At 73.0% G+C, this 45,488-nt stretch carries 42 protein-coding genes and 2 tRNA genes (1 of these 44 cut by a window edge); 13 read left to right on the top strand and 31 right to left on the bottom strand.

What is annotated here, in order from left to right:
- Positions 1–585 precede the first annotated feature (585 nt).
- Positions 586–807 carry a hypothetical protein gene (locus tag ACH495_RS29170; RefSeq protein WP_396860906.1) on the top strand — a complete coding sequence of 74 codons (222 nt, stop codon included), beginning with the start codon at positions 586–588 and terminating at the stop codon, positions 805–807.
- Between the two features lie 6 nt (positions 808–813).
- On the opposite strand, the gene ACH495_RS29165 is transcribed toward ACH495_RS29170, so the two are convergent.
- Both ACH495_RS29165 and ACH495_RS29160 read right to left on the bottom strand, forming a co-directional pair.
- Positions 814–1,611 carry a carbon-nitrogen hydrolase family protein gene (locus tag ACH495_RS29165; protein WP_396860905.1) on the bottom strand — a complete coding sequence of 266 codons (798 nt, stop codon included), beginning with the start codon at positions 1,609–1,611 and terminating at the stop codon, positions 814–816.
- A gap of 39 nt (positions 1,612–1,650) precedes the next feature.
- Complete coding sequence (locus ACH495_RS29160) at positions 1,651–2,484, bottom strand: EamA family transporter (RefSeq protein WP_396860904.1); 834 nt, start codon at positions 2,482–2,484, stop codon at positions 1,651–1,653.
- A gap of 41 nt (positions 2,485–2,525) precedes the next feature.
- Here ACH495_RS29160 and ACH495_RS29155 point away from each other — a divergent pair, with 41 nt between their 5' ends.
- Positions 2,526–3,149 (top strand): helix-turn-helix domain-containing protein, encoded by a 624-nt coding sequence (locus ACH495_RS29155; protein ID WP_396860903.1) that lies wholly within the window; start codon positions 2,526–2,528, stop codon positions 3,147–3,149.
- Between the two features lie 24 nt (positions 3,150–3,173).
- On the opposite strand, the gene clpX is transcribed toward ACH495_RS29155, so the two are convergent.
- The 5 genes from clpX to ACH495_RS29130 form a co-directional block, all read right to left on the bottom strand.
- Complete coding sequence (gene clpX / locus ACH495_RS29150) at positions 3,174–4,466, bottom strand: ATP-dependent Clp protease ATP-binding subunit ClpX (protein ID WP_107155905.1); 1,293 nt, start codon at positions 4,464–4,466, stop codon at positions 3,174–3,176.
- 226 nt (positions 4,467–4,692) lie between these two features.
- Complete coding sequence (locus tag ACH495_RS29145; RefSeq protein WP_281587072.1) at positions 4,693–5,355, bottom strand: ATP-dependent Clp protease proteolytic subunit; 663 nt, start codon at positions 5,353–5,355, stop codon at positions 4,693–4,695.
- Between the two features lie 14 nt (positions 5,356–5,369).
- On the bottom strand, positions 5,370–6,011 hold the full coding sequence (locus ACH495_RS29140) for an ATP-dependent Clp protease proteolytic subunit (RefSeq protein WP_089158260.1): 642 nt from the start codon (positions 6,009–6,011) through the stop codon (positions 5,370–5,372).
- A 174-nt stretch (positions 6,012–6,185) separates the two neighbouring features.
- Positions 6,186–7,532: a trigger factor gene (tig, locus tag ACH495_RS29135; protein WP_396860902.1), complete on the bottom strand. Its 1,347-nt coding sequence runs from the start codon at positions 7,530–7,532 to the stop codon at positions 6,186–6,188.
- A 148-nt stretch (positions 7,533–7,680) separates the two neighbouring features.
- Positions 7,681–7,754 (bottom strand) — tRNA-Pro (locus ACH495_RS29130).
- A 157-nt stretch (positions 7,755–7,911) separates the two neighbouring features.
- Between ACH495_RS29130 and ACH495_RS29125 the strand changes: the two genes are divergently transcribed.
- From ACH495_RS29125 to ACH495_RS29115, 3 genes are all read left to right on the top strand, one after another.
- A tRNA-Gly gene (locus ACH495_RS29125) sits at positions 7,912–7,985 on the top strand.
- A gap of 193 nt (positions 7,986–8,178) precedes the next feature.
- Positions 8,179–8,682 carry a Pycsar system effector family protein gene (locus ACH495_RS29120; protein ID WP_396860901.1) on the top strand — a complete coding sequence of 168 codons (504 nt, stop codon included), beginning with the start codon at positions 8,179–8,181 and terminating at the stop codon, positions 8,680–8,682.
- Positions 8,683–8,932: 250 nt separating this feature from the next.
- A complete protein-coding gene (locus ACH495_RS29115; RefSeq protein WP_396860900.1) occupies positions 8,933–10,417 on the top strand; it encodes a hypothetical protein in 1,485 nt (494 codons plus the stop codon).
- Here the strand turns inward: ACH495_RS29115 and ACH495_RS29110 are convergent.
- The 7 genes from ACH495_RS29110 to ACH495_RS29080 all read right to left on the bottom strand — a co-directional run bounded on the left by ACH495_RS29110 (position 10,402) and on the right by ACH495_RS29080 (position 19,039).
- Positions 10,402–11,103, bottom strand: a complete 702-nt coding sequence (locus tag ACH495_RS29110) for a Crp/Fnr family transcriptional regulator (RefSeq protein WP_396860899.1) — start codon at positions 11,101–11,103, stop codon at positions 10,402–10,404. The two genes, ACH495_RS29115 and ACH495_RS29110, sit on opposite strands and share 16 nt — an antisense overlap.
- 96 nt (positions 11,104–11,199) lie before the next feature.
- A complete protein-coding gene (locus ACH495_RS29105) occupies positions 11,200–12,204 on the bottom strand; it encodes a hypothetical protein (protein WP_396860898.1) in 1,005 nt (334 codons plus the stop codon).
- 8 nt (positions 12,205–12,212) lie between these two features.
- A complete protein-coding gene (locus tag ACH495_RS29100) occupies positions 12,213–13,415 on the bottom strand; it encodes a protein phosphatase 2C domain-containing protein (protein WP_396860897.1) in 1,203 nt (400 codons plus the stop codon).
- A gap of 34 nt (positions 13,416–13,449) precedes the next feature.
- On the bottom strand, positions 13,450–14,124 hold the full coding sequence (locus ACH495_RS29095; protein WP_396860896.1) for a hypothetical protein: 675 nt from the start codon (positions 14,122–14,124) through the stop codon (positions 13,450–13,452).
- A gap of 54 nt (positions 14,125–14,178) precedes the next feature.
- A complete protein-coding gene (locus ACH495_RS29090; protein ID WP_396860895.1) occupies positions 14,179–15,921 on the bottom strand; it encodes a hypothetical protein in 1,743 nt (580 codons plus the stop codon).
- Positions 15,918–18,248 (bottom strand): hypothetical protein, encoded by a 2,331-nt coding sequence (locus tag ACH495_RS29085; RefSeq protein ID WP_396860894.1) that lies wholly within the window; start codon positions 18,246–18,248, stop codon positions 15,918–15,920. The genes ACH495_RS29090 and ACH495_RS29085 overlap by 4 nt, the downstream gene beginning before the upstream one ends.
- Complete coding sequence (locus ACH495_RS29080) at positions 18,245–19,039, bottom strand: hypothetical protein (RefSeq protein ID WP_396860893.1); 795 nt, start codon at positions 19,037–19,039, stop codon at positions 18,245–18,247. Before ACH495_RS29080 ends, ACH495_RS29085 begins: the two co-directional genes overlap by 4 nt.
- A gap of 342 nt (positions 19,040–19,381) precedes the next feature.
- On the opposite strand from ACH495_RS29080, the gene ACH495_RS29075 reads away from it, so the two are divergent.
- The 3 genes from ACH495_RS29075 (at position 19,382) to ACH495_RS29065 (ending at position 25,231) form a co-directional block, all read left to right on the top strand.
- Positions 19,382–22,261 carry an Hsp70 family protein gene (locus tag ACH495_RS29075; RefSeq protein WP_396860892.1) on the top strand — a complete coding sequence of 960 codons (2,880 nt, stop codon included), beginning with the start codon at positions 19,382–19,384 and terminating at the stop codon, positions 22,259–22,261.
- Between the two features lie 115 nt (positions 22,262–22,376).
- The gene (locus ACH495_RS29070) at positions 22,377–24,482 is read left to right on the top strand and encodes a M14 family zinc carboxypeptidase (RefSeq protein ID WP_396860891.1); all 2,106 of its coding nucleotides are present in this window, start codon (positions 22,377–22,379) and stop codon (positions 24,480–24,482) included.
- A gap of 257 nt (positions 24,483–24,739) precedes the next feature.
- Positions 24,740–25,231, top strand: a complete 492-nt coding sequence (locus tag ACH495_RS29065; RefSeq protein ID WP_396860890.1) for a hypothetical protein — start codon at positions 24,740–24,742, stop codon at positions 25,229–25,231.
- Between the two features lie 57 nt (positions 25,232–25,288).
- Here ACH495_RS29065 and ACH495_RS29060 read toward each other — a convergent pair whose 3' ends face one another.
- Positions 25,289–25,828 (bottom strand): hypothetical protein, encoded by a 540-nt coding sequence (locus ACH495_RS29060; RefSeq protein ID WP_396860889.1) that lies wholly within the window; start codon positions 25,826–25,828, stop codon positions 25,289–25,291.
- 100 nt (positions 25,829–25,928) lie between these two features.
- Here ACH495_RS29060 and ACH495_RS29055 point away from each other — a divergent pair, with 100 nt between their 5' ends.
- Both ACH495_RS29055 and ACH495_RS29050 read left to right on the top strand, forming a co-directional pair.
- Positions 25,929–27,149 carry a GNAT family N-acetyltransferase gene (locus tag ACH495_RS29055; protein WP_396860918.1) on the top strand — a complete coding sequence of 407 codons (1,221 nt, stop codon included), beginning with the start codon at positions 25,929–25,931 and terminating at the stop codon, positions 27,147–27,149.
- Positions 27,150–27,502: 353 nt separating this feature from the next.
- Positions 27,503–27,844 carry a hypothetical protein gene (locus ACH495_RS29050; RefSeq protein WP_396860917.1) on the top strand — a complete coding sequence of 114 codons (342 nt, stop codon included), beginning with the start codon at positions 27,503–27,505 and terminating at the stop codon, positions 27,842–27,844.
- A gap of 112 nt (positions 27,845–27,956) precedes the next feature.
- Here the strand turns inward: ACH495_RS29050 and ACH495_RS29045 are convergent, their stop codons facing one another.
- From ACH495_RS29045 to ACH495_RS29030, 4 genes are all read right to left on the bottom strand, one after another.
- Entirely contained in the window at positions 27,957–28,427 is a 471-nt protein-coding gene (locus ACH495_RS29045) for a ribose-5-phosphate isomerase (RefSeq protein ID WP_343445543.1), read from the bottom strand.
- Positions 28,428–28,504: 77 nt separating this feature from the next.
- The gene (locus tag ACH495_RS29040; RefSeq protein WP_396860888.1) at positions 28,505–29,704 is read right to left on the bottom strand and encodes a DUF1015 family protein; all 1,200 of its coding nucleotides are present in this window, start codon (positions 29,702–29,704) and stop codon (positions 28,505–28,507) included.
- Positions 29,705–29,830: 126 nt separating this feature from the next.
- Complete coding sequence (locus ACH495_RS29035) at positions 29,831–30,130, bottom strand: hypothetical protein (RefSeq protein WP_396860887.1); 300 nt, start codon at positions 30,128–30,130, stop codon at positions 29,831–29,833.
- A gap of 191 nt (positions 30,131–30,321) precedes the next feature.
- The gene (locus ACH495_RS29030; RefSeq protein WP_396860886.1) at positions 30,322–30,945 is read right to left on the bottom strand and encodes a disulfide bond formation protein DsbA; all 624 of its coding nucleotides are present in this window, start codon (positions 30,943–30,945) and stop codon (positions 30,322–30,324) included.
- Positions 30,946–31,173: 228 nt separating this feature from the next.
- Between ACH495_RS29030 and pepN the strand changes: the two genes are divergently transcribed.
- Positions 31,174–33,720 (top strand): aminopeptidase N, encoded by a 2,547-nt coding sequence (pepN, locus tag ACH495_RS29025; protein ID WP_396860885.1) that lies wholly within the window; start codon positions 31,174–31,176, stop codon positions 33,718–33,720.
- An 85-nt stretch (positions 33,721–33,805) separates the two neighbouring features.
- The gene (locus tag ACH495_RS29020; protein ID WP_396860884.1) at positions 33,806–34,369 is read left to right on the top strand and encodes a Uma2 family endonuclease; all 564 of its coding nucleotides are present in this window, start codon (positions 33,806–33,808) and stop codon (positions 34,367–34,369) included.
- A 60-nt stretch (positions 34,370–34,429) separates the two neighbouring features.
- Here the strand turns inward: ACH495_RS29020 and ACH495_RS29015 are convergent, their stop codons facing one another.
- From ACH495_RS29015 to ACH495_RS29005, 3 genes are all read right to left on the bottom strand, one after another.
- The gene (locus tag ACH495_RS29015) at positions 34,430–34,843 is read right to left on the bottom strand and encodes a DUF5130 family protein (RefSeq protein WP_091069547.1); all 414 of its coding nucleotides are present in this window, start codon (positions 34,841–34,843) and stop codon (positions 34,430–34,432) included.
- A complete protein-coding gene (locus tag ACH495_RS29010) occupies positions 34,830–35,114 on the bottom strand; it encodes a hypothetical protein (protein WP_107155923.1) in 285 nt (94 codons plus the stop codon). Before ACH495_RS29010 ends, ACH495_RS29015 begins: the two co-directional genes overlap by 14 nt.
- Before the next feature lie 73 nt (positions 35,115–35,187).
- Positions 35,188–36,651, bottom strand: a complete 1,464-nt coding sequence (locus ACH495_RS29005; RefSeq protein ID WP_396860883.1) for an amidase — start codon at positions 36,649–36,651, stop codon at positions 35,188–35,190.
- 186 nt (positions 36,652–36,837) lie between these two features.
- Here ACH495_RS29005 and ACH495_RS29000 point away from each other — a divergent pair, with 186 nt between their 5' ends.
- Positions 36,838–37,791, top strand: coding sequence for an alpha/beta hydrolase (locus tag ACH495_RS29000; RefSeq protein ID WP_396860882.1), 954 nt, complete (start codon positions 36,838–36,840; stop codon positions 37,789–37,791).
- Positions 37,792–37,855: 64 nt separating this feature from the next.
- On the opposite strand, the gene ACH495_RS28995 is transcribed toward ACH495_RS29000, so the two are convergent.
- The 9 genes in view from ACH495_RS28995 to ACH495_RS28955 are tightly spaced (at most 44 nt apart) and all read right to left on the bottom strand, a layout consistent with a single transcriptional unit that may run on beyond the window.
- Positions 37,856–38,965: an amidohydrolase family protein gene (locus ACH495_RS28995; protein WP_396860881.1), complete on the bottom strand. Its 1,110-nt coding sequence runs from the start codon at positions 38,963–38,965 to the stop codon at positions 37,856–37,858.
- Positions 38,965–39,489, bottom strand: a complete 525-nt coding sequence (locus tag ACH495_RS28990; protein ID WP_396860880.1) for a 3-hydroxyanthranilate 3,4-dioxygenase — start codon at positions 39,487–39,489, stop codon at positions 38,965–38,967. The genes ACH495_RS28995 and ACH495_RS28990 overlap by 1 nt, the downstream gene beginning before the upstream one ends.
- Entirely contained in the window at positions 39,486–39,908 is a 423-nt protein-coding gene (locus ACH495_RS28985; RefSeq protein WP_396860879.1) for a RidA family protein, read from the bottom strand. The genes ACH495_RS28990 and ACH495_RS28985 overlap by 4 nt, the downstream gene beginning before the upstream one ends.
- Positions 39,905–40,678 (bottom strand): 2-keto-4-pentenoate hydratase, encoded by a 774-nt coding sequence (locus ACH495_RS28980; RefSeq protein ID WP_396860878.1) that lies wholly within the window; start codon positions 40,676–40,678, stop codon positions 39,905–39,907. The genes ACH495_RS28985 and ACH495_RS28980 overlap by 4 nt, the downstream gene beginning before the upstream one ends.
- On the bottom strand, positions 40,675–41,736 hold the full coding sequence (gene dmpG, locus ACH495_RS28975; RefSeq protein ID WP_396860877.1) for a 4-hydroxy-2-oxovalerate aldolase: 1,062 nt from the start codon (positions 41,734–41,736) through the stop codon (positions 40,675–40,677). The genes ACH495_RS28980 and dmpG overlap by 4 nt, the downstream gene beginning before the upstream one ends.
- Entirely contained in the window at positions 41,733–42,662 is a 930-nt protein-coding gene (locus tag ACH495_RS28970) for an acetaldehyde dehydrogenase (acetylating) (protein WP_396860876.1), read from the bottom strand. The genes dmpG and ACH495_RS28970 overlap by 4 nt, the downstream gene beginning before the upstream one ends.
- Complete coding sequence (locus ACH495_RS28965) at positions 42,659–43,456, bottom strand: 2-keto-4-pentenoate hydratase (protein ID WP_396860875.1); 798 nt, start codon at positions 43,454–43,456, stop codon at positions 42,659–42,661. Before ACH495_RS28965 ends, ACH495_RS28970 begins: the two co-directional genes overlap by 4 nt.
- 44 nt (positions 43,457–43,500) lie before the next feature.
- Entirely contained in the window at positions 43,501–44,982 is a 1,482-nt protein-coding gene (locus tag ACH495_RS28960; RefSeq protein WP_396860916.1) for a 2-hydroxymuconic semialdehyde dehydrogenase, read from the bottom strand.
- A 20-nt stretch (positions 44,983–45,002) separates the two neighbouring features.
- Positions 45,003–45,488, bottom strand: partial view of an FAD-dependent oxidoreductase gene (locus ACH495_RS28955; RefSeq protein WP_396860874.1) — the final stretch only. Its footprint extends 846 nt past the window's final position; the window shows 486 of its 1,332 coding nt (coding positions 847–1,332); its start codon lies beyond the right edge, outside the window — the gene reads right to left on this strand; its stop codon occupies positions 45,003–45,005.

The following is a 45,488-nucleotide window of genomic DNA, read 5'->3' as shown; positions in this document are numbered from 1 at the left end:
CCAGACAGACCAAAGCCTGACCAGTCCGGGGTATAAAACAATTGGCACTGGCTTATCAAGCACCCTGTTGAGTTCTCAAAGAACAACCACACACCAACCCGAAGCCCTGCACCGCAGGGCCCCCGCTTGGGGCAACCTCTCTAACTTACCCGACTCGACTTTCGCTGTCAACCTCGTGTTTTGAGGCGTTCAACTTGGCTCGAGCCGATCCACGCTGACGCTCGCCGTACCCGGCGGTCGTTGCTGTCGTGGTTTCCGGCGGACCGGCCGGCGCTGCTCTCGCAGCCACCCGCCCGGCTCCCTGCCGGCTTCCGAACTCTACCCGGCCGGCTTCGCGTTTGCAACTCCGTGTTCCCGGAGTCTTTCCGCACCGCCCGAATCCTCAGTCTGGCTCGGCGTCACCGCCACCATCCTGGTGCCCGCTCTCGGCCGGTTTGCCCGGCCTCCCGCGTGCAGAGAGAAAGTTACGCGGAGCGGTCCCGGAAGGCAAATCAATGATCGTCATTGTCTTTGGTCGACCGGCTGCCGGTAACGGTGCCCGCGGAGAGGGTTCGGATCGGAACCCGGCGTGCCAGAGTGGTCGGCATGGCTGACCTGTCCCGGCTCCCGGCCCTCGCCGAGGAGGCTCTGCTCGGTCTCCTGCTGCCGTTCTGGCAGCTGGTCATCGGCGCGTTCGTACTCGCCGTGCTGGTGTTGTCGGTGGGACGGCTGGTGCGGCGTGGCCCGTCCCGGATGACCACCGCCCTGCTGGTCACCGCGGCGGCGATCGCCTGCTTCGCGGTGCTGGGCGTACTCCTGGAGACCTGAACCGGGTCAGAGCCGGCGGTTGGCGAGGCTGGGCAGCTCGGCGCGAACGGTCCGCAGCCGGTCCAGGTCGATCTCGGCGACCGCCAGACCCGGCCCGTCCGGGACCTGGCTCACCACCGTCCCCCACGGGTCCACCACCATGCTCCGACCGAAGCAGGTCCGGCCCGGGTCGTGGTCGCCGGTCTGGCCGGCCGCCGCCACGAAGCACTGGTTCTCGATCGCCCGGGCCCGGAGCAGCACCTCCCAGTGGTCCCGCCCGGTGTGCATCATGAACGCGGCCGGCACGACCAGGAGCTCGGCGCCGCCGTCCACGGCGAGCTGCCGGTAGAGCTCCGGGAACCGCAGGTCGTAGCAGATCGACAGGCCGACGCGGAGGCCCTCGACGTCGACCACCACGGGCTTCTCCCCCGGCGCGACCGTGGCCGACTCCTGATAGGAGACCCGGCCGGGAATCTCCACGTCGTACAGGTGGATCTTCCGGTACGCGGCGGCGAGCGCGCCCTCGCGGTCGAAGACCAGTGACGTGTTCCAGGTGTGCGCCGGGTCCGGGCCGGCCTCGTGGAACGAGCCCGCGATCACCCAGAGCCCGAGCCGGCGGGCGGTCTCGGCGAAGAACCGGCCCACCTCACCGTCGACCGGTTCGGCCGGCGGCATGCGGTCGGCGTGGCCGAGGTAGTCGACGTACTCCGGCAGGAGGGCGAGGTCGGCGCCGGCCGCCGCGGCACCGACCAGCAGGGCCTCGGCGGCGGCAAGGTTCGCCGCCCGGTCGTCGCGGGCGTTGAGCTGGCAGACGGCGACGCGCATGGGGAGAGGGTACGGGCATCCGACCCCCGGGGACAGGGCTCAGAAGCTGGCCAGTACGAGCGCGACGGCGGCGAACCCGAGGCCGGCCAGTTGCACCGGCCGCAGCCGTTCCCGGTCCACGGCGAGCGCGAGCAGGACCGTGCTCGCCGGATAGAGCGACGCGATGGCCGCCACCACGCTCAGATGGCCCCGCCCGGCGGCGGCGAGGAAGAGCGCGTTCGCCGCCGAGTCGAGCAGTCCGGCGGCGGCGGCCCAGCCGAGCACCCGCCGGCCCAGGCGCAACCGGGTGCCGGTGCGGGCGGCGAGCGCCAGGCCGAACGCGATGGAGCTGACGCGGACCGCCAGCACCGGCCACATGCCGGCGCGCTCGTCGGCCTGGCCGAGCAGCGCGAAGAAGACGCCGAAGAGCAGGCCGGCGGCGAGCGCGGTGCCGATGATCCGACCCGAGACGCGGCCGGCGCCGCCACGCTCCCCGAGACTCACCAGGGCGATCGCCACCACGGCCAACCCGGCGCCGCCCAGCGCGACGGTGCCCGGGGAGTCGGCGACGAGCAGACCGGCGACGATCGGCACCACCGCGGCGGTGATCGCGGTGACCGGTGCCACCACCGCCATCACGCCGGTGGCGAGCGCGCGGTAGAGCAGCACCACGCCGGCCGCGCCGGCCACGCCGGCGAGCAGCCCCCAGATCAGGTCGACCCGGCTCGGGGTGCCGGGGACGACCAGTGCGAGCGCGACCAGCAGCGGCAGGCTGAGGACCTGGGAGACCACGGTCACCGCGATCGGGTCGGCATGCCGGGACGCCTTGCCGCCGGAGAAGTCGGCCGTGCCGAAGGCGAGCGCGGACACGGCGGCCAGCACAATGGGAAGCATCCGGCAGTCGTACCATAATAGTGACCGTGAAGGATAGTATGATGACCGAAAGCGGTGGGCGGGTGGGCGCGGTGACCGCCGCCGTCGCCCGACAGGTACGCGAGTTGCGAGCCGCGCGCGGCTGGTCCTTCGAGGAACTGGCCGGCCGGTCCGGGGTCAGCAAGGGGATGCTGGTGCAGATCGAGGGCGCCCGCACCAACCCGAGCATCGGCACGCTCTGCCGGGTCGCCGACGCGTTCGGGGTCAGCATGGCCCGGCTGCTGGAGCCGGCCGAGGAGAGCCCCGTCCGGATCACCCCGGCCGACCGGGCACCGGTGCTGTGGCGCGGCCCGCACGGCGGCGTCGCCCGCCTGCTCAGCGGTCTGGGCGAGCCCGACCTGGTGGAACTCTGGGACTGGCGGATGCGGCCCGGCGAGGCGTTGCACTCCCCCGACCACGCCCACGGCACCCGGGAGATCCTGCACGTGCTGGACGGCGCCGTCACGGTCACCGTCGACGGCGTCGACCATCAGGTCGACGCCGGCGAGACGGTGGAGTTCCACGCCGACCGGGAGCACGGATACCGCACGGCCGGCGACGAGCCGGTGCGACTGATGATGGTGGTGGTCACCCCGTCGGGCGAGTGGGACCGCCGGACCCGCTCACGCGGACCGCGCCCGAGCTGACCCGGGCGCGGTCGCGACGGGCGGTCAGGCCGACTTCTCCTCGCGGTCCCGGCGACGCCGGCCGGTGAACTCGCGGGGCACGATCGTCGGGTTGACGTTCTCCAGGACGACCTCGCGGGTGATCAGCACCCGCGCGGCGTCGGGGTTGCTCGGCACCTCGTACATCACGGAGAGGAGCACCTCCTCCATGATCGCCCGCAGGCCCCGGGCGCCGGTGCCGCGCAGCATCGCCTGGTCGGCGATGGCCTCCAGCGCCGGCTGCTCGAACTCCAGCTCGACGCCGTCCAGCTCGAACAGGCGCTGGTATTGCCGGACCAGAGCGTTGCGCGGCTCGGTGAGGATCTTCACCAGGGCGCCCCGGTCGAGGCTGCGCACGTTGGTGATCACCGGGAGCCGGCCGATGAACTCCGGGATCAACCCGAACTTCAACATGTCTTCCGGCATGACCTGGCTGAAGATGTCGTCGGTCGACCGCTCCGAGACCGACCGGAGCCGGGCACCGAAGCCGGTGCCACCGGAGCCGGTGCGCGACTCGATGATCTGGTCGAGGCCGGCGAACGCGCCACCGCAGATGAACAGCACGTTGGTGGTGTCGATCTGGATGAACTCCTGGTGCGGATGCTTACGACCGCCCTGCGGCGGCACGTTGGCCACCGTGCCCTCCAGCATCTTCAGCAACGCCTGCTGGACGCCCTCGCCGGAGACGTCGCGCGTGATCGACGGATTCTCCGACTTACGGGCGATCTTGTCGACCTCGTCGATGTAGATGATGCCGGTCTCGGCGCGCTTGATGTCGTAGTCGGCGGCCTGGATCAGCTTGAGGAGGATGTTCTCCACGTCCTCGCCGACGTAGCCCGCCTCGGTGAGCGCGGTGGCGTCCGCGATCGCGAACGGGACGTTGAGCATCCGGGCCAGCGTCTGCGCCAGGTGGGTCTTGCCGCACCCGGTCGGGCCGAGCAGCATGATGTTGGACTTGGCCAGCTCGACGCCGTCACTGCCCGAGCCGGGCGCGCCGGCGGCCTCCGCCTGGATCCGCTTGTAGTGGTTGTAGACCGCGACGGCGAGCGCCTTCTTGGCCTGCTCCTGCCCCACGACGTAGTTGTCGAGGAACTGGCAGATCTCCATCGGCTTGGGAAGCTCTTCCCACTTCACCTCGCCGGACTCGGCCAGCTCCTCCTCGATGATCTCGTTGCAGAGATCGATGCACTCGTCGCAGATGTAGACCCCGGGGCCCGCGATGAGTTTCTTGACCTGCTTCTGTGACTTGCCACAGAAGGAGCACTTCAGTAGGTCGCCGCCGTCACCGATCCGTGCCACCTACGTTCTCCCTGCACTCATCGGCCGGAGCGCCGGCCCTGACCTGCGGACGCCACCGCGTCCGTCCGTCCTGTCGTCCTGCTGTGCTGTCGGATCCACCCGATCCGACCCCGGAGCGGTACGGACCCGACGTTACCCGTTGGCCGGGTTTTCTCCGACCCCCAAAACGGGTGTGTCAGAGGTCGGCCGGGAACCGCCCCCGGCCGACCTCCGACCCCGTCCGTGCTCAGCCCGCGGCGTGAGTCGCCAGCAGACCCTTCTTGCGGCTGGTCAGAATGGTGTCGACCAGCCCGTAGTCCTTGGACTCCTCGGCCGTCATGATCTTGTCACGGTCGATGTCCTTGCGGACCTGCTCGATCGGCCGGTTGCAGTGGCGGGACAACATGTCCTCCAGCTGCGTCCGCATCCGCAGGATCTCCCGCGCCTGGATCTCGATGTCCGAGCCCTGGCCGTAGCCGCCCTCGGTGGCCGGCTGGTGGATGATGATCCGCGAGTTCGGCAGCGCCATCCGCTTGCCCGGCGTGCCGGCGGCGAGCAGCACCGCCGCCGCGCTGGCCGCCTGCCCGAGGCAGACGGTCTGGATGTCCGGCCGGACGTACTGCATGGTGTCGTAGATCGCCGTCATCGCGGTGAAGGAGCCGCCGGGCGAGTTGATGTACATGATGATGTCGCGGTCCGGGTCGGTGCCCTCCAGCGTCAGCAGCTGGGCCATCACGTCGTTGGCCGACGCGTCGTCCACCTGCACCCCGAGGAAGATGATCCGGTCCTCGAAGAGCTTGTTGTAGGGATTCGACTCCTTCATCCCGTACGACGTGCGCTCGACGAACGACGGCAGGACGTAGCGGTTGTGCACGGCCGCGAACTGGGGCGGCAGGCTCAGGTCGGTCATCGTCAGCTCCTCGGTCAGCTCAGGGTCCCGGCGCCATCCGGAACCTGCGCGGCCCCGATGATCACCTTGTCGATGAAGCCGTAGTCCATGGCCTCCTGGGCGGTGAACCAGCGGTCACGATCCGAGTCCGCCTCGATCTGGGCCTGGGACTGGCCGGTGTGGTGCGCGACCCGCTCCTGGAACATCCGCTTGGTGTAGAGCATCTGCTCGGCCTGGATCGCGATGTCCGACGCGGTGCCGCCCAGGCCACCCGAGGGCTGGTGCATCATGATCCGCGCGTGCGGCAGGGCGTAGCGCTTGCCCTTGGTGCCGGCGCAGAGCAGCAGCTGACCCATCGAGGCGGCCATGCCCATGGCCACGGTCGACACGTCGTTGTCGATGTACTGCATGGTGTCGTAGATCGCCATGCCGGAGTAGACCGAGCCACCCGGCGAGTTGATCCAGAGGAAGATGTCGCGGTCCGGGTCCTCCGCCGCGAGCAGCAGGAGCTGCGCGCAGATGCGGTTGGCCACCTGGTCGTTCACCTCGCTGCCCAGGAAGATGATGCGTTCCTTGAGCAACCGGTTGTAGACCGAGTCGTCGAGGTTGCCAATGGAGTCGCCACCGCGGGCCTCGATCGCCCGGAGCGACTTCTTGGGGATGTGCATGTCGGTCATGGCAGCCCTTCGCTCTCCGTACCGTCCTGTCCGACACTAACCGCTCGCCCTTCGGGCGTACTCCCGGTCGGGGCACTGTTCGCTCTCAGCGCAGTCACCCGCTCGGCGTACCCCGGAAAGGGTTTCGGCCGCCGCCCGGCGCGCAGCGCGGGACGGCGGCCGTCACCGGAACGATCAGTGCTGGTGGTCGTGCTCGGCCTCGTTCTGGGCCCGCAGCGCGTCGAGGGAGACCTCGTTGCCCGCCGAGTCCTTGATCTTGATCTTCTCCATCACCGCGGCGAGCGCCTTGCCCCGGCGGACGTCGCCGAAGACGGCCGCGGCGGCGCCGGAGCGGGCCAGCTGGTCGTAGTACTGCTGCGGGGCCATGCCGGCGCGCTGCGCCCGGTGCACGATCTCGTGACCGAACTCGTCGTCGGAGACCTGCACGTCCTCGGCGTCGGCAAGCGTGTCCAGCAGGAGCTGGATCTTGACACCGTCGGTCGCCGCCTCGGTCAGCTCGGCGTCGATCTGCTCCTCGGTCTTCTCCTCCGCGGCGAGGTATTCCTCCAGGGAGGCGCCGATGCGCTCGAGCTGGTCGACCATCGCGGCCTTGCGGCTCTCGACCTCCTCCTTGACGACACCCTCCGGCGCCGGCACCTCGGCGGCGGCCACCATCTGCTCCAGGGCCTTGTCGCGGGCCGCGTAGATCTGCTCGACCTGCTTGCCGCGGGTGACCCGCTCGCGCAGGTCGGCGCGCAGCTCCTCGATGGTGTCGAACTCGCTGGCCATCTGCGCGAAGTCGTCGTCGAGCTCGGGGAGCTCCTTCTCCTTCACCGTGCGGACGGTCACCGCCACCTCGGCGTCGCGGCCGGCGTAGTCGCCGCCGACGAGCTGGGTGGTGAAGGTGGTGCTGTCGCCGGCGGCCAGGCCGACCAGCGCCTCGTCCAGCCCCGGCAGGAGCTGCTTGCTGCCGACCTCGTGCGAGATGTTGCTCGCCGAACCGCCGGGCACGTCCTCGCCGTCGACTGTCGCGTTCAGGTCGATCTGGACGAAGTCGCCGTCCTGCGCGGCCCGCTCCACCGTCTTCAGCGTGGCGAAGCGCTCGCGCAGGCTGTTGACCTGGTCGTCGATCTCGCTGTCGGCGATCTCGAGCTCGTCGACGGTCACCTCGATGGTGGCCGGGTCCGGCAGGGTGATCTCCGGGCGGACGTCGACCTCGGCGGTGAAGTTGAGCGAGTCACCGTCGTTGAACTCGGTGATGTCGACCTCCGGACGGCCGAGCGTCTTGAGGTCGTGCTCCCGGACCGCGGCGAGGATGTTCTGCGGGATGGCCTCCTGGATCGCCTCGTTGAGGACGGTCCCCCGGCCCACCCGCTGGTCGATCACGGCGCTGGGAACCTTGCCCCGGCGGAAGCCGGGAACCTGGACCTGCTGCCCGATCTCCCGGTACGCCTTCTTGAGGCTCGGCTCGAGCTCGACGAACGGCACCTCGATGGCGAGCCGCACGCGCGTCGGGCTCAGAGTCTCGACGGTGCTCTTCACAGGCGTACTCCTTGACGGATCTGGGTGTCGATTCTGGGGCGTGATTGCGCGCATCGAGTGTAGGCGAGTCGGCCTGCGGCGTCGGCAGGGCCCGGTCACCGCGCGGAGAAACCGGCGGTTCCCGGGACGATCCGGTCGCGAACGACAGTCGGGGTGGCGGGATTTGAACCCACGGCCCCTCGCTCCCAAAGCGAGTGCGCTACCAAGCTGCGCCACACCCCGTGGCGACGAAGAGTGTATGCCGTCCGCGCCCGTGCATGGGTGACCGGGGCGGGGACCGTGCAGCGCCGGGCCGACGGCACCTGCTCGGGTGGGCGCTGCGCGTGCGGCTCCGTGATTCGGTACGCTGTCACCTGCGCCCCGTCCACGCGGGGTGCACGCGGGCGTAGCTCAATGGTAGAGCTTCAGTCTTCCAAACTGACTACGCGGGTTCGATTCCCGTCGCCCGCTCCAACCATGGAGAACCAGGCAGACCGCTTGATCGCGGCGGCTGAGCCGACCCGCCTCTCCCCCTTGTCCGATCTTGCGGACCAGCCACGCGCTATGCGGACGGCGGCGGAGCGGAGTCGAGTCAAGCGTCCGTAGGCAATGCGACACCGTGCCGTGCGCCCTACCGAGCGTCGAACATGATCGATAAACTGGGCCGGTGGAGCACGAGGAGCCGTGGAAGGTGCTGCAAAACGTCAACGAATGGCTCCGGCACGCCGACACGAAGGCGAGCCTCGTACTGACCCTGGACGGCGCGCTGATCGGCCTGATCGCGCTACGGGTACAGAGCCGGGAGGCGTTCGACCGGTATCCCGTCGCGACCGTGCTGCTGCTGCTCGCGCTGGGTCTGCTGGCCGCCAGCCTCACCGCCACGGTGCTGGCCGTCGCGCCCCGCACCTCCGTCGCTGGACAGCAGCGCTCGCTGCTGCATTTCGGGCATGTCGGGAAAAGGTTCGCGACACGAGAGTCGGAGTTCGTCGCGGAGTTCGTCGCGTTGCTGGCCGACCCGGACGCCCTGCGGCGGGAGGTCGGCGGACAGGTGTGGGCCAACAGCATCATCGGCCGGCGCAAGTACCACCACCTGAGCTGGGGGATCCGCTTCGCCGCCGGGGCGATCCTGGTGATCGGGCTGGCGAGCGCGGTCGGGGCGTTCAGCGGTTGACCGTCAGTAGCTCGCCAGATGTCCTACTCGTCGGCGGACACGGCCGGTAGAACCGAGGGCGGTAACCCGTAGCGGGAGGAGCCCGTCGATTTCCACCTCCGACCTGCACCCCATCGCCGCCGAGTCGCTCGGCCCGCTGACCGTGCTCGGCTCGGGCGGTCAGGGGACCGTCCACGCAGTCGCGAACCGGCTGATCGACGGTCGCTGGCCGGCAGCGTACAAGGAGTACGACGGGACGACCCTGGGTCGGGTGGACCGCTCCGCCCTGGAAAAGCTGGTGCGGCTGCCGGGACGGCTGGCCCAGGCCGACGCCCGCCTGCTGCGCAAGCGCACGGCGTGGCCGGTGGCGGTGGTGGAGCGCAGCGGGCGGCTCTCCGGCTTCCTGATGCGTCAGGTACCGGCGAAGTTCCACACCCCGCTGCGGCTGACCGCCCGGTACGTCAACAGGCTCGCCCAGGTTCAGTTGCTGTTGAACGCCGAGGACTACCTCGTCGCCCGGGACCTCGCCGTCGACGACGTGTTCCGGCTCAGCTTCCTGCTGGACACGGCGCGGGCCATGGCCGACTTCCACCGCCTCGACCTGGTGGTCGGCGACCTCTCCCCCAACAACCTGCTGTTCAGCCGCGGCGCCACATGCCGCTGCCTCTTTCTCGACTGCGACGCCATGCGGCTCGGTGGTGCCTCGGTGCTGCCGCAGGTCGAGACGATCGACTGGGAGGTGCCGAGCGGCTGGGGCGAGGAGCTGGCCACCCCGGCCAGCGACGCGTACAAGTTCACGCTGCTCTGCGTACGGCTACTCGCCGGTGACCAGACGACGCGCGACCCGGGGGCGGCGCAGCGCGCCGGGGCCGACGTCAGGCGGCTCGTTGAGCGGGGACTCGACGCGGTGCCCGCCGGCCGTCCCGGACCAGCGGAATGGATAGGGCCGTTGGCGCGGGCCGTCGAGGCCGCCCGGAGCCGGCCGCGGATCCGCCCGGCCACCTCCCCACCGGTGCCCGACCCCCGTACCGCCGCGCGTACGACAGCCGGTCCGGCACCCGGCGGGGCGTCCCGGCCGGGCGGGCCCGCCGCCCGGACCCGCGCTCCGGCCCGCCCGCCCGCGGCGAAGCCTCCCGTCGTCGCGCGGCCTCGGCGGGCGGGCTCGGTGGGCAAGTGGGCACTGGCGGTGGTGCTCCTCTTCTGCGCCGTGACCCGGATCTCGTCCTGTGGCGACCACCCGGTCGCCGGCCCGACCGCGCAGGAGCGGACCACCGGGACGAGCGATGACATGGACCGGCGATCGGCGGAGGCGGGGGCCCAGGCAGCCGCCCTCGCTGAGCTCCTGGCCCGGTCGAAGCGGGACCGCCGCACGATCGCCCCGGCGGTGGAGAAGGTCACCCGGTGCACCGACCCGACCGGCGCAGCCGTCGACTTCCTGCGGGCCGGGGCCGGCCGACGCGACGTGCTCCAGCGAGTCACCGCGATCAGGACCGACCAGTTGCCCCGGGGCGCGGAACTGCGCTCGGCTCTCGTCTCGGCGCTGACCCACTCGGCGGCGGCCGACGACGCGTACGCGCGCTGGGCCCGGGCGGTGGCACGCCACGGTTGCCGGTCGTCTGCGATGCATGGCACGGACCGGCAGACCGGGGACCGGGAGTCGCGGGCCGCCACGGCCGCGAAGCAGCGTTTCGTGGCGCTGTGGAACCCGGTCACCCGGCAGGCGGGGCGTCCCGCGCTCTCCTACCGGGACGTCTGACGGTGCTGTTCGGTGGCGAGCGCGGCCCGGCCGGCGGCGGTGATCAGCAGGCTGCGCCGCCTGGTGACCACCAAGCCCTGGTCGCGCCAGTGCTCAAGCGTCCGGCCCAGCGTGCGCTGCGAGGTGAGCACCAGGCCGGCGAGGTCCGCCTGCGACAGAGGCAGCTCGACCAGGAGCCCACCCTGGTCGTCCGGCACCCCGTAGCGGCGGCCCAGGTCTAGCAGCAGCTCGGCGAGGCGTTGCGGGACCGACTCGGCGCCGGCGGCGGCGCGTTGCCGGTCGGCCTCGCGCAACCGGACGGTGACGGTGCGCTGCACGATCTCGGCGGCCTGCGGAAAGCCCCTGAGGAAGATCCGGAACCGGTCGGCGGGAATGACGAGCGCCTCCACCGGGGTCATCGCGGTCAGGGTGGCGGACCGGCCGCCCCCGTCGAAGCCGGCCAGCTCGCCGACCAGGTCACCGCCGTCGCGCAGGGCCAGCACTGCCTGGTAGCCCTGGCGGGTGTTGGCGGTGACCTTCACGCAGCCGTGCAACAGCACGATGGCGAAGTCGCTCTCGTCGCGCTCGTGCACCAGCACCGCCTCGGGCGGGTAGCGGCGCAGCGACCCGAGCGCCCGTAGTCCCGCCCGCTGCTCCTTCGCCAGCGCATGCCAGAACGGCACCCGGCGGTGGCGTCCCAAATCCATGCCCGTCGCCTCCCTGTCGAGGGTGGAGTGCGACACTCGACAGGGCCATCGTAGGGCGGTGGTTACGGTAGGACACGGGCCGCACGGAGCGAATCGTCAGCCGAACCTGTTCACCAGGTAGACGATCAGGATGCCCAGCAGCACCAGCAGGGCGAGCGTACGGCCGACTGCGCTGGTTTCGCTTCCGGCGGGAACCGCTGCCGGTCCCACCCGGACGGGCATCGGGCTGCCGGCGAGGCGATCGTGGGCCGCCACGGTGGTCAGCGCGGCGATCCAGTCCTGCGGTGCGGGACGCTGGGCGGGTATGACGGCCAGGCTCGCTTCGGCGAGGTCGGCGAGGTCGTCGGAGACCTCCGCGAGCACCGCCGGATCCCGGCTCGTCTGGTCGCGAGCGAAAAGCCGGATGGCGAGCAGCCCGAACTTGTACGCGTCGGTGGCCGGCGTGGCGAGCGGCTCCCCGCCGGGTATCGGCACCTCCCAGTCCGGGGTCTCCGTCTGTGGCAGCACCGAGGACCCCGAGAGTCGCATGGCGTCGCAGTCGATGAAGAAGCAACAGGGCTGGTCGCCGAGGCGGAAGAGCAGGTTGTTCGGGGACAGGTCACCGACCACGACCCCGAGGCCGTGCAGCCGGGACAGTGACCGGGCCAGGTCGGCCAGAAGCAGCAGGCGGCCCCGGTCGTCCACCGGGATGGCCATCCGGGCCAGGTACGGATCGGAGTTGAGCAGGAACTGGAAACCCGCCGGGCGGCGGGTCGCACCGCCGCCGGAGGGAAGGACGATCTCGAACTCCGCCGGGATGCGGCGCATGAGCAGCCCGCAGACCGCTGACCCCCGGGTGACCAGCGCGGCGGGCCAGGCGCTCTGCTCGCAGAGCCAGCGGCCGGTGGCCGGGTCCAACCCCGGCACGAAGGAGACCATCCGGCGCAGCTGCGCGACGTCGAGCTGTGCGCGGACGGCCGGGTCGTACTCCTTGTAGACCACGGGCCACTCCTGGTTGATCCGGAGCCCTTCGATGGCGTACACGCAGCCCTGGCCGCCCTTGCCGAGCTGGGTGAGGTCGCCGAGCGAGCGGACGTCGAACTGTGGCGTGAGGGCGTCCATCGGGTTCCTCAGGCTCCCGTGCGTGGCCAGATGGCCAGCAGGGTGCGGTCGTCGTCGTACGTCTCCCGGGAGAAGTCGACGTGGTAGGCGAACTGCAGCGGTGGCAGCGGCCTCGCCAGCAGGCCCGCGAAGTAGCGGCCGACCTGGCCGGCGCCGTCGCCCAACGCGTCCCCGAACCCGTCGGTGCCGATCAGCAGCACCTCGTCGCGTCCGAGCTGCCCGCTACGCGGGCTGATCCGGGGCGTACGCGGCAGGGCGGTCACCGCCGACGAGACGACCGCGTCGCGGGTGTGCATCTTGCCGTCGAGGAGACTGCGGTACACGCTGTCGCGCAGCACCCAGGCGCCGGTGTCACCGACCTGGATGAGCGAGACGGTGGGGCCGTCCGGCAGGACCATGCCGGCGACCAGGGTGCTCGCCATCTCGTCCTCGGCGGCGACCGGGTCCGCCTCGGCCAGGCCGAGGAGCGTCCTGGTCTGCTCCACGAGCTGCCACGCCGCCTGCTGCACCACGTTCTGCCAGTCCACCGGGGCACCGGCGGCGAGGTCCGCGAGGATCTCCCGGACCGCCGCCCGACACACCAGCGCGGCACCGAGGTGCGAGTGCCGGGCAGCCGAGACCCCGTCGGCGACGGCGAACACGACCGCGCCGGTGGGCGGGTGCACCGCCACGGCGAGGTCGTCCTGGCGCGGCGTGCCGCGGTGGCGGTGCAGGTAGCCGCGGACCGAGGCGGCGCGCACGGTGAAGTCGCGGGTGGACCAGCCGTCCGCCACGGTGTCCGGCCGGTACGTCTGGTCCTCGGCGGGCCGGGGCTCGAAGTCGGCCGTCGGCGTGCCGAGCACCGCGGGCTGCCAGTGTGGCGAACGGGCCGGCGGCCGACGGCCGGCCCGGTCGACCGCCCGCTGCTCCGCCTGCGGGCGGGTCGGGCGCGGCGTCCCGGCCGGCTCGTACGGCTCCGTCTCCCGTGGTGGCCGCTGGTCGGTGCCGGCCTGCGGGCGGGCGGATCCCCGGGCTGGCGGATCACCGTCGTCGGGGTGCGCGCCGCCTCGTGGCGGTGTTGGGCTGTCCGATTCCGAGAACTGCACCGGCCGGCTGCCCGCCCGCGCCGGCCCCCGCTCCGGTCGGTAGTACGGCACCCCGTCGTCGCCGCGGTCGGTGCGCCGGTCGGGTTCGCGGTACGCCGGCTCGCGCAGCACGTGGTCGTCCGTCACCCGAGCCGGCCCCTCCTGCCGCCCCCGCCGCCACCTAGACAACATCGATCGCCATCCGGAACCCCTGCGGTCGCTCGACCACCAGCTCGGGCTGAGCCGACCCGAGCGACCGTCCCGACTCGACGATGCTCTTGGTCAGCGCGGTGCAGAACCGGGCGATGGAGGTGCCCACCTCGGTGCCGGCGTTCGCGATGAAGCCGTACTCGTCCCGGGTCGCCACCTGGCGGATGGTGGCCGCCTGCGCGTCGCCGATGCCGCAGGCGACGATGTTCGGCGCGCCCTTCGTGACGGTAGGGTCGGTGAGCTGCCGGTGCACCTCCATCCATCCCTGGTCGGTGGGCTGGCCGTCGCTGAGGAAGAACACGGCCGGGCGGTGAATCGTGAAGCCCTCCGCCTTAAGCGCGTCGACATCCGCCGGGATGCGCTGCCGCAGGTCGCCGAAGGCGGCGCCGTAACTGGTCCGGCCGCGCGGCCTGAGCTCCGGCATCTCCTCCGCGTATCGCAGGTCGGCCAGGCGGAGGTGCTCCAGAACGGTCTCCGAGAAGCCGAGCACCGAGAACCGCACCTTCGCCGCCGCCATCGGCTCGCCGAACAGTGCCTCGTGCAACGACCGCAGCCCCTCGTTGAGCTGGCCCATCACCTTGGTCATCGAACCGGACTCGTCCGCCATGACGTACACCGGCAGGAGATTTGCGCGGCCGCCGGACATGTTTACCTCGCTTTCCCCGGCCCACGGACCGGACGTAACGCTGTGCAGGGGCGATCAGACCAGTTCGCTGGCGATCCGGAAGCCGGCCGGCGGGGAGATGGTCAGCTCACCCGAGCCGTCGAGGAGAGCACGACCGGAGTTGATGACGCTCGCCGCCAGGGCCCGCCAGTACTGCGCGATGGCGGCGTGCACGTCGCTGTCGGGCACCATCACGAACCCGAACGTGGGCTCGGTGGCGATGGTGGCGATCAGCGCCGGCGGGGCCGCCCCGATGCCGCAGGCGACAACATTCGGCGCATACCGATGGGCGTTCCGGTCCACCAGCCGCTGGTACGGCCTGGTCCAGCTCTCACCGTCGCGGGGTGCGCTGCCGCTGAGGAAGAAGACGATCGGCCGGCGGACGTGAGGTTGCTGCGCCTTGAGCGCCTCGATGTCGTGGCCGATGTTGTCGAGCAGCGTCTCGAAGGCGTTGGCGTAGTTCGCCGGCCCGCGCGGGGTCAGCCAGGGCGACTGGCTGCCCGCGGTCACCACGTCCATCCGCAGCCGGCTGGCGACCTCGTCGGCAAAGCCGAGCACGGCCAGTCGGATCGCCGGCGTCACGTCGGCCGCCTGCACCAAGGCGTCGTGCAGGGTGTGCAGCCCATTGCTCAGGTCGCCGATCCAGGGCGCCACGTCGGCGGACTCGTCGACCATCACGTACACCGGTTGGACCCCGGCGGCGGGGGTCCAGACCCGGGTCTTCGGATCCTGTTCGAGGATGGTCGCGTTGGGCTTGGCCCGCCCACCCTCTGGTTCCCCCGCCGGCTCGGGGCCCGCCGAGCCGAGCACCGGCGGCTGGGTCCAGCCGGCCGACGTGGCCGACAGCCCGGCGGGCCGTACGTCGGTCGCGCCGAGACGCCGCATCGTATGCGCCAGCATGGGTTCCACGTCGGCGGCCAGGATGAGGTCCTTCTCGACCAGGAACCGGAACAGCTCTGTGGTCTGCTGGTTGTGCAGGTCCTGCCGCTGCAGCATCGCCTGCTCGTGGGCGGCGAACAGCTGCATCGCGGTCATCGTGTCCTGCGGGTTGCGGGCGAGGTGCAGGCGGATCAGCTCGGCCGGGTCGAGCGGCCGGTCCCCCAGCTCGCTCAGTTCGGTGCGGGCTGCCTGGATCCGGTGGTGCTGCTGCATCTGTTCGAGCTGGCCCTGGTGCATCGCCTGCTGGACGTGCACGTCGTGGCGGACCCGGTTGAGTTCCACCGCCCGGCCGGCCTCGACCTTCTCCCGCAGGTATCGGCTGGCCGCCTCGTCGGGCAGCAGCCGGGGCGAGAGGGAGAAGATGGTGATGCCCTCGGGCAGCGGCCAGCCGCCGCCGAACCGCTGGCGCAGGGCCTCCTCCGCCTGGGCCGACTGCTCGATGCCGAACGACCGGGTGATCGGGATGAACCGGTCGACGATCGCGCCGTAGACGATCGGCATGGCGTCGGTCACATTACGTCGGACGATCTCACGGGGCTCATGCACGCGGAATGCGACGTCGACGGTCGCCACGAAGAAGTGCACATCGCCGCGGGACGGCAGCGGAGTGCTGCGCAGCTCCGCCCGGCGACGGTGGTCGCCGGTGTCGACGTCGTAGCGGGTCCGGTACGGCGACAGCGCCTGCTGCGACCAGCGCATCGGTTTCCCGTCGAAGGTCGTCAGTTCGCCGGCGGCGGTCGCGTAGACCACCGCCCGGGACGGCGTGGTGGCCTTGGTGACGGTGAACGGCCCTCTGGTGACCGGGCTCACGTCGAGTATCAGTGGCAGTGGCGTGGTCACTGAGGGCTCCCTCCCGGAGCGAGCGCGGCCTCGACCGCGTAGGCCGTACGGGGATGTGGTTGCAGGTTGTCGACCGCCCGCCAGCCGGCGGCGAGCCGGCGGACCAGCTGCCGGGTCCGGTCGCTGCGGGCGGCCACGTCGGTCAGCATCCGGGCGAACGCGGTACGCACCCGGTGATCCGTCTCGGCCATCGCCGCCCAACCGATCAGGGCCTGTTCGGTGAGGTTGGAGAAGGTGCCGGCGTTCAACACGGCCTGCCACATGTTGACCAGCGCTCCCCGCAGCTGCGGGTGCTGGTCGGCCAGAAGCAGTAGGGTCGGCCAGGAGTTCGACGGGTGCGGACCGTCTACCGTCCCGGCCTCGGCCTCGGCCCGCAGCGACTTCGCCAGCCAGAGGAAGACGTACTGGCCGGCCACGTTGCGCCGGCGGTCGTTGAGCCAGCTGGAGATGCGGCTAAGCACCAGCGGCGCGTTACGCTCCTCGTCTTGCAGCAGCACGTCCGCCAGGCTGTCGCCGATGCCGTTGGCGATGCGGAAGTCGTCGATCGACGCCAGCCGGTCGAGAGCGGTGAGGGCGGCATGCGTGTCGAGCGGCCCGAGGCTCACTCCGTGAATCCGGGCGGCGGTCGCCTGGCCGACCGGCAGCGCGGAGTTGCCGTAGAGAGCGGCGACCACGTTCTCCACCAGAGGGCGCCACCGGGCGTCACCGGCGGGCACCCGGAGCGCGTACGCGACAACGTCGCGCAGCCAGTACCGCTGGTCGTCGAGGGCCATCGGGCGCAGCACCCGGGTGAAGACCGCCTCGAAGGCATAGGTGGCGAGCAGACCGAGCGCCGTGCCGGCCCAGACCCGCACCTCCTCCGAGCCCCGGTCGTCGGCCAGGTCCTGCAACCAGGTCAGCAGCTCGTCGTGAATCTGGTACTGCCGCCAGACGTGCTCCAGCACCATCTGGGCGTACCCATCGTCCACGTATTCCAGCACGTCAGCCTGGACGTTCCCCCACGGGCTGCGGATGTTGGTCTGCCGGGAGCGGGCCCGTAGCAGCCGTTCCCGCTCGCGCCGGGTCAGGCCGAACGGGTCGCGCCAGGGCGCCTGCCGGTCGTTGCCGCCGCCCTCCGGCGGGCCGTCCAGCCGCTCGGCCAGCCGCCGGGCCGCCCGCACGACCACCTCGTAGGGCAAGCCGTTCAGCACCGCCAGCGCGATGGCCAGGCAGCGGGACGGGACGTCCGGCAACCCGCCGAACCAGATGTCAAAGTCCTCCGTCAACCGGTCGGCCATCCGGGCCCGCAGGCGTGCCACGTCCACCGTGCCGCCGTCGATCTCCTGGCTGATCACCAGGGCGAGGTCCGCGGCGACCTTCAGCGGCGTACCCGTGACGAAGAGCTCCCGGGTGTACACCAGCAGTTCGGCGTCGGCGAGCAGCCGGGTGCTCAGCGCCTCCGCGTCGGCACGTTCCTGGGTGGCCCGCAGCCGCCAGGCGAGGTGGCGGGCGAGCACCTCGACGTGCTCCGGCGGATCCGCCAGGTCGACCACGAACTCCAGCAGGTCCTGGTCGGCGAGGGCCGCGTCGGCGCCGACGGTCAGCACCAGCCGGGCGTCGATCCGCTCGAGGACGACATGCAGCTGCTGCAGCATCCAGCCCCGGGTGGCGCCCCAGCCGGCCGGCTCGCAGAGCAGGAAGCCGGCTCCGCGCGGCAACGGGTTCTCCGACTCCCCGTCCAGCTCCAGCCAGTGCCCCAAGCGCTGCAGGTCGACGTTCTGGTCCAGGTTGAAGATGCGTCGGTCGGATGGGGACTGCAGCAGGCGGATGGCGGTGGCTGTCTTCCCCATGCCGCGCGCGCCGCGCAGGATCACGATCCGCTTCTCGGCACAGGCGCCGCGCATCTTCGACCACTCCGCCGGCGCCACGAAGGCGTGCCGGACCGGATTGGTCAGCATCGGCGACAACCGCTGCAACGGGGTCGGCTCGCGACCGCCGAGCATGACGACGTACTTGTCCCGGCCGACCTGGTCGCCGCCGATGACGAACTGGGAGGAGCGGCGCAGGTTCCGCTGCCGGCGTACCCCGTCTGTCACCGCCGACGGCGCCAGCGAGCGGTCCTGCGAGTCCAGCGTCGTCGGCGTCCGCAGCTCGGCGGCTGCATCCGGGGAGCCGGCCGGCGGCGCGGTGGCGGCCGGACCGTTGCCGTTCGGGGCGGCCGGAGCGCCCGCGCCGTCGCCCGGAGCGGGCCCGGCACCGGCCGCCGGCCCGGGCGGGGCGGGGCTGGCCGCCCCGCCCTGTGGCAGGCCGGCCGCGGGGGCGGTGGGCGGGGCGGCGGGTGTCGTCACGGCTCTCTCCGGCCCCACACGTGCTTGTCCCCGGCGACCTGGTCACCGGCGACCCGGACGTCGGAGTCGTGGAAGAAGAAGCCGCCGCTCTGCTCGACTCGCAGGGCCGGATCGGGCCCGGCGGCGTGCCGCGCTTTGGGCGACGCGGCACGCGCCCGCCGGTCGCCCGTTGGCATGCCGTCGGCCGACGCCTCGTCCGGCAGGCCCGGCGGGTACGGATAGCCCGGCACCTGGATCCAGACTCGTTCCTGCTGCAACTCCTTGACGTTCAACAAGGCCGGCCCGAAGGTCGACGAGTCGATGAAGCGGTAGTCGTGCCGCACCACCCCGCGGTAGATCTCGTCGGAGACGGCGAAGGCGAGTACGGCCGTCGGGGCGGCGGCCAGCGCGTCCCGCAGGACCTGCGCGTCAACGAGCCGGCTCGCCGTGTTGATCGCCGCACCGACCCAGCCGTTCGCGTCGCGCTGGCAGAGCCCGTGGTGCAGGGCGACCCGGAAGCGCATCGCGTGCGTCGCGCTGAAGATCTTCGCCTTTTCCCGCAGCCCCGCGTCCAGCGCCCGGACCAGCTCTCCGGCGAGCGCGACGATCGACGTGGAGGGCGGAAGCAGCATCAGGATGCCGTCACCGCGATCCTGCGGATGGACGTCGGCCCAGTTGAGGTGGGCGTCGGCGAAGGCGTTCCGGACGACGTCGTACATGGTGTCCCGCAGCGAGGACTGCACCGGGTTGCTCCGCCTGCCGAAACCTTCGATGTCCACCACCACGATCGAGTGCGGGGTGGGTGCAGCCATGGTCACTCCTCACGGTCCGTTTCCTAGCGCACGCTGCGTTACATGGTGGGCGGCGGCTTCCGCTGCGAGAAGGACATCTGGCGTAGAGGCACGCTCTTTCCACAGGCGGTTCCGCCGCGAATCCGCCTTCCCGTCGGCGCGAATCGCCGGCCCACCGATCACCGCATCCGGCAGGCCGATGGACCGCACATGCTAGCGACCGGTCGATGTGCAGAGCAGACAGAAACGCGACAACGAGACGTCCCTTCGGCGTACCGCCGCGACCGCCCACCGAGCAGCAGAGCGCGGGCTGCGTACGATGCGGGGCCGGACATGCCCCTCGTCGGGTGGAGGTAGTGACGGATGTCAGGCCAGCAGGACGGTGTCGCCCTCGGCGTGGACCTCGGCACCTCGAACACCGTGGCGGTGCTGCGCCGGCCGGACGGGACCACCCGGCCGCTGCTGGTGGACGGCCACCCGATCCTGCCGTCCGGCGTGTACTCCGACACCGCCGGCCACCTGCACGTCGGCCGGGACGCCCAGCGCCTGGCCCAGGCCGACCCGGCCGGCTACGAGCCGAACCCGAAGCGCCGGGTCGACGAGGAGACCGTCGAGCTGGGCGGTCGGGCGTACCGGCCGGCGGAACTGCTGGCCACGGCGCTGCGGGCGGTCGCGGACGCCGCGGTGGCCGCGGTCGGCCTGCTGCCCCCGGCGGTGGTGACGCATCCGGCGGCCTGGGACGCGCCCCGGCGGCAGGTGCTGCACGACGCGCTGGAACTCGCCGGCTGGCCGGCCGCGGCCGAGCACACGCTCGCCGGACCGATCGCGCCCGGCACCCGCCTGCTGCGCGAGCCGGTGGCCGCGGCCCGCTACTACACGCAGGTGCTGCGCCGACCGGTGCCGGTGGGCGGCGCGGTGGCGGTGTTCGACTTCGGCGGCGGCACGCTCGACGTGGCGGTGCTGCGCAACGAGGGCGCCGACCCGTGGGGCGACTCCGGGTTCCACCTGGTCGCCACCGGCGGGATCGCCGACCTGGGCGGCCTCGACCTGGACGCGGCGCTGCTCGGGCGGCTCGGCGAGCTGGTGCGCCCGGCCCACCCCCGGCAGTGGGCCCGGCTGACCGACCCGGCGACCACCGCCGACCGGCGGGACCGGCAGCAACTCTGGGACAACGTGCGCGGCGCCAAGGAGATGCTCTCCCGGGTCATGGCCGCGCCGGTGGCCGTGCCCGGGGTGGAGGCGGCCGTGTCGTTGACCCGGGCGGACTTCGAGCGTCTCGCCGCGCCGCTGCTCGCCCACGCGGTCGCCGAGACCCGGCAGGTGACCGCCGCCGCCGGGATCCGGCCCGAACAGCTCTCCGGCCTGTTCCTGGTCGGCGGCTCGACCCGGATTCCGCTGGTGGCCCGGCTGCTCCACGCCGAGCTGGGCATCGCGCCGACCGTGCTGGAACAGCCGGAACTACCGGTCGCCGAGGGGGCGCTGACCGACCTGCCGCTGCCCCGCCAGGGCCGGCCCGGAACCCGGCCGGCCCCGGTCGCGCCCGCGAGCCTCGCCGCCCCGGGCCCGCCGGCCGGTGGCGCGGTGGCGCCGGACTCGACAGTGGCCCACCCGACACCCGGCCCGACGAGGGAGGACCGGGCCGCGACCGCCGGCGCGGCGACCACCGTGGCCGGGCCGCCCGGCACGCTGGTCGCCGACCCGGCCGGCCCCACCCATCCGGGGTACGCCCCGATGGCGGCGCCGCCCGGTCACCACACGCCGGCGTACGCCGGGAGCGGCGGGTCCCCCGTGACGCCTCCCGGTCACGATGCGGCGGCGTACGCCGCTCCCGGCGTACCCCCGGGTTGGACGCCCGGGACGCCGGTCCCCGCCCCGGCGGACGGCGCGTCGCGCGGCGGCCGGCGGGGGCGTTGGCTCGCGCTGGGCGCCGCGCTCGCGGTGGTCGGGGTGGCGGCGGCGACGCTGTTCTGGGTGTTCCGGGACCGGCATCCGGCGCTGGACTTCCACCCGCCGACGCTGGTCGAGACCGTGGCCGCGGGCGACGAGCGACCGGGCGGGATGTTCACCGCGACGGTGGGCGACCGCGCCTACCTGGCCTGGTCGCTGCCCGACGACCGGCTCAACGTGGTGGCGGTGGACGCCGGGACCGGCCGGCGGGTCTGGGAGAAGCAGACCCGGGTGAGCGCCGAGCGGTGGGCGGGGATCCGGGCGCTGCCGGACGGGGTGGCCGTGGTGGCCGACGCGGCCGGCGCCAGCACGCCCCGAGCGTTCGTGGTGCTCGACGGTGACGCGGGCGACCAGCGGTGGGACATCAGCATCCAGGGCGACGACCAGATCTTCGTCGGCGCCGACACGGTGGTCCGGCTGGACCGCGCCGGCAACCGCCTGGTCGGCCTGCGGCTGGACGACGGCCGGCAGCGGTGGTCGAAGGACAACCCGCGCACCGAGTACGGCGACGCCCGGACCGTGGTGGTGCCGGTCGCCACCGGGGAGGCGCTCGACGGCGCGGCGTACCCGGACGGCTCGCCGCGTGCGCCGTGGGCCGGCGAGGCCGACCGGCTGGTCCAGGTGGGCGCGGACCGCTCGGTGCGGGTGGTGGCCATGGGCGACGGGAAGATCCTGCGCAGCCGGGGCAACGTGGCCGACCTGGACGACCCGGTGGCCGCCCGCGACGACCGGCTGTACGTGGCGGAGAGCGACCGCGGCCTGCGGCTGGTCTCCTACGACCTCGGCAGCCTCGGCACGCCGGCCGTGCGGTACGAGGCGACGGAACAGGACAGTCGGGCGCGGGCACTGGTCACCTGCGGCGAGCACCGCGCCTGCCTGTTGGAGGTGCCGAGCGCGGGCGCCGACGGCACCCGGGTGGTGGTCGTGGCCGACGGCGAGGACAGCCGGCGCTGGCCGGCCCCGCAGGCGGAGCGACTGGTTCCGCTCGGCGACCACCTGCTGGCCGCGCGGGACACGCCCCGGGACGCGGTGACGGTGTTCGCCCCGGACGGTAAGCCGGTGCTGCGCGACCGGGACGGCGTGGCGGTCCGGCTGGACGCCGGGAACCTGCTGCTCCTCGGCAAGGCGCCGAGCGGCTACGAGGACGACCTCGTGCTCGCCGGGCTGGCGGTGGACGGGAAGCCGGTCGAGATGGGCGAGGTGAAGCAGATCCGCAGCGAGTCGTGCTCCTGGAACACCGAGGTGCTGGTGTGCGGCGCGGAGAAGGAGTTCCGGCTGTACCGGTTCGCCGGCTGACCGAATCGACCCGCGCGCGACCCGCGCGACCCGCGCGACCGAAAGTGAGCTTGACAGTCGTCGATGCCTCGACTGGTCTGGACGTCAGTGAGATCGACGTCCGTCAGGAGGCACCTTGTTCGTCCGACGACGGTGGACCGCACTCGCCACCACCAGCATCCTGATCACCGCCGCCCTGTCCCACAGCGGTCCCGGCGTGGCCGCGCCGGCCGCACCCACGATCACCCTCGCCCCCGCCGAGACCGCGCTGGTCCGGGTACGCCTGGCCGACGAGGCGCAGCTCGCCCGCCTGGTCGCCGGCGGCGCCGACCTGGCCAACCGACCCCGCTCCCGCGACGGCCACCCGATCGCCGACCTCGTCCTCACCGGCCGGCAGCTCGCCGACCTCACCCGGCAGGGGGCGAGCGCGCTACAGGTGGTGCAGCGCGCCGACGACGGCGCCCGGCGGCTCGCCGAGAGCACCCGCGCCGCACAGGCCCGCACCCGGGCCGGGCTGCGCGCCGCCGACGGGACCGACACGCTCCAGGTCCTCCAGGCCTACTGGTGGACCACCGGCGGGCAGACGTTCCTCCAGGCCCAGGTGGCCACCACCGCCACCGACGACCCGGACGTGGAGATCACGGTGAGCTGGCGTACGGCCGACGGCGCCACCGGCTCGTTCCCGCTGTACCGCTTCGAGGACTCGGGTGAGTACCAGTACCACTACGCGCTGCCGCAGCCGGTGCCCGGCCGCCCGGTGCAGCTCACCGCCACCTCCAGCCTGGGCGGGACGAGCCGGCCGATCACGCCCGCGCGCTGGCCGAACGCCGCCCCGCCGCCGCAGCCGGCCGGCTATCAGAAGGACTTCATCGACGCCTATCTGACGCCTGTCGACATCAAGGCGCGGATCGCCCGGCTGGGCCGCCAGTACCGCGACCTGGTCGACGTCATCGACCTGCCGAACCGCACCCAGGGCTACCGCCGTACCGCCGCCGCGTACCTCGGCGACCCGGCCGCCGCCGCTGTGGTCGTGGAGTCGGTCCGCTTCGGCGACCAGGGCATGAACGGCGTGCAGGCGCGCACCGTCGACCCGGGCCGGCCCGGTCGTCCGCTGACCGTCCGCTACCGGGACCGGGTGCTCACGGTCTCCCTGGCCACCGACGCCGCCGGCAAGGTGACCAGCAGCACCGACGACGTCGCCGCCGTGATCAACGCGCGGCAGGGCACCCGCTTCCGGGCCACCGTGGAGGACGGCTCGGCCGGGCTGCCGATGCCGGTGGCCGGGCCGGTACGCCTCGACGACGGACTCCAGGGCACCGAGGTGCCGGCCCGCCCGTGGACCGTGCAGGCGCTGCGGATCGGCAAGCACCGGGACGGCTCCCGGGTCGGGGTGCTCGCGTACTCGCAGGAGCACGCCCGGGAGTGGGCGACGCCGCTGGTCACGCTGGAGTTCGCCGAACGGCTGCTGGCCAACGCCCGCACCGACGCGGCGACCCGGCAACTGCTGGAGCAGGTGGACGTGTTCGTGATCCCGACCGTGAACCCGGACGGCGCGAACTACTCGTTCCACGACTACAACCTCCAGCGCAAGAACCTGGTCAACCACTGCACCGGCGCCGCCCGCGACCCGAGGTACCGCACCAACTGGGGCGTGGACGTCAACCGCAACTACACGGTCGGTTCGCTCTTCGACGGCTACGTGGGCGCCAGCGCCAACTGCCTGTCCGGCAACTACGCCGGCACCGCAGAGCTGTCCGAGGCGGAGAGCCGCAACGTGATCGACCTGGCCCGGGCGCATCCGAACATCAAATTCGCGATGAACGTGCACTCCTACGGCGGCTACTTCATGTGGCCGCCCGGCGCGTACCGGGCGGACGGCCGGGTGACGCTGCCGCGTCCGTCGATCGACGAGTCGACGCTGTTCCTGGCCAGCGCGCGTCGCATCGTCGGCGCCATCGCCACCGAGCGCGGCACCGTCACCTGGCCGTCGCAGACCGGGCCGGTCGCCGACGTGCTCTACTCGGCGGCCGGCAACTCGGCCGACCAGCTCTACTACGAGCTGGGCATCTTCGCGTGGGACTTCGAGGTCGGCAACGACCGCTGGAACGCGGCCACCGGGCAGTGGGAGGGCGTCGGTTTCCAGCCGCCCTTCGACGAGGCGCACGGCGAGTCCCAGGAGTACGCCGGCGGCCTGGTGGAGCTGGTCCGGGTGGCCCGCGACTACGCGGCCCGGGCACGGTGAGCCGGCGGTCCCCGGCCGGCGCGTCGGCCGGGGACCGCGTCTGCCGCGCCGGCGGTGCCCTCAGCCCAACGGGCGACGGATGAACCGGGCGGGGCCGGGTAATGCGACAGCCGTCCTGGTGGAGTGACGGCCGGCGTCGCGGCGTACCGCGACCGGAGCCGGGGCGGGCGGCAGCACGCCGCCCGCCCGCGGCGAGCGGCCGCGAATGTAGTTGATCAAGAGAGCGGCATCCACTAGCGTGCGCGCACGTGAAATCGATGCGCATTTTCCCAGTCGTGCTGGCCTGCGTCGCGGTCACGGCGCTCGGCGCCTGCGGCGGCCAGGACACCTCGACGAACGCCGACGCCGCGGCGACCCCCACCGCGCCGGCCCCGTCCGCCTCCACCCCCTCCCCCGCGGCGTCCTCACCGGCCGCCGTGACCACCGTCAGCGACAGGGAACTCTGCGCGTCCGCGAAGAAGACCAGCGACGAGATGAAGGCGAAGCTGGTCACCGCCATGCAGTCCGGCGGCGACACGAACACCCAGATCGCGAAGATCATGACCGAGCTGGGCCAGAAGGTCAGCGCGCTGACCAGGACCGCGGGTGACGGCGAGGCGGCCACCGCCCTGCGCCGGTTCAGCGTCGAGGTCACCAAGGCCGCGGCGGCGCCGGACCCGGCCACCGCCGCCGACAACCCCGCCATGGCCAAGGCCGGCGAGGACTTCAACGCGGCCTGCAAGGCGGCCGGGGTCACCACCGTCTTCTGAACCGTACCGATGCGCGGGCGGCGGCAACCGGAGTCGGCCCGCCCGCGCGTCCGGACGTCAGTTGCCGGTGACCCAGTTCCAGGCCGAGACCACCCACTCGGTCTGCTGGAGGTAGGCCACCCCGACGCCGGCCAGGAACAGCGCGGTGATCATGTGCGCGCCTCGCGCGCTGCGGCGTACCCGGCCGAGCTGCCGCTCCAGGATCAGCCGGCCGAGCAGCCGGGCCAGCGCGAACAGGCCGACCGCGGTGAGCAGGCTGAGCACGAACGTGAGCAGCGGGGCGACCAGGTTGCCCCGGCCGGAGATCGCCCAGATGCCCCAGCAGACGAACGCGAACAGGGTGCCGGCCGCGCTCCACTCCCCGCCCCGGCGGGCCTGGGCGAGATGCCAGCTCATCGACCGGCGCGGCGCCGGCGCGTCGGCCCAGTCGTCGGACCCCCCGTGCTCGACGGTGGGGAACTGCTCGGTCCGGGGCGTACGCGGCCGGCCGACCGCCGCCACCCCGCGCTGGAACGCGTCCCGCTGGGAGGGCACCACCCCCGGCTGGGGCGGCACCTCCACGGTGCGCTCCGCCCACGGCTGTGTCTGGTCCGCCATGTTTCGTCCTCCCCCTCGACCGACGTCCGCCTCCGTTGTCGAGGGTAGCCACCCGGCAAATAGGGTGCCGACCCCGGCGGTGATCGGGTACACACAGGCGATGACCGACGCGGTGGTGCCCCGGGCCGACGACTTCGACGAGATCGCCGCGTTGCTGGCGCTCTCCTTCCACGGCGACCTCGACCCCGAGGTGCAGGAGGTCGAGCGCCCGATCTTCGAGCCGGAACGCGCCCTGCTGGTCCGCGACGGCGGGACGGCGGTCGCGCACGCCGCCGCGTTCAGCCGCGACCTGGCCGTACCGGGCGGCAGCGTGCCGGCCGCGCACGTGACCATGGTGGCGGTCGCCCCGACGCATCGCCGACGCGGCCTGCTCACCGGGCTGATGCGGCGGCAGTTGCGCGAGATCCGCGACGCCGGCCGGGAGCCGGTCGCGGTGCTGTGGGCGAGCGAGGGCCGCATCTACCCCCGGTTCGGCTACGGCTCGGCGGCGCAGCGGCTGATGCTGAGCGCGGACACCACCGGGCTGCGGCTGCCCGCTCCGACGCCCGCCGAGGGCACGCTGCGCCTGGACCGGCCGGCCCCGCACGCCGACGAGCTGGCCCGGCTGTACGAGCGGGCGCGCGCCGACCGCCCCGGCTGGTCCCGGCGGGACGAGCGCTGGTGGGCGTACGTGCTGGCGGATGCGAAGGGGCGACGGGGCGGTGCCACCGAACGTCGGGTGCTGCTGCACGACGGCCCGGACGGGCTCGACGGGTACGCGCTCTACCGGACGAAGGAGGGCTGGACCGGCGACGTCCCCCGGGGCGAGGTGCAGGTCGGCGAGGTGGTGGCCGTCACGCCGGAGGCGTCAGTGGCACTGTGGCGGCTGCTGCTCTCCGTCGACCTGACCCGGCGGCTGTCGTTCCCCACCGCCGCCGTGGACGAGCCGCTGCTGCGCCTGGTGGACGAGCCACGTCAGCTCGCCCCGCAGCTCGCCGACGCGCTCTGGGTACGGGTGGTGGACGTGCCGGCCGCGCTCGCCGCCCGCCGGTACGCCACCGACGTGGACGTGGTGATCGAGGTGACCGACGAGCTGCTGCCGGAGAACACCGGCCGGTGGCGGCTGGTCGGCGGGCCGGCCGGCGCCGAGTGCACGGCCACCACCGCCCCGGCCGGGCTGGCCTGCGACGTCCGTGCGCTCGGCGAACTCCATCTGGGCGGCACCACGCCGGCCGCGCTGGCCGCCGCCGGCCGTGTCCGCGAGCTGCTCCCGGACACCCTCACCGCCACCACCCCCGCCTTCACCTGGCACCGCGCCCCGTCCCCCATGGAGGTCTTCTGACCCCTGCCCTCCCCCGCCCCCTGGCCCCGGCCACGCCTCGGCGATCATGAAGTTGACGGTGCGGCGCGTCCGGATCGTCCCGGCCACCTTCATGATCGCCCGACGGGGACGACGGGCGGGTGGGCGGCGGGGCAGGGCGGTACGGTCGGGGGATGGGTGAGGCGGAACGGCGGCGGCGGCGACTGCGGCATCACGGCGGGGCGATCGAGCCGCCGGTGGCCGAGGAGACGAGCGCGAGCACGGCGGGGGTCGACGACGACGTCGCACCCCGGCCGCCGCGCAGCCCTCGACGCGCCGAGCCGGAATCGTCGGACGACGACTCCAGGTCGCCCCGCGGCGCCCGACGCGCCGAACTGGAATCGTCGGACGACGACTCCAGGTCGCCCCGCGGCGCCCGACGCGCCGAGCCGGAATCGTCGGACGACGGCTCCAGGTCGCCGCGCGGCGCCCGACGCGCCGAGCTGGAGTCGTCGGAGCCTCGGGCACGGCGCGGCACCCCGTCCGCCGACGAGGGTGAACGGGGGCTACGCGGCCTCGTCGGTTCGGGGTCGTCGCAGGTGAGCGTCACCGCCGCACTGCGGGCCCGGGACGCCGCCCGCCCCAGCGAGGACGACCTCGCCGAGGCCGAGGCGCGGGTGGTGCTGGTACGCCGTAACTGGGTGCCCCGCGAGGACCTGCCGCGCGGCGGACGCTGACCACCACGCCGGGCACCGAGCGCGCCGGCGGAGCCTGCGCCGAAGGCAGCGAACGGCCGAGCCTGCGCCGGCAGTCGGCCGAGCCCGGGCCGTACCGGCGCGGCCGGACGCGTCAGGCCGGCAGCTCGGGCAGCCGGCGGCTCTGCTCGTAGTCGGCCACCTGGGCGATGCGCCGGCTGTGCCGGGGGTTGCCGGAGAACGCCGTGGTCAGGAACGCCTCGACCAGGGCGGTTGCCTCGTCCAGCGTGTGCTGCCGGGCGCCGATGGCGATGACGTTGGCGTCGTTGTGCTCCCGGGACAGCTGGGCGGTGTCGATGTTCCAGGCGAGCGCCGCCCGGACGCCGGCCACCTTGTTCGCGGCGATCTGCTCGCCGTTGCCGGAGCCGCCGATCACCACGCCGAGGCTGCCCGGGTCGCCGACCACCCGGTCGCCGGTGTGCAGGCAGAACGCCGGGTAGTCGTCGTCCGGGTCGAAGGCGTGCGGACCCACGTCCACCACCTCGTAGCCCTGCTTGGCCAGGTGGTTGGCCAGGTGCACCTTCAGCTCGAAACCGGCGTGGTCGGATCCCAGATAGACGCGCATACCGCGCAGTCTGACAGGCCCGCCTCCGGGCCGACGCGCGGGCGGCGACCCGGAGGCGGATTCGTCACACGGGGTGCTCAGCGGGGCAGTTCGGCGACCACCAGGCCGGCCCGCGCCTTCGGGGTGAACCAGGTGCTCTTGCGCGGCATCTTCTCGCGGGCCAGGTTGACCGCGACGAAGTCGTCCACGGTCACCGGCGCCACCAGGACGGCCAGCTCGGCCCGGCCGGCGTCGACCTCGCCGGTGAGCCAGCTCGCCGGGTAGTCGCCGCCCACGTACGTGATCCGCTTGTCGCCCGGGTCGAGGCCCAGCGCGTCGCGCAGCAGCAGCCGCTCGACAAGCGCGTGGTCGAGGTTCTCCAGCCGGCCGGCGCCAACGTGCGGCAGCGTCACCGCGTACCCCCGGCCGGCGAGGTGCAGGTGCACGGCGCCGCCGGTGGCCGGGACGCCGACCGGGCCGTCGGTGGGGGTGACCTCGGCGCCGGCGGCGCGGAGCCGGTCGAGCAGCTCGTCCGGGGTGGTGGTCAGCTCGCTGACCAGCCGGTTGTAGGGCTGGATGGCGACCGACGCGGGCGTGGTGATCACCGAGAGGAAGCGCGGGAACCCGCCGGTCTGTGCCGCCAGGCTGCGGTGGTTGCCGTCCGCGACCACCAGCTCGCCGCCGCCGGCCAGCGCGGTCAGCTCGTCCTGGACGGGGCCGGGGCCGACCAGCCAGATCGCGTGCGTCCGGCCGGACTGGTCGACGTCGGTCGCGGCGGGCGCGCCGGCCGTCTCGGTCGCTGCCGCGAGCGCCGCGTGCAGCTCGTCGCCGCGCCCCGTCTGGAGCAGGAGTACGGGTGAGAGCAGGTGGCCGACGGCCTCGGCCAGCGCGACGCGCTCCCGCACCTTGGCGATGAACACGTCCTCGTTGCGGATCACCAGGCCCGGCTCGTCGGCGCGGGTGGAGATCTGGTCGGTGTCGACCATGGCCCACAGCCCGTACGCGTTCTCCTCCCCCGGCGCGCTGATCCGGTAGAGCACCACCACCTGCTCGGCCGGGGTGTAACTGCCGTCCGCCTTGGCCTCGGCGAGGCGGGACACCGCGTCCGGGAGCGCGTCGAGGAAGGACTTCCCCAGGCTGCCCGGCGCCCGGTGGGGCATCTCGATGCCCAGGGCACTGTGCGGATTCGCCTCGACGATGGCGGTGATCTCCGCGTCGTCGGCGAATTCGTCGTAGTTCTGCGCGCCGGTGCCGCCAGTGGTGATCCAGGCCCGGGCGATCGGATGCACGACCGTCATGCCCGCTGACGCTACCCGCGCCCCCACCGCCCCCGCCGCCGGACTCGCCCCCTTCCACCAGGTGAAAGGAGGGGGCCCTTCTTAACGCCTCCGGTAGAGGCGGGGCCCCCTTTTAACAGCCGGCGCTCACGCGACGGGGTCGCGGTGGCGGCCGGGACCGGCCGGGCGACGGGGCGGCGCGGACGGGCGGGGACCGGCGTTGAGGCGTACCGTCGTCGCCCCGCCGGCGGACCTGCTCGGGGCGCGGCCGGGCTCGACCGGCGGGGTCATCCGCGAGGTGGCCACCACCCGCGCCACACCGACCACGATCGGCGGGGCCAGCAGGTCGGCCAGCTCGGCCGCACCGGCCGGCCAGTCGCCCTCGACCACCGACCAGTACGTCGCACCGGAGTCCTCGGCCACCGGCAGCGGCGCGTCGTCGGACATGCGGCGGTGCTTACCCATGGGTACGCCTCCAGGAGCTGCCGTGGCGCGGCGTCCATCGGGCCGCCGGCTGGGACACCCGGTGAAACGAGCCCCGCACCGGCCCGGTGACGGGCGGGTGCGGGGCTCGGCGCGGTGTTAAGCGGGGCCCCCTCCTCTACCGGAGGCGTTAACAGGGGGCCCCGCCTTACACCTCAGTCGAAGATGGGGCCCTGGGTGCGGGTGCGCTTCAGCTCGTAGAAGCCGGGGGTGGCGGAGACCAGCAGCACGCCGTCCCAGAGCCGGCCGGCCGCCTCGCCCTTCGGCGCCGGCGTGATCACCGGTCCGAAGAACGCGACCTGGCCGCCGTCCGGGCCGGGCGCGTGGACCACCGGCGTGCCCACCTCGGTGCCGACCGGCCGCATGCCGGCCTCGTGGCTGGCCCGCAGCGCGTCGTCGTACTGCGTCGACTCGGCGGCGTCGGCGAGTGCCGGGTCCAGCCCGACGTCGGTGAGCGCGCCGACCAGCATGTCCCGGCCCAGTTCCTCCTTGCCGAGGTGGATCCGGGTGCCCATGGCGGTGTAGAGCTTCGCCAGCGCCTCGGCGCCGTGCGCCTGCTCGACGGCGATGCACACCCGTACCGGGCCCCAGCCCCTGCGCATCATGTCCTGGTATTCCTCGGGCAGCTCCCGGCCCTCGTTGAGCACGGACAGGCTCATCACGTGGAACCGGATGTCCACGTCCCGGACCTGCTCGACCTCCAGCAACCAGCGGGAGGTGATCCACGCCCACGGGCAGAGCGGGTCGAACCACATGTCCGCGGTGACACGTTCGGTCACGGTGTCGTCCCTTCACGTCTTTCCCGCGCCGGAGTCCCGGCGCCTTCACCCTCCGATCCTCACCCCGCGCCGCATCGACCGGTACCGGAATGAGAGCGTGACCTCGGCCACCGAATGCGGTGCGTGCATGGAAGACTCGGTTTCCGACCGCCCGTCACGAGCGGGCCGGGGAGGCCGGTGCCGCGGGACGCGGCGAGACGAGTGGGATGGAGACGAACAGTGCCGGGAGTGCGCAACCTGACCCAGGTCGAGGCGACCGAGCGGGCCCGCCTGCTCGAGGTGACCGGGTACGACATCAGCCTTGACCTGTCGACCGCCGTGCAGCCCACCGGTCGCACGTTCCGCTCGGTGACCGAGGTCCGGTTCCGCTGCGCCGAGCCGGGAGCGACCACGTTCATCGAGGCGGCCGCCGACTCGGTGCGGTCGGCCACGCTGAACGGCGAGCCGGTCGACCTGTCCGACTGGTCCGCCGAGAAGGGCCTCACGCTGACCGGCCTGGCCGCCGAGAACGTCCTCGTGGTCGACGCCGACTTCGCCTACTCGAACAGCGGGCAGGGCCTGCACCGCACGGTCGACCCGGTCGACGGCGAGACCTACCTCTACAGCCAGTTCGAGACCGCCGACGCGCAGAAGGTCTTCGCCTGCTTCGACCAGCCCGACCTGAAGAGCGTCTACACCTGGCACGCCACCGTCCCGGACCACTGGAAGGTCGTGTCGAACATGCCGGTGGCCCGCGAGGAGGCCGCCGACGAGGGCATGAAGACGCTGCACTTCGCCGTCTCCGAGCGGATGAGCACCTACATCACCGCGCTGTGCGCGGGGCCCTACCACGAGGTGCGGCACACCCACGACGGCATCGACATGGGCTACTTCTGCCGGGCCAGCATGGCCCCGCACCTGGACGCCGACGACCTGCACCTGATCACCACGCAGGGCTTCGACTTCTTCCAGGAGAAGTTCGGCGTGCGCTACCCGCTGCCCAAGTACGACCAGCTCTGGGTGCCGGACTTCAACGCCGGCGCGATGGAGAACTTCGGCTGCGTCACGCACGCCGAGTCGCACTACATCTTCCGCTCGCAGGTCACCGACTTCGAGTACGAGCAGCGGGCCAACACGATCCTGCACGAGCTGGCCCACATGTGGTTCGGTGACCTGGTCACCATGCGCTGGTGGAACGACCTCTGGCTGAACGAGTCGTTCGCCGAGTGGGCCAGCCACTGGTGCAACACCCACGCCACCCGCTTCACCGACGCCTGGACGACGTTCCTGTCCATCCGCAAGAACTGGGGCTACCGGCAGGACCAGCTCTCCTCCACCCACCCGGTCTACTGCGAGATGCCGGACCTGGAGGCCGTCGAGGTCAACTTCGACGGCATCACGTACGCCAAGGGCGCCAGCGTGCTCAAGCAGCTCGTCGCGTACGTGGGCGAGGAGCCGTTCCTGGCCGGCCTGCGGGCCTACTTCGGCAAGCACGCCTGGGGCAACGCCACCTTCGACGACCTGCTCTCCGAGCTGGAGGCGGCCTCCGGCCGCGAGCTGCGCAAGTTCGCCGCCCAGTGGCTGGAGACCGCCCAGGTCAACACGCTGCGCCCGGAGGTGACGATCGGCGCCGACGGCGCGTACCAGCGGGTGGTGGTGCGGCAGGAGGCACCGGCCGGGCACCCGACGCTGCGGACGCACCGGATCGGGGTGGGTCTCTACGACCTGACCGACGGTCGGCTGGCCCGGCGCGAGCTGGTCGAGGTGGACGTGACCGGCGAGCTGACCGAGCTGTCCGCGCTGCACGGCAAGCCCGCCGCCGACGTGCTGCTGCTCAACGACGAGGACCTCACCTACACCAAGCTGCGGCTGGACGAAGGGTCCATGTCGACGGTGGTGCAGCACATCGGCGGCTTCGACTCGTCGCTGGCCCGGGCGCTGTGCTGGACGGCCGCCTGGGACATGACCCGCGACGCCGAGCTGTCGGCCCGTGACTACGTGGCGCTGGTGCTGGCCGGGCTGACCGCCGAGAACGACATCAACCTGGTGACCGCCACGCTGCGGCAGGCGACCACCGCGCTCACCTTCTACGCCGACCCGGAGTGGGCGCCGACCGGCTGGGCCGACCTGGCCCGTACCGCGCGGACCGCACTGGCCGCGGCCGAGCCGGGCAGTGGTTTCCAGCTCGCCTGGGCGCGGGCGTACGCCTCCGCGGCCCGCTCCGGCGAGGACCTGGCGACGCTGCGCGGCTGGCTGGACGGCAGCGGGGTGCCGGACGGGCTGACCGTCGACACCGAGCTGCGCTGGACGGTGCTCCAGTCACTGGTCGCCAACGGCGCGGCCGGGGCCGCCGACGTGGACGCCGAGCTGGCTGGCGACCGCACCGCCAGCGGCGAGCGGGAGGCCGCGTACGCGCACGCGCTGGTGCCGACCGAGGCGAACAAGGCCGCGGTGTGGGCGCAGCTCACCGGCCCAGACGCGCTGCCCAACTGGCGCAACCGGGCGCTGTTGCAGGGCTTCACCCACCCGGCGCAGGTGGAACTGACCGCGCCCTACCGGGAGCGCTACTTCGCCACCGTCGACCAGGTGTGGGCGCAGCGGGACAGCGAGCCGGCGCAGGAGTTCGTGCAGCTCGCCTACCCGTCGTACCTGGTCGACGAGGAGACCGTCGCGGCCACCGACGCGTGGCTGGCCCGCGACGGCCAGCCGGCGTCGCTGCGCCGCCTGGTGGCCGAGGGGCGCGACGGCGTGGTCCGCGCGCTGAAGGCCCGCGAGCGGGACGCCCGCAGCGCCTGAGCAAGGGGTACGACGGCCGGGGCCGGCGTGGGTGGGAGCCCGCGCCGGCCCCGGCCGTTTATCGTGTACGGAGGAGGTGGACGTGATGGCACAACCGACCCACGAGTGGCGCCCCCCGGAGCGGCCGTGGCAGGAGCAGGATCTGTCCGACCTCCCCGAGGACGGGAACCGCTACGAGATCATCGACGGGAGTCTGCACGTGACCCCACCCCCCGGGTACGGGCATCAACTTCTGGCCGACGAGATCCGGTCGGCGCTCCAGGTAACTGCGCCGGCCGGGTGGTGGGTCATCCGGGAGGCCGGCCTTCGGGCACCTGTCGCCAATCTCATCCCGGACATCTCCGTTCTGAAGCCGAGCGCGCCCTCGGACGGCTTGTGGACACATCCCGCGGATGTCGCTCTCGTCGTCGAGATCGAGTCCCCGAGCAGCCGCCGGTATGACCGGCTGATCAAACCTACGCTCTACGCCGAGGCAGGCATCCCGCACTACTGGCGGGTGGAGCGGGGCGACTTCGGTCCGGTGATCTACCGCTACCAACTGGTCAAGGGCGTCCACTACAACATGGCGGGCACGCTCGGGCCGGACGACGCCGTCCAGCTCGACGAGCCGTGGCCGATGCGGCTCGACCCGTCCGCCTGGCCCCGCTGAGACCACGAGAAAGCCCGGCCCACGCGTTCGCGGGCCGGGCTTCGTCGTGTCTGCGGGCGGTCAGCCCTTGCCGGCGTGGCTGGCGAGCTGGTCGAGGCCCTGGATGACGCCGCCGGCCAGGTCGCCGCCGCCGAAGGACGCCACCATGGAGAGGGCGGCCAGCTTCGCGTACGTGTCCGGGATGCGCTTGCGGGCGTACTTGCCGGTGACGATCTCGAGCTGTCGCTGGTTGGGCGACACCGCGATCAGCACCGACCGGTCGGGGTCGGCGAGCTGCCGGTGCAGCCGCTCGGCGTGCTCCCGGATCGGCTCGTCGAGGCCGCCCACGTAGACCGAGAAGACCAGGCCGGTGCCCTGGTCGGCCAGGCGGAGCGCCTCGTCGATGCGGAGGAGCTGCCGGGTCGAGAACGGCCCGTCCAGCACGTCGGGCGGGGTGCCCGTCCCGGTCGTGGGCCGCGCTTCACCAACGGTCACTTGCGCCTCCGGTTCCACCGGCCGGCGCCTCCCGGCCGGCCTGCTCCTGCTTGTGGCTGGTCAGCGCCGGCGCCTGCGCGCCGGCGGTCAGCGCGGTGCCGGCCGAGTCGGCCAGCTGCTCCGGGCGGCCCAGGAACCAGACCGGAGTGAAGTCGAAGGGCCGGCCCGGCCGGTAGCGCTTGGCGCCGCCACCGTGGCCACGGCTGCCGGCGGCCGCCAGACCGGCGATCACCAGCACCGCGGCGACCGGGATGCCGACGAAGACCACCAACGTCTCGGTAACAGACAATCCCAACGCCCCCAGGCGGAAGAGAGACCAGGAATGTTCCGGGTCGGGTGGACGGTCACGACGGGCCGCGCCCGACCTCGCTTGTGATGTTCACGTTAGCGGAGTCGACGGCCCGCCAGATTGCGGGGTGCTGATCCCATCCGCCACAGCAGTGCTCCAGTTGCGCGGCAGTGGCGATCAGCGTGGCGTCGTCGCCGTACCGGCCGGTGAGCAGCACGCCGACCGGCAGGCCGTCGGCGGTCCGGCCGACCGGCAGTGAGACGGACGGGTCGCCGGTGACGTTGAAGACCGCGCAGTACGGCGAGAAGCGCCGTTGCCTGTCGAAATCCTCCGCCGGGTCGAGCGCGGCGAACGCGCCGACCGGCGCCTGCGGGGCCGCCAGCGTGGGGCAGAGCAGCAGGTCACAGCCGGCGGTCCGGCGCACGCCGCGGCGTACCTGGGCCTGGAGTTCGCCGAGCGCGGCCATCAGTCGGGCGGCGCCGACCGCCGCGCCGCGCTCGCGCAGGAACCGGGTCAGCGGCAGCAGCTCACCCTCCCGCCCGGCCGGGACGGGGGCGAGCGCCAGCGCGTACCAGACGGTCTCGAACAGCGGCCACGCCTCCGGGCCGAGCGGCGCGGGGACCTCGACCACGTCGTGGCCGGCGTCGGCGAGCAGCGCGGCGGCCCGGTCGACGGCGGCCACGCAGTCGGGGTGGACCGGCTCGGCGGCGAGCATCGGCGTGGTGAAGCGGCCGATCCGCAGCCGGCCGGGCCGGGCGGCGCGGGCAACGCCGAGGTAGCCGTCGGCGGGCGCGGCCGGCGGCAGGTAGGGCTCGCCGGGCACCGGTCGCGCCAGCACGTCGAGCAGCGCCGCCACGTCGGCGACGGTGCGGCCGAGCGGACCGTTGGTGGGCAGCCCGAACGCGCCGAAGCCGAGCGGGCCGCCGGAGACGAGGCCCCGGCTCGGCTTGTGGCCGACCAGGCCGCAGAGCGCGGCCGGGATGCGCAGCGAGCCGCCGCCGTCGGAGCCCTGCGCGACCGGCACCAGGCCGGCGGCGACCGCGGCCGCCGCGCCGCCGCTGGATCCGCCCGCGGTGTACGCCAGGTCCCACGGGTTGCGGGCCGGTGGCGCGATGAGCCCCTCGGAGTAGAGCGAGCAGCCCAGCTCGGAGGTGGTGGTCTTGCCGAGGCTGACCAGCCCGGCGCCGGCCAGGAAGCGGACCACGTCGGCGTCGACCGGCGGGACGAAGTCGGCGAACGCGGCCGAGCCGAACGTGGTCCGTACGCCGGCGGTCAGCGTCAGGTCCTTGATCGCGGTCGGCACCCCGTGCAGCGGCCCGCGCTCGCCCGCCGGGGCGGCGTCGGCGGCCCGCGCGGCGGCCCGGGCCCGCTCGGCGGTGACCGTGACGAACGCGCCGACGGTGTCGCCGAGCGCGTCGACCCGGCGGAGGTGGTGCTCGACCAGTTCCAGGCTGGACAGTTCGCCCCGGCGGATCGCGGCGGCCTGTTCCAGCGCGGTCAGGTCGTGCGGCTCGGCCATGGCCACCATCCTGCCCGCTCGACGGCCGGACGGCCGGGCGACACGTCCGGCCGGGCGGCGGCCCGGCCCATACCCGGCTGGCATGACCGGATCGGGATGGTCCGGCCCGGGCCTCGGGCGCGGAGGATTGACGCATCGATCAGATCCGATCGATACCACCGCCACCACCACCCCAGGGAGCGTGCCGTGCAACCCGTACCCGACTCGCAGAGCGCCCCACCCCCGACCCGGCCGGCCCGCCGCCGCCTCCCGCGTGCCCTCCGCCCGCTGCTCGCCCTCGCCCTGACCGCCGCCGGTCTCGCCGCGCTGCCCGCGACGCCGGCCGGGGCCCGCGACGGGGCCCCCGCCACCGCGCTGGCCGCGAACCCCTACGAGCGGGGTCCCGCGCCCACGGTGGCCAGCATCGAGGCCACCCGGGGTCCGTTCGCCATCGCCCAGACCACGGTCTCCGCGTCGAGCGTGAGCGGCTTCCGGGGCGGCACGATCTACTACCCGACCAGCACCGCCGAGGGCACGTTCGGCGCGGTGGCCGTCTCGCCCGGCTTCACCGCCAGCCAGTCGTCGGTCGCCTGGCTCGGGCCGCGCCTGGCCTCCCAGGGCTTCGTGGTGATCACCATCGACACGCTCTCCGTCTACGACCAGCCGGCCAGCAGGGGCACCCAACTCCTGGCCGCCCTGGACTACGTGGCCACCACCAGCGCGGTCCGCAGCCGGGTCGACCGCAACCGGCTGGCCGTGATGGGGCACTCGATGGGCGGCGGCGGCAGCCTGTCGGCGGCCAACGCCCGGCCCACGCTCCAGGCGGCGATCCCGCTGACCGGCTGGCACACCGTGAAGAACTGGTCGTCGGTCCGCGTGCCGACGCTTGTCGTCGGCGCCGAGAACGACACCGTGGCACCGGTGTCGTCGCACTCGGAGCCGTTCTACACCAGCCTGCCGGCCACGCTGGACAAGGCGTACCTGGAGTTGAACGCGGCGACCCACTCGGCGCCGACCTCGCCGAACGTGACGGTCGCGAAGTACAGCATCTCCTGGCTCAAGCGGTTCGTCGACGACGACACCCGCTACGAGCAGTTCCTCTGCCCGGCACCCCGGGGCAGCGCCATCGAGGAGTACCGCGACACCTGCCCGCACTCCTGACCCGTCGGTCCCGGCGCTTCGGGTGCGTCTGTCGTCGCCGGAGGCGACGGACGCACCCGTTTCGTCAGGCCAGCGTCTCCGGCGCGGCCACCTTGTCGTCGTCGACGATGCCCGTCCAGTCCCGATCGATCGACAGCAGCTCCCGGATCGCCCCGCTCCGCCCGGCGGCCATGCCTGCGCCGAGGAAGCGCAGGGCGTTGCCACCCAGCAGCGCGGCCCGCTGCGCGTCGGTGAGGAAGTCGGACCGGTGCACCACCTGCCCGACCGGCCGCTCCCCCAGCGGGTACGGGTAGTCGCTGCCGAGCAGCACCCGGTCCGCGCCCATGGTGTCCACCAGCAGCCGCAACGCGGCCGGCTCGAACACCACCGAGTCGACGCTGAACCGGTCGACGTACGAGCTGGGCGGTGCGGTGGACGCGCCGCGTACCAGGTCGCCGCGGCGGTGCCAGGCGTTGTCGGCGCGGCCCAGCCAGAACGGGAAGCTGCCGCCGCCGTGCGCGAAGCAGATCCGCAGCGTCTCCGGCACCCGGTCGAACACGCCGCCAAGGATCAGCGCCAGCACCGACAGGTGCGTCTCCGCCGGCATCCCGGTCAGCCAGCGGGCCATCCACCGGTTCAGGCGGGGGCCGCCGGGCATGTCCCACGGGTGCACGAAGACCGGCGCGCCGACCTCGGCGCAGTGGGTCAGGAACGCCACGATGCCGGCGTCGTCGAGGTCCCGGTCGCCGACGTGGTTGCCGATCTCCACCCCGACGTGCCCGGCCGCCAGGCAGCGGTCCAGCTCGGCGCAGGCCAGGTCGGCGTCCTGGAGCGGCACCTGACAGAACGGCACCAGCCGGTCACCACCGGCGGCGGTGACCTCCAGCGTGAGGTCGTTGAAGATCCGGGCCACCTTGACCGCCTGGTCGGCCGGGCGGTCGTAGCCGAAGAAGACCGGGGTCGGCGAGACGACCTGCACGTCGACGCCGTCGGTGGTCATGTCGGCGAGCCGGGTGGGCGCGTCCCAGCACGCCGCGCCGACCGGCCGGAACTCCGTCTCCCCCACCATGATCATGGCGGCACGTTCGGAGTCCACCCGCAACCAGGGCCAGCCGGACCCGCCGCAGGCCGCGCCGAGGTCCGGCCACCCCTTCGGTACGACGTGCGTGTGCACGTCGACGACCGGCACCGGCATCAGCCCTTGCCCGGGTGCAGCGCGCCGCAGTTGTCGCAGGTGCGGGCCTTCTCGTCGCCGTAGAACGCGGCGAAGACCGGGGGCAGGTCGGCGGCGATGTCGCGCACCTGCAACTCGACCTCGTGCACCTTGTGGCTGCACTCGGCGCAGTACCACTGGAACGTCTCCAGCGTGCCCTCCTCGCGGACCCGCTCGATCACCATGCCGATCGAGCCGGCCTCCGGACGCTGCGGCGAGTGCGGCGTGTTGCGCGGCAGCATCCACATCTGACCCTCGCGCACGTGCACCGTACGCGGCCCCTCGGGCGTCATCAGGTTGATGTGCATGTTGCCCTTGACCTGGTAGAAGAACTCCTCGTACGGGTCGACGTGGAAGTCGGTGCGCTGGTTCGGCCCGCCCACCACCATGACGATGAAGTCGTCGCTGCCGGGCAGCATCTCCTTGTTGCCCACCGGCGGCTTGAGCAGGTGCTGGTTCTCCCCGATCCAGCCGGTGAAGCTGAACGGCTCGGCGATCTCACTCATGACGGACCTCCCGACGGCAGTAGGGCCACGGCCTGCATCTCGATCAGCAGGTGCGGGTGCGGAAGCTGGTGCACGGCCACCGTGGTCCGGGTCGGCCCGGTGGCGTCGAAGAACTCCGCCCACACCGCGTTGTAGCCACCGAAGTCGTTCATGTTGACCAGGTAGCTGGTGACCTGCACCAGGTCGGTCAGCTCGGCGCCGACCGACCGGAGCAGGTCCCGGATGTTCTCGATCACGGCCCGGGTCTGCGCCCGGATGTCCAGGTCGGTGGTGCCGAACTCGTCCACCGACACACCGGCGAACGTGTTGTCCGGCCGGCGCGACGACGTACCGGAGACGAAGACGAACCCGCCGGCCACCTTGACGTGCGGGAACGCCCCGCGCGGCACGGCCTTCCCGGCCACCACCCGGCTGCTCATGGGCGGGCCTTCAGGGAGGCGGACCCGAGCTTCTCCACGATGGCGCGCACGTGCGCGCCCGGCCGCAGCGGCACCGCGGCGGTCGCCGCGCCGGCCAGGAACACCCAGCCCTTGCGCATCCGGACACCGTGCCGGCCGGCCAGCCGCAGGCCCTCGTCGAGCGCGCGACGCGGGTCGCCGAGGATGGCCGCGGTGGAGCCGACCTGCGCCACCCGCCCGTCGATCTCCAACAGCACCCCCAGATTGTCCAGCCCGTCCGGCACCGGTGACCAGGGTCCGATCGCGAACGCGGCGGCCGAGGTGTTGTCCGCGACCACGTCCGGCAGCGAGAACGTGAAGTTCGCGTACCGGGAGTCGATCAGCTCGATCGCCGGGGCGACCGCGCGGACGGCCCGGGTGAACGAGCCGACCGGCTCGCCGGGCTCGGGCAGCCGGTCCAGCAGGAACGCCACCTCCGGCTCGACCCGGGGATGGATGAAGTCGCCGGTGTCGACCGAGCCGCCGTCCGGCACCCGCATCACGTCGGTCAGCCGGCCCCAGATCACCTCGTCCACCCCGACCTGGGCCATCTTGGCCTTGCTGGTCAGCCCCATCTTGAGCCCGACCAGCCGCTCGCCGCGGTCGAGGCGACGCTGCACCAGCGCGGCCTGCACCGCGTACGCCGCGTCCACGTCGAGGCCGGTCTCGGCGGCGAGCTGCGGAATGGCGGTGGCGGAGTCGGCCGCCGCGCCCAGCTTCTCGGCGATCCCCGCGACGTCCGGCCCGATCATGAGTTCTCCTTACCGGCCAGGTCCAGTGCCACGTCCACGATCATGTCCTCCTGGCCGCCGACCATCCGGCGGCGGCCCAGCTCCACCAGGATCGAGCGCACGTCCACGCCGTACTTCGCCGAGGCCCGCTCGGCGTGGCGCAGGAAGCTGGAGTAGACGCCCGCGTACCCCAGGGAGAGCGTCTCCCGGTCGACCTGGACCGGCCGGTCCTGCAACGGGCGGACCAGGTCGTCGGCGGCGTCCATCAGCGCGAACACGTCGCAGCCGTGCTTCCAGCCGTGCAACTCGGCGACCGCCACGAAGACCTCCAGCGGCGCGTTGCCGGCGCCCGCGCCCATGCCGGCCAGCGACGCGTCCACCCGCACGGTGCGCCCGTGCGCGGCGTCCGGGCCGACCGGGCCGGCGCCGAGGATCCGGCCGTGCTCGACCGCCAGCACGCTGTTCGCCACGCCCAGCGACAGGTTGTGGTGCGCGTGGATGCCGATCTGCGTCTCCGGCGCCAGCACCTGCCGGTACGCGTCGACGCGCTGCGCCACGTCGGACATCAGCAGCCGCCCGCCGGAGTCGGTGACGTAGACGCAGTGCGCGCCGTACGACTCCATCAGCTTGGCCTGCGCGGCCAGCCCGGCCGGGTCGTTCAGGTGCGACATCATCAGGAACCCGGCGACGTCCATGCCGTTCTCCCGCGCCCAGGCGATGTGCTGGGCGGAGATGTCCGCCTCGGTGCAGTGGGTGGCGATCCGCACGCTGGTCACGCCGAGCGCCTTCGCCGCCTTCAGGTCGGCGATGGTGCCGATGCCGGGCAGGAGCAGCGTGGTGAGCCGCGCGTTCGTCAGCACCTCGGCGGCGGCCGAGATCCACTCGGCGTCGGAGGCCGCGCCATGGCCGTAGTTGACGCTGGAGCCGGCCAGCCCGTCGCCGTGCGCCACCTCGATGGCGGCCACCCCGGCGGCGTCGAGCGCGGCGGCGATGGTGCGTACCTGGTCGACCGTGTAGCGGTGGCCGATGGCGTGCATGCCGTCGCGCAGCGTCACGTCCTGGATGTAGAGGTCGGTCATCGCACAGCCGCCTTCCGGAGCGTGACCAGCCGCTCGGCGGTGCGCAGCGCGGCCGACGTCATGATGTCCAGGTTCCCGGCGTACGCGGGCAGGTAGTGCCCGGCGCCGGAGACCTCCAGGAACACCGACACCTGCAATCCGGTGACGTGCCGGCCGAGCACCGGCGCGTACGTGTCCACCGGGTCGAACTGCACCTCCTGCTTGAGCCGGTAGCCGGGCACGTACTCCTGCACGGCCTTGACCATGTCGGCCACCGAGGCGGCGATCGCGGCCCGGTCGGCGTCGGCGTCCGGGCAGAGGCAGTAGACGGTGTCCCGCATCAGCAGTGGCGGGTCGGCCGGGTTCAGCACGATGATCGCCTTGCCGCGCTCGGCGCCGCCGACCACCTCGATGGCCCGCGCGGTGGTCTCGGTGAACTCGTCGATGTTGGCCCGGGTGCCCGGCCCGGCCGACTTCGAGGCGATCGACGCGACGATCTCCCCGTACGCGACCGCGGTGACCCGGCCGACCGCGTGCACGATCGGCACGGTGGCCTGCCCGCCGCAGGTGACCATGTTGACGTTCGGCTCGCCCAGGTGCTCGTCGGAGTTGACCGGCGGCACCACGTACGGGCCGATCGCGGCCGGGGTCAGGTCGACGACGGTCCGGCCGAGCGCGCGCAGCACCTCGTCGTGGCGGCGGTGCGCGCCGGCCGAGGTGGCGTCGAAGACCAGCTCGACGTCGGCGAACTCGGGCAACGCGACCAGCCCGTCCACGCCCTCGGCGGTGGTGGTCACGCCGAGCCGGCGGGCCCGGGCCAGACCGTCGGAGGCCGGGTCGATGCCGGCCATCGCCACCATCCGCAGCTCGGTGCTGAGCCGGAGCACCTTGATCATCAGGTCGGTGCCGATGTTGCCCGACCCGAGCACCGCCACACCGACGCTCATGAGATTCCCTCCTTCGAGAAGCAGGTACGCACCGAGCCGAGCCCGGAGATCCGGGCCTCGTACGCCGCGCCGGGCGTGACCGGCACCATCGGGCCGAGCGCGCCGGAGAGCACCACGTCACCGGCCTTCAGCGGGTCACCGGCGCGGGCCAGCGTGGCGGCCAGCCACTCCAGCGCGTGCAGCGGGTTGCCGAGGCAGGCCGCGCCCGCGCCCACCGAGACCGGCTCCCCGGCGTGCTCCAGCACCATCCCGCACAGCCGCAGGTCCACGTCGGCCAGCCGGCGCGGCGCGGTGCCGAGCACGAAGAGCCCGCTTGAGGCGTTGTCCGCCACCGTGTCCACGATGGAGATGTCCCAGCCGGCGATCCGCGAGTCGACGATCTCGATCGCCGGCAGCACGTGGTCCACGGCCCGGATCAGGTCGACAGTGGTGACCCGCTCGTCCGGCAGGTCGGCGCCGAGCACGAAGGCGATCTCCGCCTCCACCCGCGGTTGGAGCAGCCGGTCGATCGGCACCTCCACGCCGTCACCGACGGCCATGTCGTCGAAGAGCACCCCGAAGTCGGGCTGGAAGACGCCGAAGCTCTCCTGCACGGCCCGCGAGGTCAGGCCGATCTTCGCGCCGACCCGGCGGTGGCCCTTGCCCAGCCGCTGCCGGGTGTAGACCTGCTGCGCTTGGTAGGCGGCCTCGACGTCGCCCTCCGGCAGCAGCCGGCCACGCAGCGGCGGGCAGGGTCTGCCCTCCTGCCGGGCCACCGCCAGCTCCCGGTTGGCGGCCTCGATGTCCACGGTCATGTCGGCTCCTCGCTCACGGTCCTCGGGCTGCCGGCCATTCTCACTCACGTCAGGTCCACGCAGACGTTCGTCAGTTCCGAGTAGAAGTCGAGCGAGTGCACGCCGCCCTCCCGGCCGACCCCCGACGCCTTCACCCCGCCGAACGGGGTGCGCAGGTCGCGCAGGAACCAGGTGTTGACCCAGACGATGCCGGCGTCCAGCCGCGCCCCGGCCCGGTGCGCCCGCCCCACGTCCCGGGTCCAGACGGTCGCCGCCAGGCCGTAGTCGGTGCCGTTGGCCAGCGCGTACGCCTCGTCCTCGTCGTCGAACGGCGCGACGTGCACCACCGGCCCGAAGATCTCCTCGCGGTTGGTCCGGGCGTCCGGCCCGAGCCCGGTGAGCACGGTCGGCTGCACGTACGCGCCGCCGTCGCGGGCGTCGCCGAAGCGCGGCGTGCCGCCACCGGCGCGGACCTCGGCGCCCTCGGTACGGGCCAGCGCGTAGTGGCCGAGCACCTTGTCCCGGTGGGCGTGCGAGATCAACGGCATGTTCACCGTCGCCTCGTCGGCCGGCCAGCCGTACGCCAGCTCGTCGGCGCGCTTCGCCAGCCGCGCGGTGAACTCCTCGAAGACCGGCCGCTGCACGTAGATCCGCTCGGTGCAGAGGCACACCTGGCCGCCGTTGGTGAAGCTGGACCGCACCGAGCCGGCGACCGCCGCGTCCAGGTCGGCGTCCGCGAACACCAGACCGGCGTTCTTGCCGCCCAGCTCGAAACTGACCGCCTTCACCCCGTCGGCCGCGGCCCGCATGATCGCGCTGCCGGTGGCCGACTCGCCGGTGAACGTGATGGCGTCCACGCCCGGGTGCCGGGTCAGGTGCTCGCCCGCCGAGCCGGGCCCGAAGCCGTGCACCAGGTTGAACACGCCGTCCGGCACACCGGCCGCGGCCATCACCTCGGCCAGCAGCGTGGCCGACGCCGGCGTCTCCTCGCTGGGCTTGACCACCACCGCGTTGCCACAGGCCAGCGCCGGGGCGACCTTCCAGGTGAGCAGCAGCAGCGGCAGGTTCCACGGCACGATGACGGCGACCACGCCGACCGGCTTGCGGACCGCGTAGTTGAGCGCCCGGCCGCCGGTCGGGGTGACAGTGGTGAACGACTCGGTCGGCGCGGTCGCCACGATCTCGGCGAACGCCCGGAAGTTGGCCGCGCCGCGCGGGATGTCGAGCGTGCGGGCCTGCGAGATGGCCTTGCCGGTGTCCGCCACCTCGGCCGTCACCAGGTCGTCGAAGCGGCGCTCCAACTCGTCGGCGACCCGACGCAGCACCTCGGCGCGTTCCCGCTCCCCCATCCGGCCCCACGGGCCGCGCAGCGCGGCCCGGCCGGCGGCGACCGCGTCGTCGACCACCGACTCCGACGCCTCCACCACCTCGAAGACCGGCTCGCCGGTCACCGGGCTGCGCTTGGTGAACCGGGGACCGGCGTCGACGAACGCGCCGCCGACGAAGTTGCGCAGCAGGCCCGGGCCGTCCGGCGCGTGGCCGGTCATCAGCCGGGGGTCCCAGCGCGTCACCGCCGCCTCCCCAGCGCCGCGCCGACCCCGGCGGCCAGCAGCGCCGCCGCGCCGGCCGCGACCGCGCCGACGGCGGCGTACTGCCGGCGGACCCGGCGGCGCACCTGCGCGTACGGGGTGGTGGAGAACGAGACCAGCTCGTACTGGGAGACGTAGCGGCCGGGCAGCGCCCGTTCCAGCGCGTGCTCGACCGTCTTGCGGGCCCGGAACACCGGCGAGGCGACCTTGTCCCGCATCTCCACGAAGTTGGCCAGCGCCATCCGGGCGATCGCCTCCGCGTCGTCCTGCCGGCGGTGCTGGAACAGCGGCAGCGCGGCGGCCCACTCGTCGTCGCACTCGTCGAGGCAGCGGTCCAGCTCGACCACGTCCTCGAACGCGCAGTTCGCGCCCTGGCCGTAGAACGGCACGATGGCGTGCGCGGCGTCGCCGAGCAGGCCGACCCGGCCGGCCACCTGCCACGGCGTGCAGCGCACCGTGCCGAG

Source organism: Micromonospora sp. NPDC018662 (assembly GCF_044391475.1).
Classification (GTDB): domain Bacteria; phylum Actinomycetota; class Actinomycetes; order Mycobacteriales; family Micromonosporaceae; genus Micromonospora.
The sequence above is the reverse complement of the archived record's forward strand: the minus strand, read 5'-3'. Positions and strand labels throughout refer to the sequence as shown.

Coding starts and splice junctions, on each gene's coding strand:
- ACH495_RS29170 (WP_396860906.1), top strand. CDS start 586: ATGGCTGACCTGTCCCGGCTCCCGGCCCTCGCCGAGGAGGCTCTGCTC.
- ACH495_RS29165 (WP_396860905.1), bottom strand. CDS start 1,611: ATGCGCGTCGCCGTCTGCCAGCTCAACGCCCGCGACGACCGGGCGGCG.
- ACH495_RS29160 (WP_396860904.1), bottom strand. CDS start 2,484: ATGCTTCCCATTGTGCTGGCCGCCGTGTCCGCGCTCGCCTTCGGCACG.
- ACH495_RS29155 (WP_396860903.1), top strand. CDS start 2,526: ATGACCGAAAGCGGTGGGCGGGTGGGCGCGGTGACCGCCGCCGTCGCC.
- ACH495_RS29145 (WP_281587072.1), bottom strand. CDS start 5,355: ATGACCGACCTGAGCCTGCCGCCCCAGTTCGCGGCCGTGCACAACCGC.
- ACH495_RS29140 (WP_089158260.1), bottom strand. CDS start 6,011: ATGACCGACATGCACATCCCCAAGAAGTCGCTCCGGGCGATCGAGGCC.
- ACH495_RS29110 (WP_396860899.1), bottom strand. CDS start 11,103: ATGGATTTGGGACGCCACCGCCGGGTGCCGTTCTGGCATGCGCTGGCG.
- ACH495_RS29105 (WP_396860898.1), bottom strand. CDS start 12,204: ATGGACGCCCTCACGCCACAGTTCGACGTCCGCTCGCTCGGCGACCTC.
- ACH495_RS29095 (WP_396860896.1), bottom strand. CDS start 14,124: ATGTCCGGCGGCCGCGCAAATCTCCTGCCGGTGTACGTCATGGCGGAC.
- ACH495_RS29080 (WP_396860893.1), bottom strand. CDS start 19,039: ATGGCTGCACCCACCCCGCACTCGATCGTGGTGGTGGACATCGAAGGT.
- ACH495_RS29075 (WP_396860892.1), top strand. CDS start 19,382: ATGTCAGGCCAGCAGGACGGTGTCGCCCTCGGCGTGGACCTCGGCACC.
- ACH495_RS29065 (WP_396860890.1), top strand. CDS start 24,740: ATGCGCATTTTCCCAGTCGTGCTGGCCTGCGTCGCGGTCACGGCGCTC.
- ACH495_RS29060 (WP_396860889.1), bottom strand. CDS start 25,828: ATGGCGGACCAGACACAGCCGTGGGCGGAGCGCACCGTGGAGGTGCCG.
- ACH495_RS29055 (WP_396860918.1), top strand. CDS start 25,929: ATGACCGACGCGGTGGTGCCCCGGGCCGACGACTTCGACGAGATCGCC.
- ACH495_RS29045 (WP_343445543.1), bottom strand. CDS start 28,427: ATGCGCGTCTATCTGGGATCCGACCACGCCGGTTTCGAGCTGAAGGTG.
- ACH495_RS29040 (WP_396860888.1), bottom strand. CDS start 29,704: ATGACGGTCGTGCATCCGATCGCCCGGGCCTGGATCACCACTGGCGGC.
- ACH495_RS29035 (WP_396860887.1), bottom strand. CDS start 30,130: ATGTCCGACGACGCGCCGCTGCCGGTGGCCGAGGACTCCGGTGCGACG.
- ACH495_RS29020 (WP_396860884.1), top strand. CDS start 33,806: ATGGCACAACCGACCCACGAGTGGCGCCCCCCGGAGCGGCCGTGGCAG.
- ACH495_RS29005 (WP_396860883.1), bottom strand. CDS start 36,651: ATGGCCGAGCCGCACGACCTGACCGCGCTGGAACAGGCCGCCGCGATC.
- ACH495_RS28995 (WP_396860881.1), bottom strand. CDS start 38,965: ATGCCGGTGCCGGTCGTCGACGTGCACACGCACGTCGTACCGAAGGGG.
- ACH495_RS28990 (WP_396860880.1), bottom strand. CDS start 39,489: ATGAGTGAGATCGCCGAGCCGTTCAGCTTCACCGGCTGGATCGGGGAG.
- ACH495_RS28985 (WP_396860879.1), bottom strand. CDS start 39,908: ATGAGCAGCCGGGTGGTGGCCGGGAAGGCCGTGCCGCGCGGGGCGTTC.
- ACH495_RS28980 (WP_396860878.1), bottom strand. CDS start 40,678: ATGATCGGGCCGGACGTCGCGGGGATCGCCGAGAAGCTGGGCGCGGCG.
- dmpG (WP_396860877.1), bottom strand. CDS start 41,736: ATGACCGACCTCTACATCCAGGACGTGACGCTGCGCGACGGCATGCAC.
- ACH495_RS28970 (WP_396860876.1), bottom strand. CDS start 42,662: ATGAGCGTCGGTGTGGCGGTGCTCGGGTCGGGCAACATCGGCACCGAC.
- ACH495_RS28965 (WP_396860875.1), bottom strand. CDS start 43,456: ATGACCGTGGACATCGAGGCCGCCAACCGGGAGCTGGCGGTGGCCCGG.
- ACH495_RS28960 (WP_396860916.1), bottom strand. CDS start 44,982: ATGACCGGCCACGCGCCGGACGGCCCGGGCCTGCTGCGCAACTTCGTC.